Here is a 56,698-nt window from a genome sequence, read left to right on the forward strand (position 1 = left end):
CATAAATTCCTTTAAAATCACACTTCAGAATCAGGTCTTAAACTTTCAATTTATTCCTTGACATCTTTATAGCTGGCTTTTTATTATTGTAACACAGTGCTAGATAAATCAGTTGTGTGGTCCTTTATTTTTGTATAGAAAAAACACGAACAGAATACCTGTCCGTGTTAGGTTCTATGCATCATTCATGATGTCTTCAAGTAATTGTGGGTTAAATGTTTGTTCTTTGAACATTCTTATTTCGTGTTTATAAGGTGCTTTTTTGTTTTTCTTGTCTTCCCCGACAAAAGGCGTTTCGAGTATCTTAGGAATAGACACTAACTTAGGATGATGGACAATGTAATTCAAGGACTCAAAACCTATTTCACCAAAACCAACATTGGCATGGCGGTCTTTTCCAGCACCCTGAACGTTTTTAGAGTCATTCACGTGAATAACCTTCAATTTATCCAAGCCTATCAGTCGATCAAATTCATCCAATACCTTGTCAAAGTCATCACGTATTTGATAACCGGCATCGTGAGCATGACACGTATCTAAAGTCACAGAAACCTTATCTTGAAGCTTAATCTTGTCAATGATTTGAGCCAATTCTTCAAACGAACGACCAATTTCTGTCCCCTTACCTGCCATTGTTTCCAGCGCTATCTGTAATGTCTGTTCTTCGTGAAAGATGTTATTCAAACCTTGAGCAATTTGTTCAATGGCTAAGTCAGGTCCAGCTCCCACGTGAGCACCAGGATGCATCGTCATTTGTGTCGCACCCAAGGCTTCAGCTCGCCTGATTTCTTCTTTCATAAACTCGACGGCAAAAGCATAATTCTCTTTTTTTATCGTGTTGCCTAAATTAATAATATAAGGCGCATGAACTACCATATCAGATACAGCTAAATTGTTTTCTGTCATTAAGGCTTGACCAGCATCAATGTTCATCTCTTCAATCGGTTTACGCCTCGTATTTTGAGGAGCGCCTGTGTAAATCATGAAAGTGTTGGACCCATAACTAATGGCTTCCTCTGCAGCTCCTAAAAGCATCTGCTTTCCTTTCATTGACACATGTGATCCTATTAAAACCATGTTATTCCTCCGTCTGTTTATCTGCTTTTATTTCTAACTTTAACTCATCCAATTGTTCTGTAGAAACAACAGATGGAGCGTTTGTTAAGGGGTCAACGGCTTTACCGTTCTTAGGAAAGGCTATGACTTCTTTAATGTTATTTTCGTTAGCCAAAATCATGACTAGGCGGTCAAGACCAAGGGCGATACCGCCATGTGGTGGGAAGCCGTATTCTAATGCGTCAAGCAAGAAACCGAATTGACTATAAGCATCTTCTTTACTAAAGCCTAATGCAGTCAACATCTGCTCTTGTAACTCTCTTGTGTGAATACGCATGGATCCCCCACCAATTTCATACCCGTTTAACACAACGTCATATGCATTGGCCATTGCTTTTTCAGGTTCAGTTGCAAGTAAGGCAATGTCTTCTTCTACTGGCATAGTGAATGGATGGTGAGCAGCATTATAGCGACCTTCTTCTTCGTCGTATTCAAGTAGTGGCCACTCAACAATCCAAACAAATGCTAATTCGGATTCGTCAATCAGTTCCAATTCATTCCCTAAATGAGTTCTTAAGGCACCAAGAGCATCGTAAACGACTGATGCTTTGTCAGCGACGAATAACAATAAGTCTCCCGCCTCAGCATCCATAGCAGTCAGTAATGCTTCCGATTGGTCAGTAAAGAATTTTGAAATCGGACCAGTTAATCCTTCTTCCGTTACTTTCATCCAAGCTAAACCTTTTGCGCCATATATTTTTGCAATAGCTTCTAGGGCATCAATATTTTTGCGTGAGAATGTATCTGCTGCGCCTTTAACGGTCAACCCTTTTACTTTTCCACCATTTTCAACAGCTGACGAGAATACTTTAAATGCTGACTCTTTCGCCACATCATTTAAATCAATTAACTCCATGCCAAAACGTAAGTCAGGCTTATCGCTACCAAAGCGCTCCATAGCATCCGTATAGGTCATTCTTTGGAAAGGCTTCGGTACGTCGATGCCTTTTACATCCTTCACTAATTTCACTAGCATATCTTCCATAAGTGACTGGATATCTTCTTTACTGGTAAAACTTGTTTCAATGTCCACCTGTGTAAATTCGGGCTGTCTGTCACCTCTTAAGTCCTCATCACGGAAACAACGGACAATTTGATAATATTTATCGTAACCAGAGCTCATCAACAATTGCTTAAACAATTGAGGCGACTGAGGCAAAGCAAAAAACTTCCCTTGATTTGTACGTGCGGGTACTAAATAGTCACGCGCACCTTCAGGGGTCGATTTAGTTAAATAAGGTGTCTCAATATCTAAAAAGCCATTATCGTCTAAAAAGTTTCTTATCGAGCGTTTCACTTCATGACGTAATCTCATGTTTTCTTGCAATTTTGGTCTACGTAAGTACAAGTAGCGGTATTTCAAGCGTAAATCTTCTGATACTTCAGTAGAGTCATTAATGTCAAATACAGGCGTTTTTGCCTCACTTAAAATTGTCACGCCTTGTGCGACGACTTCCACTTCACCTGTCGCCATAAGTTTATTTATTTGGCCTTCTTCACGCAAGACTACCTTACCTTCTACGGCAATGACAAATTCAGATCGAATACGTTCAGCAGTTGCTAGGGCTTCTTTACTTTCTTCCCCATCAAACATGACTTGAACAATACCTTCTCTGTCTCTTAAGTCGACGAAAATCATGCCACCTAAGTCTCTACGTTTTTGAACCCAGCCCATTAATGTTACCGTTTGACCGACTTGTTCCTTATTCACTTCACCTGCATACACTGTTCGTTTCATATTATTCGCCCTCTTTTTCTAATGATTTTAAAAGTGTCGGATACACCTCTGAAAAGCGCGTATACAACTCTTCTAAGTCAACCTCATTCTCCAAGCCACTCGTTAAGTCTTTTACTCTAACTTTTCGTTCCTTTAATTCTGTTTCGCCTATGGTGAAAACCAATCGAGCGTTTAATTTATCAGCCGTTTTAAATTGCTTAGCGGGTTTTCTACTCATAAATTCACGCTCAACGGATAGACCGTTTTGTCTCAATTCGTGAGTCAGTTTAGCCGCTTCTTCGTTAACAGCTTCTCCTATTGTGACGACATACGCGTCTAGTAACGAACTAACTGGGTAGTCAAACCCCATATGTTCTAACATCAAGATCAAGCGCTCTAAACCAAAACCAAATCCGAAAGCAGGTGTCGAAGGACCGCCTACTTCTTCAACAAGTGAATCGTATCTGCCTCCTGCACAAATAGTCGCATTGGCACCAAATTTTGGATTCGTTGTAATAATTTCAAAAATAGTGTCGTTATAGTAATCCAGACCACGCACCATGTTGGTATCTATTTCAAACGGAATAGTCATTGCTGTTAACATGCGTTTGACCGATTCAAAGTGTTCTTTGGAGTCCTCGTCTAAATAATCCAAAATCGAAGGAGCACCTTTAACAATCTCTTTATCTTTTTTATCTTTACTGTCTAACACTCTTAGGGGGTTTTTGTATAAACGGTCTTTAGAATCCTTACTCAATTCCTCAAAATGAGGTTCAAGGAACTCAATCAGTTCTTTTCTATAAAGCTGTCTGGATTCATTGCTTCCTAGAGAATTAATAACTAATTTCAAGTCTGTTAATTGGAAATGTTTAAATAGATCGAGTGCCAATAACATGGTCTCCACATCAACAGACGCATTTTTACTGCCAAACACTTCAACCCCTAATTGGTGGAACTGTCTTTGACGACCACTTTGAGGTCTTTCATAACGAAACATCGGTCCAATGTAATACAATTTCATCGGACGGTGATACTCGGGAGCAAATAATTTGTTTTCAACGTATGAACGAACCACTCCAGCTGTTCCTTCTGGCCTCAGAGCAACTCGTCGGTCACCTTTATCATAAAAGTCATACATCTCTTTGGAAACAATGTCACTCGTTTCTCCTACACCTCTAGCAAACAAGTCGAACTGTTCAAATAAAGGGGTACGGATTTCTTTAAATTGATATTGTTTCAATATGTCTCTTGCACTTGATTCAATATATTGCCATTTTTCACTTTCCCCTGGTAATATATCTGCTGTTCCTTTTAATTTTTGATAAGTCATTGCTTTTCCTCCCGGATGTTTAGTCTTTAGTTATTTTTTTCCAATAAAAAAAGCCCTTTTCCATTCCTAGCGAATAGAAAAAGGACGTGTGTCGGTACACGTGGTGCCACCTTTATTCAGACAGTCCTATTTGGAACGGTCTCTTATTAGATATAACGCTCACACGTGGCAGTTTATGCCAATAACACAAGGTGTCATTCAACAGTTAAGTCTATAACCTCTTTCAGCCTTGGAGGTTTTCTCTTTCTAGTTCAATCTGTCTACTCGTTCTTATGGTTCAATTACTCAGTAAATAATATACTTCTTACCTTACTAGAATGATTTAGAAATGTCAATCCTTTAGAAGATTGACAAACTTTCTTTACATACGCTTAATTATCCATTGCAATTGCTATTATCTGTTTAAGTATACGATTATTATATTGCTAGATGGCTCACTCTATTGGTATACTATTAGGTAAAGAGACAGGAGGACTACAAATGGGAAAAGTGGCATTACATAATAAACGTGGTCGTCAATTATTTATCGTTTTCATCTTAGCGATGCTAACCCTTTTATTGACATCAATCGTTGCTCTCGCAAATGAAAATAAAGTAACCGTACTGGCCAGTACATTGAATGTCCGTTATGGCCCTGGTCTGTCACATGAAATCCTGACTCAAGTTCAAGAAGACGCCCAATTGAATGTACTAGGTGAGGAAAATGAATGGTACAAAGTGAGGCTTCATAATGATCAAGTCGGTTGGGTAGCCAGTTGGCTCATTGAAAATGATGAAGTATCAACAGATACTCAGGTTCGGGTACGAGTGACCAGTCCTGAAGCCAATGTCAGACAGTTTGCGTCAACAGACTCCGAGGTTATTGGAACGGTGTTTGCTGGAGAAGAGTATCAGTTGCTGTATCGAGAGAATGATTGGACGCAAATTCTCTATCAGAACCGTGTAGCATGGATACATTCCAATTTATTAGAAGTCACTACAACACCTACAACTCAGGCAGTTGTTACGCCCAATAGTGATACAGTTGACAGTATTCGCGTGGGGATTAATCCAACGAATATTAGACGTGCCCCTTCTACTGATTCTGATATTGTGACAACTATAAGTGAAGTGACTGAATTTGCTGTAGTAGATGAGTTAGATGATTGGTATCAAATAGAGCTTCCTGACGGCCAATTTGGCTTCGTAGCTAGTTGGGTGACTGAATCCGTATCAAATGAAGTAGAGGCTAATTTACCACCTGTTGACACCGGTAACCAGCAACACTACGCTGTGAATTTGGCTGAGGCAACTATAGTCATTGATGCTGGCCATGGTGGGCATGACCCTGGAGCGGTCTCTTCAACTGGTGTGGTCGAAAAAGAAGTGGCTTTAAATACGGCAATGATCTTAGCAAACAAGTTACGAAACGCAGGTTCCAATGTCATTATGACACGCAATGATGACACCTACATTTCGTTAAATGACCGAGTGTATCATGCCCATCAAGCTCAGGCTGATGCATTTATTAGTATTCACTATGATTCAGTCGAAGTGGCTAATACAATGAGCGGAACAACGACGTATTATTATTCTGAATCAGAAAAAGATTTGGCCGAAGCGGTTAACCATTACCTTACTCAATTCGGACCTCTTAATAATAACGGGGTAAGATTCGGTGACTACGCGGTATTAAGAATTAACGGTCAACCCTCTATCCTATTAGAGTTAGGCTACATGAATAATGATCATGATTTGACGATGATTAATACAACACATTATCAACAAACAATTGCCGATGCTATCTACCAAGCGTTATCAGCTTATTTTTCTCCTTAAACATAATTGCTATAAATAAAACCGGCCATCTCAGTGAGGTGGCCGGTTCTTTACATTATTTATTTTTTGAATCAACAAGGATGGTGACCGGACCGTCGTTTGTTAAAGCGACGTCCATATGAGCACCAAACACGCCTGTTTCAACCTTCAACTCATTAGCTCTTAGCTTTTCATTGAACTGCTCGTAAAGCTCTTGTGCAACATCGGGTTTAGCAGCAGCAATAAAGCTTGGGCGATTCCCTTTTTTCGTGTCAGCATGCAAGGTAAACTGTGATATGGATAGAATATCTCCACCGACATCTTTAAGTGAACGATTCATTTTTTCTTGATCGTCTTCAAAGATTCGCATATTGACCACTTTACGAACGATATAATCAACATCTTCTTCTGTATCTGCTTCTTCAACGCCAACTAATAGGAGAAAGCCTTTTTTTATCTCCCCCACTGTTTCGTTTTCTACAATCACTTTAGCTTTTGTGACACGTTGAATAACTACTCTCACTCTATTCCTCCTAGTAAACTGCTTAGTTAAGACGTGATGCGCTTGACGGAATAGACATCTGGGATAGTTTTCACTTTATCAACAATTAATTCAAGCTCTTTTAGATTTTGAATGCTGATGGTCATACGAATAACCGCCGTTCCACTTTTATCCACTCGCCCGTTAACGTTAGACAATTTACTTGTTTGAGAATTAATCACTTGCAAGATTTCATTTAAGAACCCTGCACGATCATACCCTTCGATTTGCAATTCAGCATTGTATTCTTTTTTAGCAGAGCCTGTGTCTTCCCACTCAACTTCGATGAGTCTTTCTCCATCATCTGTATCTTTTATATTAGGACAGTCCGTGCGGTGAATCGACACCCCACGACCGCGAGTGACGTAACCAATGATTTCGTCACCAGGAACTGGATTACAGCATTTACTCAAACGAACGAGTAAATTATCAGCACCTTGAATGACAACGCCACCTTCATGACGGATTCTCATCTTTTCAGGTTCACGTTTGTTTTTCAATTCAATCGTTCCAGTGGTTTCATCCAATTGAATTTGATCTTTTTCACGGTCTCGACGTTCTTTTTCAGTTAGTCGATTCGCAACGGTGATACTCTTGACTTCCCCGTAACCAATAGCAGCATACAAATCTTCATCATTATAAAAATTGAATCGTTCGGCCACTTTAATCAAATTATCTTTTTTCAAAATATCTTTAGGATTGAATTCCATTTCGAGTAAGATTTTTTCGAGTATGTCTTTTCCTCGCTCGACATTCTTTTCCTTTTCCTGTGTTTTAAAGAATCGCTTGATTTTATTTTTAGCTTTAGATGTGTAGACATAATTTAACCAGTCGCGACTTGGTCCAAACGAACTTGACGAAGTCAGCATTTCTACGATGTCACCGGTTTTTAACTTATAGTTAAGCGGGACTATTTTACCGTTTACCTTTGCCCCCATCGATTTATTTCCGACTTCCGTATGCACATGATAAGCAAAGTCTAAGGTACTTGAACCTGAAGGTAATTCAACAACGTCTCCATTAGGCGTAAACACATACACTTTGTCTTTGAAAATGTCTTGTTTGATAGAATCCATAAAGTCTCTGGCGTTATTTGATTCATCCTGCAATTCAAGGATATCTCTAAACCATGAAATGTGCTCGCTTAATTCATCATTATCTATCTTTTTAGTGATGCCTTCTTTATAGGCCCAGTGTGCAGCGACCCCGTATTCAGCAATTTCATGCATTTTGCCTGTACGAATCTGAACTTCTAAAGGTGTCGCATTGGGGCCAAGAACCGTTGTGTGAAGAGATTGATACATGTTGGATTTAGGCATAGCGATATAGTCTTTAAATCGGCCAGGCATAGGTTTCCAACGTGTATGAATAGCTCCGAGTACAGCATAACAATCTTTAATCGATTCAACAATGACTCGAATGGCTAACAGGTCATAAATTTCATTAAATTGTTTCTTCTGACCTTTCATTTTCTTATGAATGGAATAAATATGCTTAGGACGCCCAGTTATTTGAGCCTCAACACCCAACTCTTTAACTGATGCCTCAATGGCTGTTTTCGCATCATCTATATATCTTTCACGGTCTTCGCGACGAGAGTTCATCAAATGAACAATACGATAATACTGTTGAGGGTTTAAATAACGAAGCGACGTGTCTTCAAGTTCCCATTTTATTCGATTAATACCGAGTCGGTCAGCCAACGGAGCGTAAATATCGAGAGTTTCTCGGGCAATGTCGCGCTGTTTTTCAGGACGATGGTGTTTAAGAGTCCTCATATTATGCACGCGGTCTGCAAGCTTGACTAATATAACTCGAACATCTTGAGCCATGGCAATCAACATTTTACGGTGATTTTCTGCTTGGTGTTCTTGTTTGGATTTAAATTTTATTTTCCCTAATTTTGTTACCCCTTCTACAAGATCGGCTACTTCTGGTGTAAATAATTCAGCTACTTGACTATAGGTGTAATCCGTATCCTCAATCACATCATGTAAGAAACCTGTTGCGACAGTGACGGGATCCATTTTTAACTCAGCCAAAATACCCGCGACTTGAACGGGGTGCATAATGTATTCTTCGCCTGACTTTCTCATCTGGCCACTGTGAGCCTCGTTAGCAAAATCATACGCTTTTTTTACAAAAGTGACATGCTCACTGTTCATGTAAGCCAGACAGAGGGCTATGACTTCTTGGGGTGTATAGTCTTTATTTTGTGGCAAGCAATTCACCTTCATTCTATAAAATCTGTAAATCATTCATCAATGGTTTATCTTAAATGATAAGAAAACCAGCACTGAATCAGTGCTGGCTACTCCTCTTTATTATTATATAGTGTTTAAGGCCGTACTTCAAGGTTTCGCTTAACTGTGATAGGCTTAAATTAGTAGGATTCTGTTGCTTCTTTTCCATCTAAAATGGCGGCACCGTTAGATGTGCCGATACGGGTTGCGCCAGCATCAATCATTGCCTTAGCATCGTCAAATGAACGAACACCACCTGAAGCTTTTACTCCCATATTTGGTCCAACAGTTTTACGCATCAATTTAACGTCCTCAATCGTTGCGCCACCTGTTGAGAAACCAGTAGACGTTTTCACAAAGTCTGCGCCAGCTCGTTTAGCTGCTTCGCATGCTCTTGCTTTTTCAGCGTCAGTCAACAAACTTGTTTCGATAATGACTTTAACAATTGCTTTACCATTCACAGCATCAACGACTGCTTTAATGTCTTGGTAAACGGAAGAATAATCTTCGCTTTTAAGTAAGCCGATGTTAATAACCATATCAACTTCGTCTGCTCCATCTTTCACAGCTTGCTCAGCTTCAAAGACTTTAACTTTAGACGAGTTAGCGCCTAAAGGGAAACCAATAACTGTACACACGTCAACATCTGTGCCTTTAAGTAAATCAGCAGCGTATTTTACCCAACTTGGGTTGATACAAACAGCTTTGAAGTTATATTCTTTAGCTTCTAAGCAAAGCTCTTGAATATCCGAATCTTTAGCTTCCGCTTTTAATAATGTGTGATCAATGTACTTTTCTAACTGTTCCATCTTTATCCCTCTTCTTCTTTTGATAGTTTTTTAGCAATGATAACAACCCAGTCATTCATTTGATTGACTTGGATGATTTCAAAATGATTGCTCTTAAGTTCCGATATGACCGCATCCCTCTTCTCAGAGATAATACCTGACGTGATGAATAAGCCACCGTCTTTGACATTCGCGTAAGCATCAGCAATAAATGGCAGAATAATTTCAGCTAGTATATTGGCGACCACTATATCCGCTTGTTCCTCTATCCCTTTAAGCAAATTATTTGCCCTTACATCAATCGCTTCTTCTAAGCCATTGAGTTTGATATTGTCTCTAGCTGACCTGACAGCGACTTCATCTAAGTCATAGGCTTGAACGGTTTCCGCCCCTAAAAGGACACTCGCAATAGACAAAACGCCCGATCCTGTTCCAACATCAAACACAGTGTGCCCTTTTCTAATGGTCATTTCTAATGCTTGTAAACACAATTGTGTCGTTGGATGAGTCCCCGTTCCAAAGGCTAGTCCTGGATCTAAATACAGTAATCGTTCATCATCGAAACGTTTTTCATAGGTTTCCCACTGAGGTACTATAGTTAAGAAACGGGTTACCCCTACAGGGTAGTAATATTTCTTCCATGCGTTAGCCCAATCATCTTCTTTGACATCAAGCACATCCAAATGAAAATGAGACAAGCTTATGCCATATTCTGGAAGGTTATTGATGCGAGAGATGAGGTTTTCTTCAACTTCTTTTAAGTCGACGTGATCATTAAAGTAACCTTTAATAATCACGCCTTCTAAGGGAAACTTATTCTCGTCAAGTTCCCAAAGGGTATCGATACCGTATTCAGGTAAGGTTAGAAAATCATTTCTATCGACTATTGATACACCTGAGGTTCCTAAATCATCAAATATGGCAGCAACGGCATCTGATGCTTCGCTATTTATTGAGACACTAAACTCTTTCCACTCCGTCATCGCCATCATCCTTTGTCAGTTTTTCAAAAAACGAATCCTCATCTTCTAATACCATGTGGATTCGTTCATCATCATATCGACCGGTATCTTTTGTCGTTTTGATTAGTGTTTCCAAATTATTATGATTCCATTTCAATTCAAATTCTCCTGCGAAATCATCCAGTAAAAACTCCTTCAAAGCCACTTCACCTTGCTTCGTCGTTATATTTAACTGTCTTAAAATCGCATCAATATAGCCCTTTTCAATACCAACATGGCTGTCGAAAGAAAAAGCAGCAAGGTAGTTTTGCGGTTTCACGTGGGCATATGCTGGATCATAAAAACACAAGACATCTTCAAACAAAACAGAACCGGGATCGTTATTTTGTCCGAGTTCATCTTGTACTTGGATCTCATCTTCTGTCTCAGCTCGGAATGTGAAATATATTTCTACCATGTTTTTCTTACTGTCTTTAACCACTTTCCATTTGAAGTTTGCTAACATTTTTTTTAATTCTGAATCTAAATAATCTGCTAGACTCTCTGACATTTGACATCCTCCTCATTTCTATGAAGTGGCTTTCCAGCCATTATGCTGATCTATCTGTCCTCTTTTTCTCGACACATAGGGGTTGCCCTTCACAGTATATCTTAACAAAGCTTCCGTCCATTGTCCTTTATTAGGTATTCCAATGCGACTGGAGGACTCAATTATGGCAGGGGATTTTTTATTGTCAGTATCAATGTAAAGAGGCGGAGTGTCAATTTGTCCTCCATGAACAGCCATAGTGATTCCCATCGCTTTAGTCAGTTTCCCTGGTCCATTAGTCGCTTCCACACCTGTTCTCTGGCGCCGCTCTTCGAGTAAGTCCACCCCTTCAAATGGTTCAATGGCACGAATTAACACCGCTTGGGGATCCCCTTTTTCTTTCGTGACGACATTCAGCATATAGTGAGTATGCATTTGATAAATATAAATATGGCCTGGTTCTTCAAACATCATTTGCATCCTAGGGGTATTTTTTCCATTGAAACTGTGACTGGCTTGGTCCTCTACTCCTACATAAGCCTCTGTTTCAACAATCCATCCAGATGTTCTCTGGCCTTCTTTTTCCATAACTAAGAGACAGCCCAGCATACGCTTGGCTACCTCTTCTGTAGATAATGTGTTATTTTTTAAAAAGTTCTTAGAAATAACCTGTTCACTCCAATAGCTTATTCATTTTCTGAGTTATCGTCTAAAGGAACGTAATCAATTTGAATTTCCAGTACCCGTCTGTTTCTAACCACAGTAACCGTTACTTTCATATTATGGAAGTAAAACATGTCATTCTCTTCAGGGAAATGTCCCATTTCTTCAATAACAAAACCACTTACTGTATTAGACACATATCTTTCTTCAACTTCTATTCCAAATAGTTCGAACATTTTTTCTAAATTAGCTGTCCCTTTTACTTTATACTGAGTACCTTCTTTAATTTCTTCTATTTCTTCTTCTATTTCGTCATATTCGTCCCAAATTTCTCCAACTAATTCTTCTAGTACATCTTCCATAGTGGCAATCCCTATCGTACCGCCATGCTCGTCTGTAACGACAGCCATATGGATTTTTTTCAGTTGCATCGTACGGAGTAGTTTAGAGAGATTCATGACTGGTGGGACAAAAATAACTTCTTTTACAACTGTTAGAAATGACAACTGCTTGCCTGTTTCATTTTTAGCACGTAAGTAGCGGTTAAAATCTTTCTCATGGAGAACCCCTACCACATGGTCAATCGTATCATCATAGACTATTAACCTTGAGTAATTATGGGTAATAAATAGTTCCTCAATCTCATCATCTGTGGCGTCGACTTCACAACCAATAACATCCACTCGTGGCATTAAGATAGAAGCCACTTCTAAGTCATCAAAATCAAGTGCAGAGCGGACTAAACGGTGCTCGTGGTCTTCAATACTTCCGCCACTTTCAGCCTCATCAACAATGGTTAATAATTCATCCTCACTGATCACTTCGTCACTCTCAAGATTGAAAAATCGATTGATCAGTTTACTCCACTTTCCAAGGAGCCATAAAAACGGAGTGAATAACGTAATCAGTACTTGAATAAAAGGTGCTGACTTTTTGGCCATTGATTCACTGTTTGCTTTTCCTAAAGATTTCGGCGTAATTTCACCGAATATCAAAATGAGAATGGTCATTATAATCGTAGCAAGCGATGCGCCATATTTAGGAAACCAGCTTACAAACAGTAAGGTAGCTATAGAAGACATCCCAATGTTTGCAATGTTATTTCCGATCAATATGGTTGATAAGACGTCATCGTATCGATTTGCTAAGTTTAGTGCCCTCTCGGACTGTTTATCTCCATTTTCAGCTTCGTTCTTTAAACGAATGCGGTTAGCTGAAGTGAAAGCCGTCTCAGATGAAGAGAAGTAAGCTGAAGCAGCTATGAGTAAAATGATTGCGATTATACTAAATATATTGTCATTATCCATTTTGGATAGTATCCCTACTTTCATATTTTATCTTTTTTATTATAGCATAATTCTTCTATCGTGTTTAGGAGAACTGTGACTTTTATGGAGGGAGCCTACCTTTCCAATTATTTTAATCAGAAAAAGACCGGATGAATCATTTTAAATTCATGATTTATCCGGTCGATTGTTACTGTATATTACAACCTATGTTGCTAATCCTCATCCAACTTCATAACTGACATGAAGGCTTCTTGTGCTACCTTAATCCGAAACTCTTTTATTTCGATTGATATAACCTTATACAATCCTTATCTGACAGGGATTTATGAGCAGTAACATTTAATATGATTTGATACTATTTGATACTATATCATATTAGAATTACTGCAATGTAGGAAGAATGTTGGCAAATGATAAAAATCTTACTCAGAAATCATAGCATTTAATTACTAGTAAGCGTATACTCGATTCTGTAAGGAGGTGCCCAGTGGACAAATGGATTAAAACATATGAATCAACTCAAAACAAGAAGTACATATCGATACATATTAATCATAAGAAAGTCATCTTTCAGCATGGATCTCGATTAGAGATGAGAGTTTATCAAGACGCATTCGAAGCGATGGCATTTGCTACGATGCTAGGTTATACATATGAAAATATCATTAAAAAAAGAGCAGATGATTAGTCTGCTCTTTTTTACTTTCAATTTCGCCCACTATAAATTTATATAATGTGCCTAACACTTCAAGATTTGATCCAGTTGCAAATATATTAGATTCCTGAACAAAAAAAGGCCGACTAATAGCCGCCTTTTTAAAATTATTTCTTGTTTGAATTAATTATACTATAACTATTTTAAAGTATCAACTACTTTATCAATATTTAATGCAATCAACCCTTTATTGTTTTTTCCAATATCAAAACTAACTACTTCTCCTACTGAAGGGTTGTCATAATTTACTTGAGAAAGATTGAAGTAATGATCACTATATTTATTTCTAATAAAACCAAAACGATTAGTAACTTTAGTTATAATACCTTTATTTTTATCATCTATCTCAGACGCTTCCTTAAGAAAGTTAACGCCTAATTTCGAGGCGGATTTCACTACATCTTCTGGTAAATCATATTTATTTTCTAGAATCATATTTCTAAGTTTTTTTATATATCCTGAATTGTTATTTGATAAATCACTATAATATTTATTGTACAAACTAATAAACATTTCTTTTGAAGGTTCATGCCAAATTATATTTACTAGACTATTTAAAACGTTGGCTAATGTAGAATAAGTTCTTGGATCAATATACTCTAGTTCTTCAAAAACTGAAATTGCTTTTTTTAAGTATTCAAACTTGAGATTAACATCACGTTCGTAATAATTATTAGACATTCTTCTATAAAGTTCACCCAATCTACTTGCATATTGGTTTTTAAACTTATTTGTATCATTTGAAGATAAATCAATAGACTTAAATAGCATTTCAGATTCTTCGAATTCTCCTAGATACATGTGAATTCTTGCTTTTTCCGATACTATAACTGCATTATTCGGAATTATGGTATTTGCAAGATCTATATATTCCAAGGATTTTATATAGTCTTCCACTTTCAAAGTATAGAATCCGCTAAATAAAAAGTAGACTGATGCTTTTTCATTATCACTTGTAGTGTTTTCAATAGCAGTTCTATATGATTCGATTGCATCCATTATATTATTATTCTCTGCGTTAATAAAAGCTTTGATTTTATACACTTCAAAATATTCAGGTGCAACATTTTCAGCTTTCTGAATCAACTTATCTGCTTCTTCCCATTGTTTTTCTTGACTTAGTTTTAAGGCTTGTGTTAAATAAATTGAAGCAATTTTAGTATTTTCATTTTGTAAGTTGCTTAATAAAGATTTAGGATTAAATGGATCAGCCTCATTTTTTGTCTTTATCATCTGTAAGAGTCTGTTTAAATCTCTTCTTTTTGTAGCAATTTCTTTAATAAAATCTGGATGAGGTGTTCTATAAATTTTTAAGTACTCCTTAGCCATATCATTAATTTCATAATTACCATCACTTTTCTTCACGACCATACTAGTAGCAGTAAGAGTATTTAAATTTAAAATTAATTCTTGTTCATCAATATCATTAATATAAAATTCAATCTCTCCATAACTTAGAGTTTTCCCTTCAATGATTAATAGCCAAAGCATTTCAATCTGGTTTTGAGTCAAATTTTCGATTATATTTGACATTGAAAATTCTACAAGTTTATCTTTATTAGACAAAATTAAACTCTCATTTGCTCCATAGTAAATACTAGTTATATACCATTTAATTGATAAAGGACTTGAATATAAGTCTTGCTTAATCAATTCATCATTATTTTTTTTGTGTAAATCAAGATTATAGTATTTGGAAAGCGAGACAAAATATTGCTTGGCATCTTTTAAATTCATTTCTTTTAATACATATCTATATTCTAGTTCGCCTATTCCACTTCTTGATGTTATTAAAACTTTAGATTTCATTGGTATAGATTTTAGAAAGTTAATAATTGTTTCAGTAGGAATAGTTTCTAAATTATCCAAAACTAACAAAGTAGGGAATTCATCCATAAAGTTAAGGATATCTCGTTGAGGATTCCCAGTCTCATTTATAGTAACTTTGTGAAGTTTGCTATATAGTTTAGAAATATTAACCACAGCATCTTTTATATTGACAAACTCCCCTTTGGATATAGTCCTAGTTTTTAAGCTTATCCAAAGTATTGCTTCGAATGGAACATTATTTTTTTCTAGAAGCTCTTGCAAACTTTTAACTGTAATTGCAGTCTTGCCTATACCGCCATTACCTACAATGGTAATAATTTGATGTCTTGGTGATTGTAATAATTCTAATATGTCATTTATCTCTCTATTTCTACCTATGTACCCGGTATCTTCATACTCTGGTACTGGTAGGTTGTGGTAAATGTTAGATTTATTTTCAATCTTCGGTACAAACTTTGTTTCAATTATTAACTTCTGTGGTTCTTTTTCAATTTTATGTCTTGTATCAAGTAAAGAATTCCATTCTATAAATGTTATCTCTTTATCAATAGTATAAAGAGCTTCTTCCATGATGCCTGTATCTGAAAACTCTATCGGTTTGGTATGCATAACTTTATTTCTTATTGGGATTATTTTATCGAATATCGTAGCTAATTTTCTTTTTTGAACTTTAGATAAATTGAATAACGGAGCTTTAGAGTTGATGATTGATATCAAATCTCCCATATCTAATTCAATCAAAATCTCAATGTTATTCGTTGAATTAAATAAAGATTTTTTTGGATTTCTGTTTTTTGCTTTTTCAAATAATTCACGAGATATCTCTTCGCTTTCACTATGAGTTTCTAAAAATTTCCTTAAATCAAACTCAATCGATGTACAAATTGCGAACAACAAAATCCTATTATTTAAATTTAATGTATTCATTCTGCTCAGTCCTTTACGGTATAATAATATTATTATAGCAATGAAAGGGAATGCATAGCAATTAATAATTAAAAAGACCCCCACCAATTAAGGTGAGGGCCAAACATACATCCTCGATTTATTCCCATTAATCGGGATGAGTTACAGTATATCATATTAGGTTATTTATATCGTCTATTCAGTTCTTGTCTGACTGGCTCATACTCTTTAAGCGACAAGCCTAGATGCTTTGCTCTTGCAGCGTTACCTTGAATGCCTAAGCGTTCGATTTCGTCCGCCATGTCTTTAACCGTTCTTCGAGGCGTTGGACGTAACAGCTCGTTCACTCTTGCTTGTACGGCATCAAACTGACTGCCCAGTGATCGTCTACGTTCATCGCCTGCACCATGTTTCCCATCTGTAACTTCTCTAGCTAGTTGGTCGATTGATTTCTGTGGTTTAGGTTTAGGTGCCGGTTTCGGCGCTTCCTTGACCGTCACTTCTGTGCTGTCTGGGATATAGACTGGATAACCTTTGTCTTTTAATTCTTTAGCTAGTCTTTCGGCGTTCGCTTTGTCGCTAAACGCTCCAACTTGTACTCGATATAAATTGCCTTCTTTTGACACGGTTGGTTCACTCCCTTTCACTGGTGTTGCTAGTCGTCTTCTAAACTCGTCCATTTGTGCTTTTGAATAACCTGGGCAAGCGGTTGTCTGTTTAGGGAACTCTTTGTGCCCTAAAACGTTGCTTGCTGGAATGGATAAATCAGCCATTATTTTACGTGTGAGCCATTCCCTTGCTCTTACTTGTTCGTCTGAATAATCACTACCACTGCCTGCCTCAACACAGATATTAACGATATACGAATTGTTATTACCTACGCCATTCGATACCGTCTCATAGTTATAGTTTTGATAAATCTTGCCGTCTGCATCTATATAAAAGTGATAGCCTCCACGAGTCCACCCTCGTCCACTTCTCCACCACGACTCGTGAGCCGTGATAAAACGCTTTAAGACTCTTGCTACACCTGAATAATGCCAAGCGATATGAGTAATGTCCGAACGCTTACGTGTGTCTTTTTGACCGCCCAATGCCGATTGGCGTCTGTCTATGATTTGCATATCTATTCCCCTCTCACTGATTTAACAGCGTCAAACAACCCACTTGCTCCCGCACCAGACAAAAACCCAGCCAAGCCATACAAGAACATATCCGCACCGCTTGCTAATGCAAATACGATACCTACGCCAACGCCTAAAGCAATACTGATAAATGGTAACCAACGCGTATTTACATCCGATGTTTTAACCAACTGCACCACGATAGCGATAATTGGCGCCATCACGACTGCTAAAGCAGCTGCTTCATTTAATAGTGTTTCCATTAATATTCATCCCTTTCCTTGTACGTCACTTTTCGAATCCCGTTTTTTGTTTCCAAAACAATCAAACGATCGTCATGATCATGTAGTCGTGCATCGTGCTCCTTTATTGTTTTTGTGTTTTCTTCCGCCACTCTGTTCAACTGCTTTCTGTCTGCTTGGCTTTCCGCTAGTAACCCATTCAGATTTTGAATCGACTGATTTAAAGGTTCGTTCTTTTCTGTGATGAGTTCCATTATGTTCCGCTGTCGTTCTTCTGCTTCACGCCCTCTTTTCTTTTCTCGTGGTGCACCAATAAATTTGTTATATATCCATATCAATGCACTTCCTACGACTGTGAGAGAGCCGATTAATGATGCTAATTCGCCAATGTTGGATGATATGTTTGTCATACTCACTCTCCTTTCTGTAAATTAAAAGAGCCACTCCATGAGCAGCTCTTGCTTTTGTATTCTTTTCATTTCATTTTCAGCTAACGCTACTTATGCTTCAACGCGACGTTAATACTTTCTAGCTCTTGCTGTTTTTTTACTGTATAGGCGAGGAATACGCACTAAACCATAACCGCCACCATTAACGAAAACATAAGGCATATCTGCTTTACCCCAACGATCGTAACCGAAATAACTGAATGAGTGAAATGACGGTATCCCTAGTACGCTCGCATAAACTTCCCACGTTTGACCGCCATCTTGAGAGCGAACAATTGCACTTCTTTTTGTATCTTCTTGCCATTCATTGTGACATGTTCCCCATAATTCACCATCTTCAAAAGACACCATCGAATACATTTGCATATTAAATTTAGTTGGGACTTTATATAACTTTTCAAGTGTTACGTCATCTGTTGTTTTATAAAGGTGGTTTAGACCTGGTGCTAAATCATCACAGCAGAAAACAGCGTGTTTGTGGCTAGTTAAACCTGTGAACCCTGTTTGTACGCCTTGTTCCCCGACTAGAGTCCATGTTTCTGCTTGATCGTCACTGTAATACATTTCTTTTATACTATCGCCTGTGGTGACATATAAACGATTAGTGTATTTGTCAACAAAAACAACATGAAAATGCTTGTTAGTCTTGTCTACAAAGTAATCAATACGCTCCCATGTTTCACCGTCGTCTGTTGTTTTCCATAAATATGTTACCGATATCCAGTTTCCCTGCGCATCTTTTACGTTTCCGTATTGTCCTGCATAAAAATTCCCACCATAATCTTCTGCAAAACTCCAATTGTATAGTTCCACGCCTTGATGTGTGAAAGTCAAAGAATCCGTCCATGTTACACCTTCATCTGTTGACCTATACAATTTACTATCTGCTGTGGAAGATACAACCATTGTTCCTTTTCTCGTTTTGAAAAAGGCTTGAATTTGCACCCCGAAATCTTTAATTAAATTCCAAGTAGTTCCGAAATCGTCACTATATACCAACCTACTGGCAACACCTCCAGCACGAGTACCATAAATTCGATTTCCATCAAAAAACAACCAGTTAGGTATATTAGCAGTAGGCGACCAGTTGATTGCTTCCATTAATACTCTTTCTTTCGTTGTGCTGTAATCTACCTCAACTCCATTAACAACAAGTGCTGCTGTTACATAATAAAGAGTGTTTATTGTCAACCCAGTTACATCAAATTGTTGATTACTACTTTCAATAGCAACAGTTCCTAAACTATTTTTATCAGTGGAAACGTAAATTCGCAATGTTTGGTTTGAAATTTCATTTATTATGGTTAGCGTACTATTACTAGAAACCGTTATATGAGGATAAATCATTATTACACCTCCAATGTTTCGCCAATTACTACACCGCGAATTGTTGAACTGTCTGATGTCGAAAGAACCAACTTAACTGACTTACCCTCGGTAATTTTAGCGTTTATATCAATCACTTGTGACCCATGCGCATAACCATGAGCAATTGAAGTAGTTCCGTCCAATAAATCCCATTGAATAACAGAGCTAGATACACTCGCACTAACAATTATTTTTTTAATTACATGATAACGTGCTATTTCTGCTACTCTTGTTGTCTCTACTGTGTTTGCACCTTGTAATTTTAGTGTCCAGTTGTCGTGTCTTTGTACCACGTTGAGGGAATCCTTTTGACTGTCATAAGCATGAGGACTTGCATCAATTACACGCAACACACCTTGTCCGTTACTGTCTTTTTCTGCACCTAGCGTAATCTTTGTGCCTACCTTCCCGTACTCATCTACTTGTAAGGTGTTTTGCACTTGATTGGTTACTTGCACTGGCATTGGGTGAGTTGTACTCACTGGATGTGTATCGTTAGCAAATAAACGTGTGTAACTTGCCCCACTAAGTGCATCTCCACGTTGTCTGAACTCGCCATTTTGAGCATGCATAATATTGTTATCTTTTGCTAACTCCGTCGTTATTACAATGTCCGCATTAATTGTAATTGGCTCAGTACCGTCATTCGTAAAGAAAATGCTCATCCTAGAGGAACGTTTAGAAGCTCTCATGGTTACAGCTCTTTGTTGTCGTTCGTAATTATCAGTCGTACCGTAATCAGTACCTAATTCATCGCTATGTTGTGCTAATAATCGGCACTTGTTAGGAACAGATTGACTAACACTGACTTGCACTGTATTATATACACTGTTTTCTTCTAACCCATATAAACCTACTCGGACACCCGCACCGACTGTTGCATTACGCACTTTATGCACAATAGTTTGCTTGTCGACTTTTACTGCCCCCGAATTGTTGACAGATACTCCTTTGGCTTTTCCTCCATCGTCTTTCCCTAACATTCTTAATCCAACATCACTCATTACCAAACACTCCCTTCAACAACGAACATAGCTTGTAGTTGTGGTGCTAATTTTTCGATGGTTACACTCTCATTAGCAGGAAGACTGTTTACTGAGGTTGTTCCAGCCATCGCTTGAATTACTTCTTCTTTTAAATTACTTAAACCTAAACGATCTGCATCGGTTGTATTCCGCAAATCCGAACTAACAATTTGCCCTTTCGTCGCCTTCTTGTCCAACTGTCGGTTAGTGTTGTTTTCAAAATCATCAATCCTAACTTTTAAAGTAGGGTGCGATTGGCCTTTTGAATCGACTCTAGCTTGTGCGGCTTCAACCGATGAGTCTCCATCGATAACAACCTGATTAAACTGTTCCTGAACGCTATCTGATTTGTTTTCTGCCGTTTGCGCGATTGATTTAGCTTCATCAGATGTTTTTATTGCATTTTCTGACTTATTCTCTGCTCGTTCTGATTGTTCAATACTTTTATTAAGTTTAACTCTACCTGTGTTGAGCGAGTCGGATCCTTGAATTAAATCTGCCATTAGCTATCCACCTCTTCTGCGCTTACTGGTTTTATACTTTTGATATCTATTTTTGAGTAGATGTTATTTCCTAAAACGATGACATGCTCATTAGTATTGTCGTTTAAATCCGAGGCAACAACTTGAGCATCATAGTCTTCAATCTCTACTCTGTCTTGGTCACCGCTATGAGTGATGATATTCAATGTAATCATTAATAATTACCTCCTAATTGACTTCTGATAAAGACCCTCAATATTAAGTCTGCTTCGATTCGTGCAAGCCCATCTGGCTTAATTTCGACCGTGTGATTTCCACGAGTAATCTTTCCATTGTTATCCTTTTGCATATACTGGACTATATCTAGACGATTGGCACTCAAAGCGCTATGAGGAACGATATTTCCGTCTACTTTTATTTCTATGTTTCTTGGCAGGGTTGTTAGCTCTGTTATTTTATGTTCAACATCATGCGTATGATCAGGCAACGTTATACTGTGGGTATGCGCCGGAATCGTAACATCGTGACTATGAGCAGGCACTGTAAAATCATGTGCGTGTGATGGTACATCAACACTGTGCGTATGGTTTGGTGTACTGAAGCCGTGTGTATGGTTTGGTGTTTCAAAACCGTGTGTATGACTAGATACGGATACACTGTGTGCGTGAGCCGTATGATCACCATAAATAGTATGATAGTGAGCACGGTCTGCTCCACCTTCGGCCATACTTGTAATTACATCATGTCCATAAGCAGTATTAGTAGATGAGGATGTTGAAATGCTTCCGCCACCTGCTGTTGACCTACTAGTTCCACCACCACTAGCTGTAGAAGTGCTTGTACCACCTCCGCTTGAGCTGGTTTGAGTACTTCCTCCACCAGCTGAAGTAGAACGTGAGACACTGCCTCCGCTTGTCGTTGAGCGTGTTGTTTCTCCGCCAGATGATGTGGATTCGACGATTGCCCCGCCACCTTTGGTAGACTGAGAATACGCTCTAAAAGACTTTGTTCTAAAGGTCAATTCGCAAGTATTGATGTTGACTACATCGCTATCCAAGTAAAAAGGAATAACGGCCGGGACATCAGAATCAGCGTTATCCTGGTAACTATAAGTCATAATGTTAGTAGCTCCGTTAGAATAAAGCTCATTAATTTGCTGTTTCCTCTCGACATCAGCAGCTGAATCTCCTAAATCTCGTTTAAGATTACCTAGTTCAAGCATGGCTTCACTCGGGTCAGCTTTAATGTCCGGTCTTTTTTCAGATAAGATAGTCAAATCAACAGTGGGATAGTCATCCAAGAGCAACCTAACGACTTTGCCCTCTTTCAATCTATCCATTTCTACACCAGTTTTAACTGATAAATCTGCAGCACTAATCTCCAAATTAATTATGGGCTCGGACCATAGTTCTAACATCCGTTCGGCTGTTGCTTTAAGAGAAAATGCATCTGTAAAGCGTTGGTCAGGCCAAGTCAATTCGTAGAGTCCGTGTTTTTGGATACTGGACAAATTCTCAACGTAAGGCACACCGTTATTCACATCTCTTATGTCTAATTGATTCACACCTTCACCTGCTCCTAATGGATATACTCGATTCCATAAAGACATCGGATTCTCTTCAATTTCCAATCCTTTCAGGTTATGACCTTCTGCAATTCGAGCAGTAGGTTCTGTTTCTGTTTTTACCAAATTCAATGTCCATGGATAAGTCTTTGTGTCCCAGGTCCATCGGTAATGCTCATCAAAAGGTCTCGGCACACTAAAAAGAGCACTAAGCAGATTCTCGTTTTCCCATGAATAATGGAAATAACGAGTAAATTCTACTGTGCCCAGTTTCCAATGCTTAGTATGTTGTTGTTCAAGTAACCATTCAATAACGGCTCTCGTCGTATAATTGCTCATCTGATGATATTTAAAGAGCGTGCTACCGATAAGACCGCCCAGAACGTGTTGACATTCATAAGTTACAGTATTTTGATTTTCATTCTTTCTTGTCCGTTTGGGTAAAACTCTGAATAATCCAATATATTCGTCTGTTTCGTCATCTTCTATTTCAACATATTGAAGTAGTTTCACTTTATCATTTTTAGGATCATTTAAAGGTAACGAAAATTGAGCTGACCATATTTCGTTTTCTCTTTTTTCGTACCCTACACCAAAAGCATTTTCTAATACTGCCGTCTTGTTCCGTTGCAAGTCCATTGTTATTATCAAGCAAGCACCCCCTTTATTTGTACCTATCTCTTACTCTAATGTTTAAATTAAAATTCATATTTGAGCCGGTAACCGTAACTTTATTAGCTCCTTTACTTAGCTTGAATTTATGTGCATCCACAAATACCTCTTGACCGTTTCTCCAAGCGTTAAAGCGTTCAATTTGCCAAGTCGTATTGCTAAAGTTAGGCAATTCAACTGATTGACCATTAGTAGTTAATTTTAGGTTATTCGCTGTTCCGGTTATCTCTATAACTGGATATATCGATAATCCATCCAAGAATATATCAAGTGTTTGATTGCTGGTTACTTGAATTTGACCTGTAGAACCTTCGTGTCCAAGTAAATAACTTGAAGTAAAATCAATAATCTCACTCCCCCACAGAATCTCTTCCGCTTCGATTTCAGCATACTTATTCGGGTCATAACAGACGAAATCCAGCGTTAAATTCGATAGAAACAAACGCCTGTCAGATATGATAGGAGAAGCCACATAACCCATGACGTATTTGCCTTGCCAGTGGTCTAGTTTGATTTTCACTTCTTTCCGATGACCGTCTTCGTCATATAACAAGTCAGCTAAACGATCCAACTTCTCATTGATGTCAACGTGGTTTCTGTTGGTCAGTTTAAACGGAACTGATAACTGTCTTACGTCAATTTCTTCTTTAATAAACCTGACTCCAGGACGCCCCGGAATCTTTTGTACTACTTCTGAAAAGCCAATAGTGGAAGGGTCTGTGTAGTCCATGACTGCTCTTAATCCAAAATCTTCTAAACGGTAATTATCATCTATAGTAATCATGGATAAGCAACCCCTTTTCTCAACTTAGCGGATTTGTTTAAGCGTTCGAGTTCTTTGCTCATCTTTGGTGCTAAAACTCCTACGACGGTTCCATCATCCATAACCATTTGCACATTACTTAAAGCTTCAACGATCCCGGAGTTGTCAGCATTTGATTGATTATAGTGAGTACTGTTATTGACTACGCTGGAAGTTTGGCTATTTATACCCATTCTTCCGGATCCTAAAGCAAGTTCGGGAGTAGTCATCTTCATCATGTTTCCAGTCATGTTGTTAACTGCATCGTAGACAACTTGAGCTTTGTCATCGATACCGGCAGCTAGACCTTCTGGAATCCAACGTCCTACGTCGTCTTTCATAACTCTTGAAGGCGATTGTATACGCAGAGCTCTTTGCATCGTTGTAGCCACGTTTGCAGCTATATTATTAGCTGTTGCCATTACTCTGGCTCTACCAGCGTTCATCCCATCATTCAAACCTATCATTGAATTCAAACCAATTGATCTAAAACGAGCGGGAGTAACACTAAAAGGAGCGACTATCTCTGTAGATGTAGTTCGCATTAGACTAACCGCCTTTTTAGAACCTGCATCGAAGCGCTTATGCATCTCATCGACTGAACGACCTGCAAGTAATATCATTCTTTCCATATTCTTTTCGAATAGCTGAATAATAGTAGGGGCGCCGTCTTCGATACCGATTCTCATTCCCTCTGTTACATTCAACCCAAACTCTTTAAATACCGTAGAAGGGCTATTGATTCCTAACGATTTTTTAGCAGCATTTTTTACATCTTCGCCCATTCCTTCAGATGCTTTTTCTGCTTCTATTGCGCTTTGATCAATACCATCAGCTAAACCTTCAGCTACGTTTCCGCCAATACTTTCAAAGTCGGCGTTCTTTATTTCTTTTGACAAAGCTTGTTCAGTACTGAATACAAGGTGTCCTACTTTGTTTAAAACATCAGTGTTCTCAATACCCAAAGATGTACTTAAAGCATCAGTAGCTACTTGTCCACCTTCAGCAAAAGCTGTGCTTAATCGTTCTAGCTCTTCGTCAGATGCATTAACCAACGCATTAACATGGCCAGCGGATGTGGGTCCTGCTTCTCTCAGTTGCTCGAGCAACCCTTCATTTATTCCACGTTCGGCTAATTTCGCAATATTCTCTGCCCAAGCGCCTATGATGCGTTGGTTTTCTTCCAAGTTTTTAGCCATTTCACTAGCAGTAATTTCAGATTCCTCATTGATAGTATCAAACATATCAGTAGCTGCAGTTTTATAGGATTCCCAAGAAGATTTCATCGACTCCACTGCTGCTTGTTGAGCTTCAGACAAATCAGAGAATAGTAATGTTTGACGTCCTACGCTGTCTTCTGTTGCAGCAGCGATGTTTTCCATGGCCACAGTCAATTGTTCTTCAGTCGATTCATATTCACTTCTGAGAGTCTGTTGTCTTTCTTCAAGTCCCGCTTGAGATTCGTTTAGCTGATCAACTGCTTCGCTGTGCTCTTTTCCTTTGACCGTACCTTCATCTAGCTTTTGGTTCCACTCTTCACGCAATTGATTCGTTTCAGCTAATTGTTGTTCAACCTCTGATTGTTCTTTTGCTATTTCCAGCAATCTTTCTTGAGCAGCCGTTCCGGCTTCTTGTTCTTTCATTAATTCTAATCGTTTAGCAATTTGTTCAGACGACAAGCTCATCATGTCTGCTTCTTCGTCATATGACAGGTTCAAATCTGTTATTTGACCGTTTAGTTGCTCTACGTATTCACTTAGTAGTTTTTTATCAGCAGCCGATTTATGTTCTTTATCAGATAGTTCAGTTATTCTGTCAGCTAAATCTCTATTTGCATCGGCGGTTGATTCAATTCTTGAGACATTCTTTTCATATTGTTTAGATGAATCGTCCAGAGCATCATTCATTGAATTTGTTGCTTCCGCCATTTCCTCTGTTTCTGAAGCTAAACGTTCACCTTCTGCAGTTGATCGGTTCAACCATTTGACTAATGTAATAGCTCCTGCAGTAAGTAAAGCAATTCCTCCAACGACTAAACCTATAGGCCCGGTTAAAAATGTAATAGCTGCTTTCAATCCACCCAAAGCTTTCGTTTTAATTGCTATAGCCGCGGTTGAAATTTTCATATGTCCGGTTAGCACTGCTAACGCTGTTTGACCAAGTGTGAGTGCGCCTGTATTGGCTACTTGAGCAGTAGTATCCGCTAAAGTTGCTTTTGTTTTAGCTGCTTGCGCTGCAATTTGACCTTTAGTTACTATAGTGAGTTCTTTTCCGGACATTGCTGCTTTGAATACTAAGCCAGCGTTAGCATCAATAATTGAATTCACTTTTTCAATTGCTCTTAATGCCAAATATGCAGCCGCCAAACCACCGATGACAGGTGTCAATCTTTCAATGATTGGTATGGCATCTCTTACAACGTCAGCAAAAGCTTTCACAAACGGGGTTGATGCTGTAATAGCATTATTGATGACCTTAAAAGCAGCGTTAATGACATCTTTTATTAAGTCGAAGTTCTGTGCTATGTTGTTACCTGTTACTTCTTTCGACAGTTCATCAATAGCAGTGATTGCGCCAGCCACACCATTCGCCATAGCAGTACGAATGTTGGCCATTGAAGTATTGATACCTTCCGAACCAGTCATAGCCATGTCAGCAAATCCACCGACTTCATTGCTTAATTCAATGATTTTGTCGTTGAATTGGTCGAAAGTAACATCTCCTGCTTTCAAGGCCTCGTACAAATCATTCTGAGCAGCTGCTCCGGCAAAGCCAAACGCTTCAGCGACATCATTCAAAGCTAGGCCCATTGTTTCTTGCAATGTTCTCCAGGATTGTAAGTCAACTTCGCCTTTTCCTAACATTTGAAGGTATTGGTCTAGTCCTCTAGAGGCGTCCGCTGAGCTTGAACCTGAAGCAAGGAATGCGTTATTCAAAGCTAACGTGGTATCTACTGCACCATCTAAATCCTTGGTCATGACGGCTATTCCTCGTGCAGTTGAAACGACATCTTGGAGTGGAGTAGGTAGACCCATAATGCCATCTCGCAAGTTATTTATAGCTTGATTGGAATCTTCAGTACTAAAGCCAATCTGTTCCATAACTCTAGGGAACTGATTCATAGTATCGAAACGTTTAATAGCGGTATCCATGGAAGCAGACAGTGCGCTAAAAGCAGCGGAACCTAGCTTAACTAATCCTAAAGAGACAACAATATCTTTAATGCCTCTTTCCGTCTTCTTAGCGCCTTTACCGGCTGATTCAGCACTACTTTCTAACCCCCTAAGGGAATCTGCTGCAACATCAACTTCTTTTCCGTCAACATTTATATCTATACGAATTCTTCCGTCTGACATTAATCCACCTCCTCAAACTCAGCGTCGTCTTCTAAACTGTAAATATTCTGAAGCCGTTCCATATCGGCTCTATATTCTTTTGGATCGCCTTCTTTAGGTTCGTAACTTCTTATTTTTATGATTTGTTTCATGATTGTTTCTTCCGGCAGTCCGTTCAATAAGGCTTTGAATTCAAACCAGTGAAGTTTATTCTGTTCTTCGAACAAATTAATTCTGTAAGCTTGCATAAAAGATGAATATATATATTCAGCATCCTTTGCTAAATCAATCATCTGGCCCTTATCTTGTGTCGGCATTGGATTACCTTCTAAGTCACGCTCGATGAACTCTTCTGTTTTAGGGTTAAAATACTCGTCATGAACGTCATTCCATACCTCGACGTAATCTTCTTCATCGATGACGTTTTCATCAAATAACAACGTAATAACCATTTCAGCTATTTCTATTGGGTATAGCTCATCTTTCAGTTTTAGTACATCAAAAACATCTAAAACATTATCAAATGATAGGTCTAGACTGACTTGTATTCCTTTATAGTCATACGTTTTTGGCAACAAATCGTTTAGGCGCATAAGTGGCACCTATTTCTTTTTCTGATTTTTTTTATTAAGTAATTCTGATCGCTTAGATGCGTATTTCTTGGTTCGCTCTGCTTCTTCTTCATTTATCTTGCTCGCTATAGCTCCGCCAACTGTATCAAGAGCGACTTCTAAAGCAATAACGTCTGGGTATTCTTTGTAAATTTTCTTAAATGAGTCATTCCCAAACAATAAATCGTATTGGATAGCTATAAATTCCTTATTAACATCAAAAGCGGTGTTAATATCTTCATCTTTTATTTCATCAATATTCTCTTCAGTAATTTCTTCAGGGAAATGTACGTGTTCTGCTTTTTTTCTGATCTCTTCTAACCTTTGTACGGCTAATTCCTCAACGTTGAAGAATCTCTTTAAGTTTTCAAACGAACTATCGAACCAAAGCTCAACTTCTCCTATCTTTACAGGAAAGCCCGTTCGTTTTATGGGAATATTTACTATTTCAGTCATATTAATTCCTCCTTTAAGTAAAAAAAGAGGAGCGTAAAGCTCCCCTTTTATCCTGCTGGTGTTGTCAAATCTGTCGCTTCCGGAATTTGGTCATAACGAATGTTACAACTAAATGTTTCGTATGCTGATGCATCACCTGCGCCGGCAACAATAGCAGTAACAGTCGCACGTCCTACCCATTCTTTTTTTCCATCAGAACGAACAACACGATGCCAGATTTTGCGGTCTTCACCGATAGTGTCTTGCAGACTTTCAATTAGTGCCTGTGCTGGGTCTTCAGGGTTGAAGTGCCCTTCAGGAGTATAACCTCTTGCAACAGACGTAACCGTTTGTTCTGGTGTTCCATCGCCATCATAAAAAGCTTCTTCTTCTGTCGTCTCATTCGGATCAACACCAATAGTGCTAATATGTTTAGATAATCGTAACCACTCTACTCCTGGCTCGTCTTGACCTGGTTCATAAGCTTGCACATAATGCTGACGTAATGCGTTTTTATTTCTAGTCATTAATAATTTCCTCCTCTTTTTCAAATACGGTTAAGTGTGCTTGTACATCTAATAAAAATACATAATTACCTTGTTCGTCGGCTTGATTAATAAAAGGCATGTTGGTAATAACAATTTCATCAAACTTAAAACTGCCGTTACTACTTTTGATGTCTTCAATGTCTGAAATGCCTTTTTGAACAAACCATAATGTGTCGTTTGTTTTTTGCACGGACTTTGACTTCATCGCTATTTCATAGTTCATAAGCTTTTCTTTTTCGCCGTCCATATATTCTGCAACAGTGCGACTACCGGCCAAAGGATACATTACCAATGATTCATCCGCTCCTAAATATCCAAGTCGGCATTGGAGTGGTAGCAACGGAATTTTATTAATCTCTTCGTTCAGACGTTCCATAAAATCCATTACCACCTAGCTCCTTTCCGAAATGCATTTATCCAGTCGTTCATAAACAGCCCTTCAGCTTTTAAATCCCATCTTGGTCCAGTACCTGGTGTCGTGTAATTCCAATTTCCAGGCGCATAGAAATGTCTACGTGCATACTTCATATGGTAATTAACTCCAGAGCCGTCCATATCAATTGATGTGGCTTGTCTCAACGGCCCTTCTCTAAATGGCACAAACTGGTTCATGTCTGCCATTGCCTGGTTAGCAAATGCTCTTTGCCCCTTTATTACTGCGGCCGGACTGAGCTTTTTATATGCAGCGGTCAGATTTATTTCAATCTTTACCATCAGACCACCTCTAATTCATATGAGTACAACTTCTTAGAGTAAGCTTCATAGTTTGGTATAACTTTAGTTACAACATGGTCTTGTCCATCAATGACGACGACTGATTCTGTTTTAAATTCAGGCAATGGACTTGTGATGTCTGCGTAACAAAAAATAACCCCGTTATATAGCAACTGTTTGCCATTAGTAGAGGTACTATATTCAGCACCTCTATCAATGCGTACATTCTTGATCAGGATTGGTTCCTCGTATTGCGGATCACTCCAATTATTCAAACCGGTATATTCTTTGTACTCAAAATCATCAAGGCAGAATTCTGGAGGCGGTTTAGGCATCATAAGATACCAACTCCGGCATAAAGAAGTCCTGTACCTTCAAGAAAGACATACACGTCTTCGGCAACCAATGATTTACTTTCATTTGCTCCAGCAGCATTAAAGCGACTCGTATTTGATACGCTTGTACGACCTGCACTAAAAGACTGTGGCGCTTTATTAATTCCTTCAAAAGTGTTAGCGCCTACTTCATCAAAGTAGTTAATTTGAACACATAAAGCCTCTTTAAACTTCTTCACTCTCCATTTATTATCTGTTTCTATGTTATGAACAGTATAAAAATGGTCAGTGACGTTATCTAATATTGCAGAAGCTTTAGGTAATAATTTATCGAACTTAGCGGCGTCTATAGTCGGTCCACTTGTTTCTTCAAATTCTTGATACGTGAGATAAGCCATATTCCAAACCTCCTCATAAAAGAGGAAGCGCTATTTGGCTTCCTCTTCTTTTTTGTTGTCTTTTTTATCTTTGTCATCTTCTGGAGCATCCAAACGCTCAAACTCTACTTCAACACCATAATTTTTCTTGATGTTACTCTGAACTTCTTCAGCACGTTTGATTGTCATTTCAAACTCTTCATCTTTATTGAATACTTTCTTTTCTTTAACCCCTCTAAATTTGATTGGTGTTTTAAATTTCGCCATTTTTATCCCGCCACAATCTCTACTTTAGTAACTTTAGCAACTGCCTTTTTATTGTCATTCAGGATAAATTCTCCTGCTTTACCAGCACCTTGTAGAGCTCTACCATCAAAGTCCTCTGACTCGATCGCACGCGCAGTGTTGATGCCAGTAAATGCTTTGGCAACACCTGCGATGTATGCATACGCCACTTCGCCATCTTGTAGCAAGCTATCAGGAACTTCACGAATGACAAAATCCTTAAACATCAACACAGTATTTGTATCAATATTCGTGTTAGAATTTTTAGCCGATGTTGTTAACGGGTGGTCTACGATGGCGTTATATAAATCAGCATTAACGTTCGCCACTTTAGTACCTACTGCTTGGATATTGATATAGTATTTAGACAACTTGTTAAACAATGCTAATACCGCATCTGCGCTATACTCTTCTAATGCTTCAGAATGACCTGCAGAATTTGATATGAATGTGCTATGAGCGTTATTGAATTGGTGAATCTTAGCTTGTGCTTGTAAATCTAATCTATCAGCCACGGCTGCATCAAAGTTGTTATTTACAGTATGTCTATCAATTCCTTCATGGAAGCTCCATTCCCATGTGTACGGTACTGGTGTATCTTGATAGATGATTTCAGTACGGTCACCAAATCGGGAGGAATTGGCTGTCCCTGTTCCAAAAGCAACGTTTGCATCTTTATTGTAAGTTCCAACTACAACTGGAATATCTGAAGTTTTTACATGGAATGCTGTTTCATTATGTTGAACTCCGTCTAAAGCTTCGATTTCTCCGCTAAAGAAATCACGGAAGTAAGCTTGTTTTTGGAAAACTGCTCGAATCAATTCTTTGAATTGTGGTTGATAACTGCGTGCTGCTTGGTCGTTATTATCCCCCGCTGCAAAGAATTGAAGTTGCATCTTCATTGGTTGAGTGTTTTTTGTCATATTGTTTTACCTCTTTCTTTTATTGGTATTTTGCTATTTTTGCTGCGAATGGATCTGTTTCATTTTTATTGTTACGCCCATTTGGATTGCCTTTTTTTACAATATAGGGTGAAGCCTCGTCTTCCTTTGCATCCTGCGAAGAGAAATGTGGATACTTCTCAATCACTTGTTTAATAGCTGCGTCAATATCTGTGTCATCTCCAACAAGTCGTTCTGCCAATGCAATAACATCTTCAAGCGAATCGGGATTTACACCTTGCTTCATAGCGCTAAGCTGTGCCTGTAAATTACTAAGAGCCTGCTCTTTTTCTTGATTAGTCTTTTGTAATTTCCCTAACTCTTCATCCTTCTTCTCTTGTTCTGTTTTTTGGCTGTCCTGCCATTCTTTAAATTTAACAAGACCGTCCTTCGCATTGTCGAAATCTTCAACTCCAAGCTCTTTCAAAAGCTTCTCAGTTGCCTTTTTCGACTCCTTCGCTACGATATTATTTACATCTTCTTGCTTAAACACTTTGTCCTCTGGGTTGTTTTCAGGTTCTCCAGTACCTGTTGGTTCACTCCCAGTTTCAGAAGCTGGGTCTCCGGTTCCTCCATTACTTCCATCATCTGCTGCAAAGAATTGGAGATTCATTAGTACCTTTTCGAATAAACTCATTTTCTTTTCCTCCCATAAGGGTAATTTGTCTTCCGTTCTTTATAACGTCTGCGGATAAAGACATAAAAAATAGCCGTTACTCAGCGAGCAGCTACTTCTTAAGTATTATTTCGTTAATACAAGACGAGATAGGTCGTTTTCACGACGATCACTTCCTTCCTAAAATTCGGTGCATGTTTTCAATCTAGGAACCAACTATCTCACCGCCTTTAAAAGTCTTTAATCAATGTATCCAAAGGTGTGTAAACTTTCTCTCGTTCATAGTTTCGGCTTAAATATTCTCCATTTTCTTTTAGGTGCACTCTCATAGCTTTCTGAGACTTTGAGACCAACGATTTCCAATGCTGAACGTCATCACTTCCAAATTCTTCAGAAATCATGAGGTTTTTCTTATACTTAACGATTCTTCGCTCTAATTCTCTTTGCTTTGTTTGCGCTTTAGCAACTTCCTTGTTTTTTGCTTGGTCAAAACTAGGCTGATTGTTTGTGTTTACTCCAGGGATAAACGGTATATGATCATGTCTGCAATTTACACCTCTGTGTCCTCCTGGCTCTCCGTAATCAGCACCCCAATCAGGGTCATAGATGCTTTTATAAGCGGAATCAATAGGTAGTTCAGATGGATACCTTAAATCGACTACGTTTCCTTGAATTCTGGCACATTCTGCACGTGCTCCCATGTGACTAGTAACAACGACTGTGTGGATACCAAATTCTTCCATACGCTCTTTTTTAACTTCGTTATAGGTATTTCCTAAAGTAGACTTCATAATCGTTCTAGTGTAGCGTTCCAGGCTCCAAGTATGGCCACCTTTATCAACGAATGTACTCCGGATACCTCTTTGAGCCATTTCTTGAACAGCCTTTTTGACTGCTTCTTCTTGTGTGTAAATGCCAGTGTTAAATAAAGAGCTTGTTCGATTTAAAATATCGGTATATTCACGTGTAACCACGCTTCCGGCTTCATAGTTAGTTGATACCAGCGTTTGATTGACTAAGTTATCAATGCCACTCCACGCTTGATTGTAGTAGCCTCGCATGACGTTGTCTAATCGAGTAGGGATAGATGCACTCTCTAAGCTCAAAGCGCTATCAACCGACTCAATAGCACCTAATTCAGCTTGTTCGAATCGTTTTAAGACTTCTTCTTCCGCAACAGAAGTAACTTCTGCCAGCATCTCGGCCACTTCGGTATTTAAAAGCCGTAAGTCTCTTAAATACTCTAATTGCCACTGAGCTACTGAATCAATACCTGACTTCTTAATACGTTGAATGATTAATTTGATGATTTCGCCTTCTAAACTCTGATATAAATGAGCGATTTCACTGGACCATATGTCCAATTGACGTGGTGTGATTGGAGCCATTTATCTTCACTCCTCAATACCAAACGTTCTGTCTTGTCTCCATTGGCCCAATTCTTGAGGATCAATATCAACTTGTTCTTGAACAATCAATTCCATCCACTCTTGAGCGGTCTTCTTAGGCACTTTAAATATGCGCTGGATCGCTTCTTCAGTGGGTATAAAGTTGAATGCCTTAGCTTTGCCATAGAATGTTAGCAAGGCGTTTCTGTCTTGAAATACACCGTCGTCAAAATCTACCCCGATATGTTCAAAGGACGGCACTTCGCCTTGGTAGACATTATGGAACTTAGCCAATTCCAGGGTTGATACAATTAACCCTTTAATGAATTGCTCCACTTCATACACATGCTTGTTTCGTGTACGATAAGTCATATCATTCTCACTAACTATTTCAGTAGCTGTCTTCATGCTGCGTCCATCAAATGAGAACGTTCCGACAGATAGTTTTAATTCCATTTCTAGCGTTCGTAGTGAGTGGTTAATAGCAGCTATATACTGATCTGTGCGTATGTCATGAGTAACATCTTTTACAAACTCTTGGTCCATTTCCATACGTACAGCTTTGAATACATTTGTATTTGGATCAAATACCTGTTTCGGTTTATTTCCTCGTTCATCAGGTACAGTGCGCAATAACTTATCACTTACCAACACTGTTCGTTGTCCCATCTCAATTTCCCACCAAAACTGGTCGTGAGTGTCGTTGATTTTTTTCAGCGTGGACGACGCATTATCTGTAATACCCAGACCCAATGGGCTGTGAGGATTGACGTTGTTAAAACCGGCCGGCTTCAGATAGTTGAATTGAGGCCTTGTAAGGTTCTTTATATATGTCGTTTCTTCTAAATCTTCATACAAATCGCTTAACGGTATTCTTTTACCTATTTCAGATGAATTATCTGACTTATATAACTCATTAGTAATTACATAAGTATCATCCCCAAATTCATCTTTTTCCCATTCATGAAATTCTAACAATGTATAATAATAGGTTTTATCTTTATCAACTTTAACAGTAGTATCTTTCATGACTCCTTCAGGTATGCCATTGCTATTAGACCTCAGAGGAAAGAATGCATCAGCCAATGCCCAAGAGAATTCTATTTCTTTGTTGTCATCGTTAAAGTAAGGTCGGGCTGTAAGTCCGCCTATAGCTAACATAGGTTCTAGATAATCAGATAAGTTTTTCTTGAATTTATTATGTTCAAACACATGCTGGATAAATTCATGTGCTTCTTTTAAGGTATTATCTTCTTTTTCTTCACTACCATTTGAGACCTGAATCTCGCATTGTTCATTAAAGACCAGACCAGCTAATACATCAGCACTTAACTTACGTAAGTTAAGAGTCATGTAGTCTCTTTGCTTGACGTGTCCTTCAGTATTTACATATTCAACATGAGGGTAATTCCCCTCGTATTGTTTCAAATTCCGGTCTATTCTTCTCAATTCATTAGGATCTATGTTCACTTTGGGATGGTCATTAATGGTTTTAAGCTTTTCTCCGGCCAATACATATCCTCCTCTCTTAAAAAAGTTTTTTATTCTATCTACTATATTCACAGCATCACCTCCTAAAGGATATATCGTCTGTAAAAGTGATTGTTAGCGTACCTGGCTTCGTCCATCGCATGGTTCCAATCATCGATAGGTTCTCCATGGCTGTCACGAACATACATTCCTATTTCTTTTACGAAATCATAATGATCATACTTCTCAGTTTCTATAATGAAAAAGCGCTCGTCAGTGATGGAGTTTTGGAATCTCTCAATCCCTGTTTCAATCCCGCCACCTTTTCCTCTGGCATCAGATGCATTATTGTCAGCCCTTCTGGTGTCGACTCCTAATTTATGGAACTCTTCCCTTAATGATTTACACGCAGGGTCTACATAAATGTCTGAATAAGTCATTTCGTACTTGTCATAACACCATTTCATAAAATCTTTTATTTCTTTTGCGTAGGTACTCATTGCTTTTACTTGTCCAGTTTCAGCTCCGCTATGATAATAGTTAGCCACTCGGTTAAGTCTGTATTTTCCTTCATGAAGCGTTACTATGTTGCAGCTGCATGATGTTGCATCGGATTGACCTCCATCAGCGACAAAGAACATTTCGTAAGGTTTTCCAAGCAATGCTGGACGAGAATTCTTTTTCATATCAAACATGGAGTAAATAACGCCTTCAGGCATAACTCTTTTTCCGTACCAGTCACGATCTAATAAATACGGATTCTTGCTCAACGTTTCGAATATCTCTTGTTTTCGTTTCTCCGAAATAATCGGGTTGTCTTGAATGGTCCAATGCGTCCAACGTGTCTTTTGCACATTAAAGACTTCATCAATGACCGGATGATTCGGAGCCGGCGGGTTTAAATCAGCGATATGAAATCTGTCACGAGCAGCAAACGTTCGCCTGAAACACTCTTGGATAAAACCCATGTTTAATAAGTTAATCTCTCCAAAAGCGACGCTACCCAATGACATCCCTGTAATTGGTCCAACACTATTGGCTTTTGCTCCACCTTTGTAGTAAATCTTCTTTATTCCTTTAGGTGTGTGAATTTCTAAGTGATCCCCGTGATTATCATGTCGAATCCTAGCTAAATCACCGAATATATGCATTAATCCTGTGCCGTCGCCATCAATGAACAACCTGAACGCTTGTTCTTGATTATAAGCAGCAACTAAATGATTGGTATCTCTTGATACGGAGTACAAATAAGCTAATTTAAAGTGAACAGCGGTTGTCTTCCCACTTCTTGGTGTTCCCTCATGTACTTCAAGACCTACATCAAAAGGAGTTCTGACAGCTTGTTTCTGTTTAGGAGATAATTCCGTTATTTTAGTCATCATTCTTCACCGTTTCTAGGAGGACATCAAGTAAGCTTGTGTCTTTCTTCTCGCCCTTAATAAGTTTTGTACGTTCATCAATAAACTCTTTTTCTTTCTCGGTCTTCTCAAGCGTCGATTGCATTTGTCGCAATTTAAGGCGTCTCTCGTCTTCTTCGTCAGTCATTGATACGAACTGTTTAATGAGATTCGATAACGTACCCATGGCTCTAGATTGAGCATTTAAAAAGCGTTCTTGCTTGTCCCAGGCGAATTGTATTTCCCACTCTTCCATGCTGCCGCCTTCTCCAAATGATTCTTTTTTTGCTTCTTTTGACAAGTCATGATGGTCATAGACATACATTATCTTTTGAGCACGCAAAATAGCCGTATACTGGAACATGATAGAATCCCAAAGCATATCGGCTTGCGTCTTATTTTTAATTGACTCCATTATCTCTTGCGTTTCTTCAGGCAACCATTTGGCAAACAACCCATGAGTCACTGCATTTTTATTTCCTGGAGGAGCTTTACCTCCGGAGTTCCCTTTTGCATTTCTATTTCCTTTTTGGGCACCTGGTTTATCCGTTGCAACGTTACTTGATTTGTTGCGTTGCGTTGCAACACCACGTTGCCAATATTCTCGATTTTTCCGACTGCGTAAAGTGGAAGGTTTAACATCATGTTTTTCAGCTAAAGCCTTCATCGTTATTGTTGTTTCTTCAAATTCCTTACGAATCGCATTCCAATCTGTCAAATCACTTCCACCACCTCGCTCATCGTGTTTGTTTTGTAATTCTAAGTATGAAAAAAGACCCCGCTTAGAGGCCTTATTTATTATTCTTCTGTCTTCTCCATAAGAGCTGGATATTCGAAATTAGTTTTTATAATCATTTCTGAAAACTTAATCATAAGCTCAGCCTCTTCTCTCGTGCCTATATTAACTTCATGATTTGATTCATTTCCTGACTTCCGTATTGAATCTACCCACTTGTCGCTTCTTGTTGTAACAAAATTGTTATCTTTTAGATAATTAACATACTCGATAAATCTTTTACCCGGTTCCGCTCCTAAGTCAACAGCTATATGCATAAGTAATTTTCTACAAATTAAAATTACAGCTGTATATGCATTAACAGAGAAAGAGTCTCTTGCTTCTTCATAAAGCCCAGAGAGTCTATCCGATAGCCCCATGACAGAATTTCCGTATTTACTACCTGGAATTTGTATCCCATCCCATAAGAATGTTGGCATTTTACAATATGTACATACATAAACTCCATAGTTAGCGACTTGTGATGAAGAGGCTTGATTTTCATATAACGATAGTCCTTTATTCGACGAGGTATGACGATTACAATACCCACACGTATAGTCATGTTGTTTCATATACTGATCACCCTTCCAAGCATGGTGAGTGTTTTTCAAATAATTCATAATCTGAGCCTCCTGATATTTTATATCGTTATCATACCAAACACATTGAGGATAACAAAGGTTATATGTAAAAAGAGCCACCCCATAGGATAGCTCTTTAGTCGTAAATGTGAGAGTCGGTTAAGAAGGGTTATCTACAGGAGGATGAGTCAGTTGAGTTCTTCCCGCTCTACACCTTACCACAGTACCATTTTCTCACATATCTCTGACATCCGTCTGCCGATTTACTGCCACTTCTCTGCCAAAAGTCTGCCATCATCATAAGCTTCTGCGAATTCAAACTGCGCTTTTCCTAATTCTCTATAAAACGTCCGCTCACTCATGTTCAAATCATAATATATCATGGTATCTGTCATCTCACGACGATCTATGTACCTATCGTGGAGAAGCTGCCTTTGATAAGCATTCAACTTGTTCATTGCTCTGCCTATCTTCCAAATTTCCCTCTCTGCCGTCACTTTTCTAGAAACTGACTGACCTACCGTATCACTAATCCCGCCAGGTGCTTTAGGCTCAAATGAGTACGTAGCGGTGATTTTAGGAGTGTACTTCTCATCCGCTAGTCGAGCCATACTGCGATAATGTGATAATAATCGGTGGACATTCTCTTTTGTCTTTTCCTTGTCTATTTCAGGAAACATCACGTCACTCCTTGTGTTATAATTTAAGTGGGTGGACACGTTCGAGTGACGTGTCTTTTTTTACGTTTTAGAACGGCAAATCTTCATCTGATATATCTATGCTGCTATCACCATCAAATGCGTCCTCTGGCGTCGTTCCACGAGACTCTGACTGATTACCTTGACTATTACTCTGAACGTCCTCACGCTCGTTTTTATTGCCTAATAATTGCACTTGCTCCGCTACTACTTCAGTGATGTAAACCTTGCGTCCTTCGTTGTTCGTATAATTTCTGGTTTGAATCCTTCCTGTGATTCCAATCATTGATCCCTTTCGAGTGTACTTCCTGATAATCTCAGCCGTCTTCCTCCACGCTACCACGTTAATAAAATCGACTTCTCTTTCTCCGTTAGCACTTTTAAATGGTCTTTCAACCGCTAGTGACAAGTTAGCCACCTCTATGCCACTTCCTGTAAATTGTTGGTCTGCGTCTCTTGTCAGACGTCCTGCAATAACGACATTATTTATCATTCTTCCAACTCCTTTACTTCAATTGCTTCTGGTAACTCTCCCAGATTTACATAAATACTTGCGTGACTTAAAAGCAGTTCTATGTCGGTGATTCCATATTCCTCTTCAAAGTAGGTTGTGTTCTCATCGCTCATCCCTACACTCATAAATTTTCGTATATCTTTTTTTGCCTCGAATAATTGCTTCGGGTCAATCTTCATCATTCTTCCTCCAATACTAAATCGTCTTCTTCTAAAAATAGCAAATCACAAAGGGTAAGTATTTGTGGTTCGCTAAAGTGGTTTAATCCAATGAGTTTTCTACCCAGTTGCGTTGCGGTTAGATTCATTTCATCGGCCATATCAGATATTGATATTTCTAATTCAATCATCCGATTTTGGGCTACTTTGAGATTCACTTCTTTCAAAATCGCTTGTGATTCTTCTTTAGTCTGCTTAGATTTATACAATCGCCACTTATGAGTAGGTCGAGAGGCAAGTGTGGTAATAGTCGATAGAGATAATTTAGACACCTTCGACAATTCCTCCAACGTTCCTGTTCCGACAAGCACTCCGTACTTACGAAGTTCGTAAATCCTTTCTTTAGTCATCTCCATGCTCCTTACCACATTTCATTATCATTAGCGACTTGATCCAATGACTGCTCTAAATCAACGTCCACATCATTCACCTACTCTCTCAAATGCTTTAAGCAAGAAGTCCTCCGGTTCCCTTCCTAGCATTTCGGCTATTCTGTTGAGTTCAGACACTTTTACTTGAACTAGAGCCTTTTCTATCTGGTTGTATCTAAAACGGTCTATGCCCGTCCAGTGAGCCATTTCATAGAGTTTTATGCCCATGAGTTGGCGGACTGTGAAAATCTTATCGTTATCGATATGACTCCACGGAATCAGCTCGTTGTCCTTTATGACTTTTACCACTTCTTCTTTCACACTTCCATTGGCCAGCGCTCTTAATTCAAGGACTTCCGGATGATCCATGTCGTATGCTCTTAAACCAATCGGGTTGCTCCTATCCAATTCATATAACTTCTTATAAAATGCTTTTGATAACATTAGTTATTAACTCCTTCCAAGAAATTGAGTATCCCTTTTTCGGTTGATAATTGATAATCAACCAAATCTGACTGATTGACTGATTTCTTTCCGATATCTTCTTTTAGCTTTTTCCAATCTGCATAAGGGACCATATAAAAGTGTTTCATGCTAAAGCTGATGATAATGCTTGCTATTGCTCCTAAATGACTGTGATACGCCAAATCTCGCTCCTGTGTGTCGTTTATGCGGTCGAATGGCATATTTGTACCATTGGTATGCTTAGCCTCAAATACGATAGATTTACCGGCTTTTAGCGTACCTGTGAAATCGGGTTGAGCTTTCTTCTCGTATATGCCAATGGCTTGACTGCCTTGCTTACGCAATAATCTAAATGGCTCCGGCGTCTTTTGGATATGCGCCACGCCCATTTGTTGGTAATAGGCGCAGCTCATTTCGATTAGTCGTTCGAAATTGGATCCGTTTCTTTTTGCTTTTAGTCCGCTGTACTTATTTGCTTGCATTCGGTTCATCCTCTATGCTGTCAATCGACTCCAGCAAACTCAGGGAGAAAGTGTAAGCATCTCTTAAACCGTCGTTATAATCGACTCCCATGAAGTTTAATGAGTTTTCTTTTAACTTATCTTTTAGCTGTTTGATTGCTTCTGATTTCTTCAAACTTCTGCTCCTTCCACTTCAACCAAGCCTGATTCAAATAATTCCGGTATAAAATCCTTAATGTCCAAACTTTCAGTTGTACCTCTATAAGGGAATTTAAATTTGATTCTTCGATTATTCCATTCTCCGTGGATAATAATGCCGTTATCTGGATTTTTGTCGAATATGCCTTTAATTACTTTCTGCCAATTATCTCCTCGATAATAATTTCCGGTATACAAGTATCCGTATTGAGGTAAGACTTTGAATAAATTGACATCATTTTTGATTTTATAGCATTTCATTCGTCTGCTCCTTCCAGTAATTCCGAGTTCTCGTAGATGTTCCCGATGACTTCATATAAACTCATTTTGCTCAATGCATTTACTAATTCTTCATCACGCACATTTGATTTTATGATATATTGGGCTGTTCGCTCGCTGTACCCCACAATCCCAATGAAAGTTTCACTAATTGCGCCTCTGAATATAAAAGTGCGTTCAATTACATCTCCCTCATAAATCTCCACGCCGTTTTTGTCTTTAAGTCCAGTTGATTGCATGAGTTCGTATCTCTCGGCATTAGTAATTTCTATTTCTCTATGAGGTGTATCGTGAGATTTAACGTCATCTGTGAATACGTCGCCGTCGAATGATATATATAAACCGTCTACCATCCATTTTTCTTCGTTATCCCACGCTCTAAATTTAGGTTTCATTCATCTGCTCCTTTCAAAACAAGCTTGTCTGTTTATCATCTTTGTCAAACATGCTATCAATCCATTCTTCCAACGATTGCTTGCTACTAGTCGTTTCGTTGCATTTTTCCCCCGAAATTGCTCGGATGAAAACTTCTTTTAGCTGATTATCTGTATCTTTAAACTTCACTTCCCAACCGTAAGTCATACGGTCAGTTTCTATTGCTTTTTCAGCTATGCTTTTTATTTCCTCGTAACTGTAGTACTCATTATCATCACGGACGATTATGTTCTTATGACCATTAACAGTATGAGTTTTGGTTGTTAAATCGTTATTCAGTAAGCTAGTATTGAATTCCAATTTCATAACCTTGCTCCTCCCTACAAATCCTCTAAGTCATCGTCATCTGCAGTCTCTAAGAGGTTATCCCAACACCTTTGATGACATGGGTGATGTTCGAAATCGACACTTGACCAAACGTACCCCACGTCTTCACTATCAACTGGCTTTCCGCATAACATGCAGCTTTCTTGTTTACTTCTTTCTTGAATCTCTTTGTCACTCATTCGCTACTCCTTTCATGAATACCAACCAGTGCGTTTTAGATCTCTTGTTTCCTATGATTGGTTGGTAATCAATCGACCTTAGAATCTCATTCAGTTTGACTTGTTCTTCATTCCATTTGAATATGAGAGTACCGTTCGGCTTTAATACCCTCATACATTCATCGAATCCTTGCTTAATATCCTCTTGCCATGTTTCTTCAAGCACGCCATACTTCTTTGCCAGCCATGAAGTCTCTCCAGCTTTTATCAAATGAGGCGGATCAAAGATGACCATGTAAAAGGACTCGTCTTCAAAAGGCATATTGCGGAAGTCAGCAACGACATCTGGATTGACATTGATGACATGGCCACTGTCTAATTTTTCGAAATGCTGACGTTTATCCATATACAGAACATTTTCATTCTGTTTGTCAAAGTGAAACATTCTAGATCCACAACAAGCATCAAGTATTTTCATTCGCTACCCCTTTCCGCTTAGCTCTAATCCGAGCCAGCCTCTCTTCAAATTCCTTCTGTTTATCCTCGTCCACCAATTCATCTTTTTCAGCTGGTTCCTGCGTTGCCCAGTCAGGCAGAGTCTCTTTTCTGTTGGCTGGTTTATTAAACGTGTTCTTCTGTTTAGCATTTGATAATGATTCAGCTTCAGCAGATTCAACTGTCTTAATATCTTTAACAGCCCAATTCTTCATGATCGCTTTTGCATAGGAGTATGGTGCGTTCTTCTCAATCGCTTTTGTCAAAGCCAAGATAACGACTTCTTCAGATAGGTCTTCAATCCACATCTGCAAATCTTGGATGATGTGCGCACTTGCTACTCCAAAGTTCTGCTGATAAAAGCGATGAGCGTTGACGTCGTTGTTGGTCTCTTTATTACTTTCTACTTTAGTATTGTCTAGTTTAGTTTTGTTTAGTTTAGTTTGTGTGTTTTCTTCTGTAGAAACATCAGGTAAACTCTTTTGAAATGAGTTATCATCTGTAGAAACTGTTTCATCACTCGGTTTATCCTTGTAGAAACTTTTTAAGTCTGGTTTTGCAGGTGCCTTGTTGCGTCTGTTCTTATAAACATCAGCTATGTTCTCTACAAAGTTATCGGACCAAATAACCTTTTCTTTCCATAAATCATCATCAATAGCCTCTAGATCTGATAATAGATTCAGTATTTTATTAGCAGTAACCTCGTCTACTCTGGTTTTAGCTAGCAGAAACTGCCAGTGAGCTGAGTTTCTACAGTCATAAACATGCCCATCCGTCGTTGCTAGTAGTTCTAACAATTTAAACCAAAAGGCGTAACCGTCATTCCCGAAATTAGTTTCGAGTATAAATATTGTTTTTCCGCTTGTAGCGATATGAGGAAAATAATCCACAGTTCTTTTAGCTGGTCTTGCCACATCTGCACCTCCTAAAGAGAGGGAGAATCCCCCTCTTATTCATTTGGCGTAATCGTTCCTTTTTTAAATAATTCAGTTGCTTCTTCTTCGCTTATTTCAATTGGACCCTCAATTATTTCATGTTCGGGTTCATCGTCTTCTATCATTTCAGCCTGCTTCAATTCGCCTTTGGCATCCATCTCTTGCACAGTTTCGTCAGTTGTAACGGCTTTTTGCATTTCGATTGATAGAATACCCCACTTAGATAGCATCATCTTCAAAACAGTTTTTTGAGCCATTGCATCATAGTCTGATTTCCACACACCTGTGAGTTGCTCTTTATTTTTAGCTTTGTTGTGTTTAACTCTATGCGCTTCTACTTGCTGCTTGGTCCAGTAAACCGTCTTTTCAAATCCATTTACTAATCGGAAGTAAGCAACATAACCAATAACCTCGTCTGAACTTTTACCTTCAGGATCAAATTCAAATTCTTCCGTCAGTCTGTTCCATGATTTTAGTTCTCCCTCATAAACTTCTGTTACATTCAGTGCCATGTATTGCCCACTACGCTGCGCTAGTTGAATGTAACCTTTATAACCAAGCTGGAATTGAGCAACTTTTTCATTTCCTTTTTTCCAATCTCTAAAGGGTACGATGTAGGCATAGCCAAGGTTCTTGTCAATCGGAAGATCGAGTGTAGCAGCTACCATTGCACTCGTTATAATGCTCATAGGTTGAGCATCTGCTAAATTAGGGTCACCGTTAACTAGGTTGAGTAAAGATGTTGTAAAGCCGCTCGATTTCTCTTCTAAGACAGCTTCGAATCTCTTTTGGACAGCAGGAGAGCTTAGCAAAGATTTAAGAGTCATTTGTTTTGCATTGCTGACTTGGTTATCCCCTTTTGATTGTGCGATTTGGTTTTTTAAACTTGAATTAGTAGCCATTGTTATTTGATCTCCTTTATAGTTAGTTTTTTATAAATGGTCGTTTTGCTGTATTTCTCAAAGAGTTCAGGTGATTCCTCTTTGATTCGCTTCGAATCAATGCGGGTGCTTTCAATCGGCTTCCATGTCACTATATGTCTTGGAGCAATACCGATTTCCGCTTCCTTTTCGCCCAATTCGAACTTAATCATGTTGTCTATTTCCTTGATTGACGTCTCAACGACTTTCTTTGTTTCCTGCAACTCTTCTCTCTGATCCAGCAGGTCATCAATATCTTTCTTTAGAGTAATTTCTTTCCCGGTTTCTGATTTAGCGTAGCGCTCTTTGATATACTCTTCTGTAGAATCGCTGCCATCGATAGCCGGAGGAATCTTTTGATTTACATTAACTTCCCAAAAATCTATCAATCTCTCTTGAATGATATTGATTAACTCTTGATCTCTTTCGACTTTCTTCCAGACAAATCGTTGACCACCGATTAAGACAGCGATATAGGCATACTCTCTATCTAATACGTTCAAATAATGCTGCACCTGACAGATATACTGCTCTGGTATGTCTTCGCCTTCCCAACGGTCTGCCAGGTAGACAGAAGCTGTTTTACATTCCAGTATGGCGTCTTCCCCTACTACGTCTCTATCAATATTTGCTACTAGAAATGGGTACTTGGGATGATGAAACATCTTATTCGCTCGTCTTACTTTTTTGCCTGTGCGGTCTGAAAATTCTGTTGCAACCAAGTCTTCTAATTGATTGCCCCAATAAGCTGCTTCGCTCGCTTCGGAATCATCAATCTCAATTTGAGCCGTTTTGTCGAGCCACAATTGATAAGGCGACTGGTATTTATTCAAACCTAAAATGGTAGCTACATCTGATCCGCCGATTCCTTTGCGTCTTTCTCGAAGCCAGTCATAACGAGTCAATTCTCGTGTGTCTGTTATTTTTTGCATGTCAATCCTCCTGTTTTGTGATATAATTTAGTTAGTATATTTTTTCTAGGACACCTTTCCAGAGGTGTCTTTTTTAATAATCCCCACGGCCTTCGAACACTTCTTGTTCAAGGTCTTTTATTGTTTCTATCAAATCTTCAATTTCTTTCTCTATCGTGCTTAGCTTTTCCCTTACTTCTTCCAGCTCGTGATAATTCTCTAACGCCCATTGGATTGCATCAGCGAATTTGTTCTTATTGTCTGCCCTGCATCCAATCATTTGACGTTCTAGGAAGTCTAAGGCTTCTTCATCTTTCATTTCTTCTCCTCCTTTTCTTTAATCTCTCTTAAACCATTTTTGATAGCTTTGATGTAATATTTTTCGAATGCCCAATTCACTTGGAGGTACTCATCTAAATGCTCGAGGATTATTTTTGCTTTTTCTTCTTCCGTCATCTTCGCCCCTCCATTCTTTTCTCCAGTTCAATTAGCATCTTCTTGCTTAATTCTGCTTTTTCTTCTTCGGTCAATTCGTAATCTCTTTCGACATCTTCTCGTGCCTCTCTAGCGCTCAATCCATTTCTCATGATCCTTAACCAATCATCATAGGCATAATCCATTAAGGCCGGTCTAGTACGTGTTTCGATTCGCATCACTCTACACTCCAATCTGCTTTAACTGCTGCGTACCAAACTGCAATGAGTGGTAATATCAAGAACTCTCCGCCAATTCCTGGCTCATAACCCATTGATAATCGTCTCGTAACTGCGTAGTCTCTAGCTATGACTGTGAGTGCAAGGCCGATTATTACCAGCGCTATTTCCCATTTATATTTACTAATCATCTCTTTTTCTCCTTTAATATTTCGCTATAGTCGATATTGTTCTCAAATGCCCAATGCTTAAATCGCTCAATCTCAAAATCAGGTATTTTGTGTCCTGGTAACTTTAGACTTCTGAGATCTCCTTTATCCAAAAGAGCATAGATGACGTTAACGCTGCTATTTAAGATTGCTGCAGCTTCTTTTACTGTATATAACTGCTTTTTTAGTGGTGCTGTTTGCAATGCCATGTGATCACTCCTTAATTTATTGACACAGACTCATTCATGAACTTGTTTATAAAATAAACCTGGCCTTTTCCAGTCACTTTAGGCGTTTTGGTAATTCTGATACTTCCATCCGGATTATTGTGAGTGCGTTCCTTTATTTCGAATATCCCCAATTCCATGGATCGTTGAGTTGGCATGTTTCTGCTTTCGCCTTTTCGACTGATTAAAAATCCGTTATCTCTTAACCAATCAAACAGTCGATTTTGTCCGATGTCGATACCGTTTTGTCTTAATAACTTAGCTAGGTCTCCTACCAATATAGATGTGTGACTAGTGGCAACAGCATCAGCAAATAGAGCTTTTGGCTGCAAGGATTGAACTTCAGTCTCCAATTGCTTCACTCTCATATCCGCAAATTCCAATGCTCGCTTCATAATCATTTCTGGACTATTCCAGCGACGTTCTATTTCAAGGAAATACTGCCTTGCTTGTTTACCTTTGTCGGTTCTTTGAATCATTGATATTTCTTTAGCCATGTCTAGCTTTAAATGATGGTCAACATAGACTGTGGTGTTACCCTGAGCTGTTACTCTTTTTTGAGTAATAGCTACATAGTCTTGATTTTCCTCAAAACCGTAACCTATCATTCTTTCAAACCAGTCATTGTATCTGGTTTTTACTTCTAAAAATTCATGTAATTCTCTACCGTTAACTAAAACATCTCCATTATCACCTTGATGTGTAACGATTAGTTCCATTTTCATTCACCTCCTATATATTTCTTCCTTCTCCAATCCGGTATTCTCTTTTGAATCGCACTCATCATTGACATATCAAGTTTGTCGAAAATTGAAACGATGTATCTAATCTCGATAAAGACTTCATCCAAATAATTCAATGCGTATTGGAGTATCGCTTCTTTGTCTTCTTCGGAATACAATTCTTCTCTTTTGGTCATCGCTAATTTTGCTCTTGCTCTTAGTGACTCTCTTTCCTCTTGTTCAATGTTCTTGATTATCTCTAGTGTGAAAGTATCCATTTTGTATGTTTCAGATTCCATCGGCGGGATCCAGTTAAATACTTCGTGTGTGAAATGTTGATTTAATACTGAATCGTCAATATATATGGCTATTTCTTCCATAGCTTCCAACGGTGTTGAATCTCCCCTAAAGTAGCCGTTGATAGTTGTCTTTGCTCTGTTTGTTCCGTTAGCAATGGTGACCTGCTTCAATTCTTTTCTCTCTGCAGCAGCTCTTAACTGTTGACTGATAACTTTCGTACTCATTTTCCTCATCCTCCTTGTATTAGGTACTTCTCCTGTAGAAAGTACGGGTAGTTTTTAATTAAACTGATTACAAGGTTAATATGCGTTTGTACTTTTTTGATTACAATTTGACCGAAAAAAGCTCCTCCACAGAACACTCTAACGCTCTAGCGAGTTCTAACGCTACCGTTGTACTTGGCACAGCCTTACCATTTTCAATTTTGTTCAAGTACGGTCTGGAGATAGACGCTTTTTCACTTAATTCTCTTTGAGTCATACGCTTATCAATCCGCTTTTCTTTAAGGTTGCTTGACATAACTATCACCTCATTTCTTTGTACTTCATTGATTACAAACTAATAGTAACCCATTGAGTACAGTATGTCAACCAATAAATACACTTTTTTTATAGTTTTTTTGTAATCAAAAGAATACAATGAATTCGAGGTGACGATATGTCTAATGAATTAGGAGAATACCTTCGTCAATTGAGAGGGAAAAATTCTTTGAGAGAGATTGCAGAACGTTCTAACGGAAAGTTGAGTCATAATGTTATCAGCACTGCTGAAAAAGGAGTTGGGACGCACGGAAACTCTTATATCCCTTCGCCAGAAAAATTAAAAGCTTTTTCTGAAGTGTACGGCGTATCGTATTCGCGCTTGATGTCCTTAGCTGGATATGCAGAAGACACTCCGGAATGGGCATCTGAAGATGATGTTATAGAGCTTGAAAAAATGTTAGATGAGAACGCTAATATGTCTTTCGGTGGGGAAAGTCTAACTCCTGAACAAAAACAACGTGTCCAAGATATATTAACTACTCTTTTCTGGGAAGAACTTCAAAAGCAGAAAAAGGGTGGTGCAGATGAATGAGCAAATAGAAGATTTGCTTTATGAGATCAATGAACGTTACAGCACTTTTGACCCTTTTGTCTTGGCTGAAGAATTCGATATAAATATTAAGTACGTCGACTTTTTAACAGACCCACTTGGTCAATATCGAAAGATATTAGGGTCTCCATATATTTTGTTGTCACAAAGCATTGAAGATAATAATTTAAAGTATTTTGTTGCTGCCCATGAATTACATCACGCACTTGTTCACGAAGATATATTAAGTTACTATTCCTTCAGTAGTAAGACTCGTGCCAAAGTAGAAATGGAAGCGAATAAATTCTCAGCTGCAATGTGCTTTAACCTTTATATAGAAGAGCAAGCAAAATTACCTGAAACCACAGTCGATTTGTTAAATGAATATGGAGTGCCGTTGGAATTGTCAGAAATACTATTGTAAAAGGAGATGAAAGGTATGTTTATAGAAAAATTTGGAATGTTGCCAAAAAAGAAAGTCTCATTTAATGGTTCTGTTTTATCTATAAAAGATAAAGATATTGCTGTTAACGACATTAAAGTGATATATAGACGCCCTTATAACTTATCAGCAAATGAGTGGGCATCTATTTACGTTAGCACGGATGGCGAAGATATTGAAAAACCAGACCTCTTTAATAAAAATTTTATTCAATACACAAACAAACAAGCTCCGAAAATGGACGAATTATTACGCTTATTGAATGTAGACATAGTAGAAAGCAACTCTGGCAAAACCTTTAAAAGTAAACCTGTACAAAAAAATGTACTGGCGTGCCCTAACTGCTCTAGCACAGTCGTTGAACATATAAGCAATAACAAAAAAGCATTCTCTGTAGGCAAAGCAATCGGCGGAGGGTTATTAACCGGAGGAATTGGTACTTTAGCAGGTTTTGCTGGTAAGAAGGGCAAAACAGACAAATGGCATTGTAAAGAATGCGGGAATGTGTTTGATAAATAAAGGAGGATAAAAATGAATGCTGTAGATATATTGGTATTACATTACTTGAGTGATAAAGATGAAACTTATGAGCTTAACCAATCTTTTTGGAAAGATAGATACAGCGCTAATATCAATAAAATTGTAAACCAACTTGTACGAAAAGGTTATATCAAACTTGAAGTAGATGTTGAAAAGTCTCTAAACACATTAAAAGTTGATCAGTTGAAATCAATTTTAAAAGCCAATGAACTCCCTGTATCTGGAAAGAAGAAAGACTTGATAAACAGAATCAAGGATGCGGCTGATGTTGAAACTTATATATCAAAACTAAATAAAGTGTGGTTGCCAACAGAACGAGGGAAAGAAGTAATAAACAATACTGATTATCTGATGTATACTCACAGAAATTTGTCGAGCTTTATGACTGTAGTTGATGCCTTTAATACAAAGAGAAACAATCCTCAACTTAATGACAAAGAAGTTTTGATACATAGCTTAGAAAGCTCGTATAACTATTCCCAAGAAACATCAAGGTTTAAAAGAAATTTAGTCTTCCCGCTATGGGAAGCTTCTAAAATTTGTAGGAATTATGACGATTATTACGGCCAATTTTTATTTTTGGTAAGAAGTTGCGTTTCGAACTTTAGTTCTCAGGAAACATTGAGTATGGAATATTTATTACAAGATTTCGATTATTTTATGGACACATATAAAATACCTGAAATGGTAACTAACGACTTAAAAATTCTGTTATCTGTCAACCCTGAATACACCGACCAATTGTATTCCGTCATAGAAGAATCAATTAAATCTCTCGACCTAAAAACCGTATTTACGGCTTCCGAGATTAAGGATTCCATTAACTTTAGTATGGATATGGATGAAAACAATTTAATAAATACGTATAAAGAAGTATTTAGTCGGTCAGGTGGCAAAAAAACCCCTCATAAAAAAACGGCAAAAAGTAAGAAATCTATCTTTGAAACACTTGGCTCAATCTACGATAGACTAAAACGTTAATTATTTGGAAAAGACTAGCCTAACCGGCTTTTCTTTTTAACCGTAAAAGAACATACATTCGTATTTAAGTATAAAAAGTACGAGAAACGGAGTGAAAACCATGTTTATTATCGAAATGACTGCCTATGAATCGGACTTTATCGACAAAAATACGGAATTATCCGGAGCTTATCAAATCAGAACATTTGATGTGGATCACTCTATGTCCCTCTTCGCTTACTATTACGAGGACTATATCCACTTGAAATTAAGACGATACGGGGAAATTGAGACGTCTGTTGATGATTGGAAGCAGCTTAAGAATGTTGGTCTCCTCTACCCTGACATTAACCTCCATGCCCCTTTAGAAGTAATGTTGGATTTAGAAGAGGACCAACTGCATGTTAAGGTGCCTCGAAGTATTTATAAAAAGGAGTAGATAACATAATGAAAGGTTCATTAAGAAAACGAGGAAACAACTGGTATTACTCTCTTGAAATGCCATCTGTAGACGGTAAAAGAAGACGTGTGGAACGCTATGGAGGAAAAACCAAAGGTGAAGCTAGATTAACCTTAAATAGAGCAATTGATGAATACGTTAATAGCGGTAGTTTATTTAAAGTATCTGAAATATCATGTAGTGATTTTTTTGAATATTGGTTTAAAAACTATGTAGAAACTAATTTAAAGGAAAATACTCAAGAAAATTACAGGAGCACAATCGATAACCATCTTTTGCCCTACCTGTCGGATTACAAACTTAAACAAGTCGGTCCAGAGATATTACAGGATTTACTTTATAAAGAAGTTGAGAAAGGTTTTGCGAAAAAAACTGTTGCCATAACTAAAAGTGTCTTAGTCAGCTCTCTTCGCCGAGCTGTCTATCCTTACCAACTGATCAAGGAAAACCCTATGACTCATGTTGAAATGCCTAAATTCGATACACCAAACTTAAGGTCTAAAGAAGACTTAAAGATACTGAGTAAAAAAGAATTTAAAAAGTTAAGGGAATATATCACTCCCTCTAATCATATGTATATGCCCATGATGATTGCCTACCATACCGGAATGAGACGAGGAGAAGTTTGTGGACTTGAGTGGGATGCGATTAGCTTTGAGGATAAAACCATCACAGTCAAAAAGAACATGATCCCAACAAAAAAGAATCCAGACGGAACCACTTATAAGATAACCACACCCAAAACACCATCCTCTTATCGAGAAATAGATATAGGTGATACATTGATCAGTTTATTGAAAACTCACAAGAAAAAACAATTAGAAAACAAATTATTATACGGCATGCATTATACTAATACTAATTTTGTTTGTACAAAAGAAAATGGCGAGCCCGTAACACCTAACGTTATTAAATGGAATATGGATAAAGCGAATCAAGATGCTGGCATTGATTTTGATTTCCACTCTTTTAGACATACTCACGCGACCCAGCTTCTAGAGTTAGGAGTTAATATCAAAGCGATTCAGCTACGATTAGGACATTCACGTATCTCGACCACTATGGATACCTATATGCATTTAACTAAAAAAGAAAAGAGGAAAGCAGCCGATATTTTTGACGCTGCTATGAGAGAATAAAAAAATCTTCCTACATTTTTCCAAAAAGTTTTGCAACCGTAGGAAAAATGTAGGAAGATTCAATATTATTCGCTTATAGTCGTTCTAGAAATAGCTCAACAACAAGCTTTAATCCTCGTCCAACTTCATAACTGACATAAAGGCTTCTTGAGGAATTTCCACATTACCAACGTTCTTCATACGTTTCTTACCAGCTTTTTGTTTCTTCAATAGTTTTTGTCTACGGGTGACGTCACCACCGTATAGCTTGGCTGTTACGTCTTTACGGTAGGCTTTAACTGTTGATCTGGCAATGATGTGGTGTCCGACAGCTGCTTGGATTGGAATCTCAAACATTTGTCTTGGTATCGTTGTTTTCAGTTGTTCAACGACTGATCGTCCACGGTTGTATGAGAAGTCTTTGTGAACGATAAAGCTTAACGCATCGACTCGATCACCGTGAATCAAAATATCCATTTTAACCAATTCACTTTGTCTGTATCCGGCCTCTTCATAGTCTAATGAGGCATAGCCTTTAGTGCTCGATTTTAATCGGTCAAAGAAGTCATAAACGATTTCAGATAATGGTAAATAATACTTCACGTTTACACGAATATCATCCAGGTATTCCATCGTAATGAATTCGCCACGTTTACGTTGAGCAATTTCCATAACCGCTCCAACGTAATCGTTGGGAACTGTAATGGTTGCTTGTACGTATGGCTCTTCTACTGATTCAATATAAACCGGATCCGGCATGTCAGCTGGGTTAGATACTTCAACCATCGTGCCATCTGTTTTATTGATGTGATAAATAACGGATGGTGCCGTTGTAATTAAATCAAGATCGAATTCTCTTTCTAGTCTTTCCTGAATAACGTCCATGTGAAGCATCCCTAAGAATCCACATCTGAAACCAAAGCCCAATGCTTGTGACGTTTCTGCTTCGTATTGTAAAGCCGCATCATTTAACTGAAGGCGTTCCAGTGCTTCTCTTAAATCTTCATACTTAGATGAATCGGTTGGATACATTCCACAGAATACCATCGGATTCATCTGACGGTAACCAGGAAGTGCTTTATCCGTTGGGTTATTTGCTAAAGTGACTGTGTCCCCTACTTGAGTATCTCTAACTGTTTTGATGTTTGCTGTAACGTATCCAACATCCCCAACCATTAGATAATCTCTTTCAATCGGCTTAGGAGAAAAGATGCCCACTTCATTTACCTCGAATTTTTTCCCGTTACTCATCATTTGAATGGTATCGCCTTTTTTAAGGGTACCATCCATCACGCGAATACTTAGTACAACACCTCTATAGATATCGTAAGCTGAGTCGAAGATTAGGGCTTTCAACGGATTATCAATGTCCCCTTGTGGCGCAGGTACTTTTTCGACAATCTGTTCTAAGATATCTTCAATTCCAATACCTGTTTTGGCACTCGCCAATACCGCATCGCTTGTGTCCAATCCAATAATGTCTTCGATTTCTTTTTTCACTCGTTCTGGATCAGCTGCTGGCAAGTCAATTTTATTGATAACCGGTATGATTTCCAGGTCGTTATCCAGTGCTAAATAGACGTTAGCAAGCGTTTGTGCTTCGACACCTTGTGCAGAGTCAACGACTAAAATAGCTCCTTCACAGGCAGCCAAACTTCTTGATACTTCATAAGTGAAGTCGACGTGTCCTGGTGTATCGATTAAATGAAGAACGTAATCTTCACCGTTTCTGGCTTTATAGTTCACTTCTACTGTATTTAATTTAATGGTAATGCCGCGTTCTCTTTCCAAGTCCATTGAATCAAGCATTTGTTCATGCATTTCTCTGTCAGCAACTGTATCAGTTAGCTGAAGTATACGGTCGGCAAGAGTCGATTTCCCGTGGTCAATGTGTGCAATAATAGAAAAGTTTCTAATTTGTTTTTGACGCTTTCTAGCAAAATTTTTATCCATTGAATTTATATCCTCATTCCCTTTAAAAAACATTCTTACCTATTATACCAACAGTTTACGCATAGTACAATGTATTAAGGGACAGAAGAATGCTATGGCCCCATGTTTTCTTTCAACGTTTCATTCCTGAGACAACTTCTTACCTTTAAAATCTACTCACCTTATAAGTCCAACGTGGACAGACAGTTAGACTACTTAATTACCCGCTCGAGTCTTTTCTTTTTCTTGAGTGAGCAGTTAATCAGAGTTAACTTACTACTCAACTCTTATACTTTCTCGAGTGAGCAGTTAAACAGAGTTAACTGACTACTCAAGCCATATATTTTTTTGAGTGGATAGTTAAGCAGATTAAATTACCCCAACGAGAACTATAGGAATGATTAGTGGGCGTATTCATAGTTACACTTAATAATTAAAACTATCCAATTCTCGGCTTGAATGAAAATACGAACAATCATCTGTTTATGACAAAAAGTCATTGATGATTGTTCGTATTTTACTCTGTGCTATTTAAATGAAGGTCGATTTACTTTAACTAAACTATTTGCTTTTATCTTTAAAAGCATCCCTGAATTTAGAGAAAATAGATCCATCTCCTTGTTCATTCACTTCGCCGTAATTACTTGCTTTCGCAAATTGTCTCAAGTAATCCGCTTGGTCCTCAGATACTTCTTTTGGTACAACAACGGTTACTTTGATGTGTTGATCACCATTACCTGTTCCTCTTAAGCGGGGAGCCCCTTTTCCTCTTAGGCGGAAAGTGGTTCCTGGTTGAGTTCCCGCTGGAATCTTGAACTTGACTTTGCCATGAACGGTTGGCACTTCTAATTCGTCGCCAAGTGTCGCCTGTACAAAGTTAATCGGCATATCATAATAAATTTCAGGTCCTCTGCGTTCAAACATCTTAGATGGTTTGACTCGGAAAATGACGTATAAATCGCCATATGGTCCGCCGTTGGTTCCGGCATCCCCTTGGTTTTGAAGTCTCATTTGGTTCCCATCTTCAACACCAGCTGGGACGGTTACTTTTACAGAATGTTGTTTCTTCGTGTGGCCGTCTCCATGACACGTGCCACATTTCTCTTTAATCTCTTTACCTGAACCGCTACATGTTGGACACGTTTGCTGAGTCATCACACGACCAAATGGTGTGTTACGCTCGACATTTACTGCACCGGCACCATGACATTGCGAACACGTTTGTGGGCTCGTGCCAGGTTTCGCACCACTACCCGCACACGTGTCACACGTTTCTTCACGGTTATAACGAATGGTTTCTTCTTTACCAAAGATTGCTTCTTCGAATTCCAAATCCATAACGTATTGCAGATCTTCACCTTGTCTAGGTGCATTAGGATTACGACGACGTCCGCCGCCTCCACCAAAGAACTGATCGAAAATGTCTTCGAATCCGCCAAAACCACCGGCACCGCCTCCGCCAAATCCGCCTCCGAAGCCACCACCGGCTCCAAAGTTAGGATCAGTTGACGCATGTCCGTATTGGTCATAAGCTGCTCGTTTTTGGTCATCACTCAGTACTTCATAAGCTTCAGTGATCTTTTTAAACTTTTCATCAGAGCCTGCTTCTTTATTGATGTCTGGGTGATATTTTTTTGATAATTTACGGTAAGCTTTTTTGATTTCGTCTTTGTTAGCATCTCGAGAAACGCCAAGGAGATCATAAAAGTCTTGTTTTTCTGCCATAGTATTCCTCCATCACTACATCTCTTTTTATTCTTTCATAACAGCTATAAAAAGAGTCACTTCAAAAAGAAAGAAAGCACTTGAGTCATTGAAATAAGTGCTTTCTTTTCTTCTATCCTTCAACCTTTTTTACTTTAATTATTCGTCGTCTTCGACTTCTTCGAATTCTGCGTCAACCACACCGTCTGATGAGTCAGTACTTGTTGTATCTTCAGCACCCTCAGCACCTTCAGCTGCTTGTTGTGCTTGAGCAGCTTGCTCGTATAACTTAACTGACATTTCTTGAACGATCTCATTCAAGCTGTCAAGTTTAGTTTTAATGTCTTCAATATCGTCGCCTTCTAAAGCTGTTTTCAGTTCATCACGAGCGTCTTCTGCTTTCTTGATATCTGCTTCATCAACTTTACCTTCTAATTCTTTCAACGTTTTGTCGATTTGGAAGACTAATTGATCTGCTTCGTTGCGAACTTCTACTTCTTCTTTACGTTTTTTATCTGCTTCAGCGTTTTCTTCCGCTTCTCTTACCATGCGGTCGATTTCATCATCAGATAAACCAGATGACGATTTAATTGTAATTTTTTGTTCTTTACCTGTTCCTAAATCTTTAGCCGATACATTGACAATACCGTTTTTATCGATATCAAATGTCACTTCGATTTGAGGCACACCACGTGGTGCTGGTGGAATATCAGTTAATTGGAAACGTCCAAGTGTTTTGTTGTCTGGAGCCATTGGGCGTTCACCTTGAAGAACGTGTACGTCAACGGCTGGCTGGTTGTCTGCTGCTGTTGAGAATACTTGCGATTTACTTGTAGGGATCGTTGTGTTACGGTCAATTAATTTTGTAAACACGCTACCCATTGTTTCAATACCTAGTGATAGAGGTGTAACGTCTAGTAGAACGATATCTTTCACTTCTCCAGAGATTACCCCACCTTGAATGGCAGCTCCCATCGCAACTACTTCGTCAGGGTTAACTGAACGGTTAG

At 38.5% G+C, this 56,698-nt stretch carries 70 protein-coding genes (1 of these 70 cut by a window edge); 8 read left to right on the top strand and 62 right to left on the bottom strand.

Annotated elements, in window-relative coordinates; translation table 11 throughout:
• Positions 1–174: 174 nt before the first annotated feature.
• From C3945_RS01075 to hisS, 3 genes are read right to left on the bottom strand one after another with little or no spacing between them, the layout of a single operon-like run.
• A complete protein-coding gene (locus C3945_RS01075; protein WP_161877838.1) occupies positions 175–1,077 on the bottom strand; it encodes a deoxyribonuclease IV in 903 nt (300 codons plus the stop codon).
• A 1-nt stretch (position 1,078) separates the two neighbouring features.
• A complete protein-coding gene (aspS, locus tag C3945_RS01080; RefSeq protein WP_161877839.1) occupies positions 1,079–2,854 on the bottom strand; it encodes an aspartate--tRNA ligase in 1,776 nt (591 codons plus the stop codon).
• 1 nt (position 2,855) lies between these two features.
• A complete protein-coding gene (gene hisS / locus C3945_RS01085) occupies positions 2,856–4,163 on the bottom strand; it encodes a histidine--tRNA ligase (protein WP_161877840.1) in 1,308 nt (435 codons plus the stop codon).
• A 480-nt stretch (positions 4,164–4,643) separates the two neighbouring features.
• Between hisS and C3945_RS01090 the strand changes: the two genes are divergently transcribed.
• Complete coding sequence (locus C3945_RS01090) at positions 4,644–5,981, top strand: N-acetylmuramoyl-L-alanine amidase (protein WP_161877841.1); 1,338 nt, start codon at positions 4,644–4,646, stop codon at positions 5,979–5,981.
• A 55-nt stretch (positions 5,982–6,036) separates the two neighbouring features.
• On the opposite strand, the gene dtd is transcribed toward C3945_RS01090, so the two are convergent.
• From dtd to C3945_RS01125, 7 genes are all read right to left on the bottom strand, one after another.
• On the bottom strand, positions 6,037–6,483 hold the full coding sequence (gene dtd / locus C3945_RS01095) for a D-aminoacyl-tRNA deacylase (RefSeq protein ID WP_161877842.1): 447 nt from the start codon (positions 6,481–6,483) through the stop codon (positions 6,037–6,039).
• A 26-nt stretch (positions 6,484–6,509) separates the two neighbouring features.
• The gene (locus C3945_RS01100) at positions 6,510–8,723 is read right to left on the bottom strand and encodes a RelA/SpoT family protein (RefSeq protein ID WP_442862154.1); all 2,214 of its coding nucleotides are present in this window, start codon (positions 8,721–8,723) and stop codon (positions 6,510–6,512) included.
• 161 nt (positions 8,724–8,884) lie between these two features.
• On the bottom strand, positions 8,885–9,553 hold the full coding sequence (gene deoC / locus C3945_RS01105) for a deoxyribose-phosphate aldolase (protein ID WP_161877844.1): 669 nt from the start codon (positions 9,551–9,553) through the stop codon (positions 8,885–8,887).
• Between the two features lie 2 nt (positions 9,554–9,555).
• On the bottom strand, positions 9,556–10,515 hold the full coding sequence (prmA, locus tag C3945_RS01110; protein WP_161877845.1) for a 50S ribosomal protein L11 methyltransferase: 960 nt from the start codon (positions 10,513–10,515) through the stop codon (positions 9,556–9,558).
• Complete coding sequence (locus tag C3945_RS01115) at positions 10,493–11,044, bottom strand: DUF3013 family protein (protein ID WP_161877846.1); 552 nt, start codon at positions 11,042–11,044, stop codon at positions 10,493–10,495. The genes prmA and C3945_RS01115 overlap by 23 nt, the downstream gene beginning before the upstream one ends.
• Before the next feature lie 18 nt (positions 11,045–11,062).
• On the bottom strand, positions 11,063–11,689 hold the full coding sequence (locus C3945_RS01120) for a DNA-3-methyladenine glycosylase (protein WP_272928072.1): 627 nt from the start codon (positions 11,687–11,689) through the stop codon (positions 11,063–11,065).
• A gap of 20 nt (positions 11,690–11,709) precedes the next feature.
• Positions 11,710–12,993 (bottom strand): HlyC/CorC family transporter, encoded by a 1,284-nt coding sequence (locus C3945_RS01125; protein WP_161877848.1) that lies wholly within the window; start codon positions 12,991–12,993, stop codon positions 11,710–11,712.
• Positions 12,994–13,462: 469 nt separating this feature from the next.
• Between C3945_RS01125 and C3945_RS01130 the strand changes: the two genes are divergently transcribed.
• Positions 13,463–13,663 (top strand): hypothetical protein, encoded by a 201-nt coding sequence (locus C3945_RS01130; RefSeq protein ID WP_161877849.1) that lies wholly within the window; start codon positions 13,463–13,465, stop codon positions 13,661–13,663.
• A gap of 165 nt (positions 13,664–13,828) precedes the next feature.
• Here C3945_RS01130 and C3945_RS01135 read toward each other — a convergent pair whose 3' ends face one another.
• The 49 genes from C3945_RS01135 to C3945_RS01375 all read right to left on the bottom strand — a co-directional run bounded on the left by C3945_RS01135 (position 13,829) and on the right by C3945_RS01375 (position 47,980).
• Positions 13,829–16,447: an NB-ARC domain-containing protein gene (locus C3945_RS01135; protein WP_161877850.1), complete on the bottom strand. Its 2,619-nt coding sequence runs from the start codon at positions 16,445–16,447 to the stop codon at positions 13,829–13,831.
• Positions 16,448–16,608: 161 nt separating this feature from the next.
• Positions 16,609–17,550: an SPOR domain-containing protein gene (locus tag C3945_RS12110; protein ID WP_161877851.1), complete on the bottom strand. Its 942-nt coding sequence runs from the start codon at positions 17,548–17,550 to the stop codon at positions 16,609–16,611.
• 2 nt (positions 17,551–17,552) lie between these two features.
• Complete coding sequence (locus C3945_RS01145) at positions 17,553–17,813, bottom strand: holin (protein ID WP_161877852.1); 261 nt, start codon at positions 17,811–17,813, stop codon at positions 17,553–17,555.
• A complete protein-coding gene (locus C3945_RS01150; RefSeq protein WP_161877853.1) occupies positions 17,813–18,202 on the bottom strand; it encodes a hypothetical protein in 390 nt (129 codons plus the stop codon). Before C3945_RS01150 ends, C3945_RS01145 begins: the two co-directional genes overlap by 1 nt.
• 108 nt (positions 18,203–18,310) lie before the next feature.
• Complete coding sequence (locus C3945_RS01155; protein ID WP_161877854.1) at positions 18,311–19,588, bottom strand: WD40/YVTN/BNR-like repeat-containing protein; 1,278 nt, start codon at positions 19,586–19,588, stop codon at positions 18,311–18,313.
• A gap of 2 nt (positions 19,589–19,590) precedes the next feature.
• Positions 19,591–20,613: a hypothetical protein gene (locus tag C3945_RS01160; RefSeq protein ID WP_161877855.1), complete on the bottom strand. Its 1,023-nt coding sequence runs from the start codon at positions 20,611–20,613 to the stop codon at positions 19,591–19,593.
• Positions 20,613–21,137, bottom strand: a complete 525-nt coding sequence (locus C3945_RS01165) for a hypothetical protein (RefSeq protein WP_161877856.1) — start codon at positions 21,135–21,137, stop codon at positions 20,613–20,615. The genes C3945_RS01160 and C3945_RS01165 overlap by 1 nt, the downstream gene beginning before the upstream one ends.
• Positions 21,137–21,331, bottom strand: coding sequence for a hypothetical protein (locus tag C3945_RS01170; RefSeq protein ID WP_161877857.1), 195 nt, complete (start codon positions 21,329–21,331; stop codon positions 21,137–21,139). The genes C3945_RS01165 and C3945_RS01170 overlap by 1 nt, the downstream gene beginning before the upstream one ends.
• Complete coding sequence (locus C3945_RS01175; protein WP_161877858.1) at positions 21,331–23,331, bottom strand: phage tail spike protein; 2,001 nt, start codon at positions 23,329–23,331, stop codon at positions 21,331–21,333. Before C3945_RS01175 ends, C3945_RS01170 begins: the two co-directional genes overlap by 1 nt.
• A 13-nt stretch (positions 23,332–23,344) precedes the next feature.
• Positions 23,345–24,136 carry a distal tail protein Dit gene (locus tag C3945_RS01180; protein ID WP_161877859.1) on the bottom strand — a complete coding sequence of 264 codons (792 nt, stop codon included), beginning with the start codon at positions 24,134–24,136 and terminating at the stop codon, positions 23,345–23,347.
• Positions 24,133–27,510 carry a tape measure protein gene (locus C3945_RS01185; protein WP_161877860.1) on the bottom strand — a complete coding sequence of 1,126 codons (3,378 nt, stop codon included), beginning with the start codon at positions 27,508–27,510 and terminating at the stop codon, positions 24,133–24,135. The genes C3945_RS01180 and C3945_RS01185 overlap by 4 nt, the downstream gene beginning before the upstream one ends.
• Entirely contained in the window at positions 27,510–28,082 is a 573-nt protein-coding gene (locus C3945_RS01190) for a Gp15 family bacteriophage protein (protein WP_161877861.1), read from the bottom strand. The genes C3945_RS01185 and C3945_RS01190 overlap by 1 nt, the downstream gene beginning before the upstream one ends.
• Positions 28,083–28,091: 9 nt before the next feature.
• Positions 28,092–28,556: a hypothetical protein gene (locus C3945_RS01195; protein ID WP_161877862.1), complete on the bottom strand. Its 465-nt coding sequence runs from the start codon at positions 28,554–28,556 to the stop codon at positions 28,092–28,094.
• A 47-nt stretch (positions 28,557–28,603) separates the two neighbouring features.
• On the bottom strand, positions 28,604–29,062 hold the full coding sequence (locus C3945_RS01200; RefSeq protein WP_161877863.1) for a phage tail tube protein: 459 nt from the start codon (positions 29,060–29,062) through the stop codon (positions 28,604–28,606).
• Positions 29,055–29,468: a phage tail terminator protein gene (locus C3945_RS01205; protein WP_161877864.1), complete on the bottom strand. Its 414-nt coding sequence runs from the start codon at positions 29,466–29,468 to the stop codon at positions 29,055–29,057. Before C3945_RS01205 ends, C3945_RS01200 begins: the two co-directional genes overlap by 8 nt.
• A complete protein-coding gene (locus C3945_RS01210; protein WP_161877865.1) occupies positions 29,468–29,797 on the bottom strand; it encodes a minor capsid protein in 330 nt (109 codons plus the stop codon). The genes C3945_RS01205 and C3945_RS01210 overlap by 1 nt, the downstream gene beginning before the upstream one ends.
• Positions 29,797–30,132, bottom strand: coding sequence for a putative minor capsid protein (locus C3945_RS01215; protein ID WP_161877984.1), 336 nt, complete (start codon positions 30,130–30,132; stop codon positions 29,797–29,799). The genes C3945_RS01210 and C3945_RS01215 overlap by 1 nt, the downstream gene beginning before the upstream one ends.
• On the bottom strand, positions 30,132–30,530 hold the full coding sequence (locus C3945_RS01220; RefSeq protein ID WP_161877866.1) for a hypothetical protein: 399 nt from the start codon (positions 30,528–30,530) through the stop codon (positions 30,132–30,134). The genes C3945_RS01215 and C3945_RS01220 overlap by 1 nt, the downstream gene beginning before the upstream one ends.
• Positions 30,531–30,560: 30 nt before the next feature.
• The gene (locus C3945_RS01225; RefSeq protein ID WP_161877867.1) at positions 30,561–30,776 is read right to left on the bottom strand and encodes a hypothetical protein; all 216 of its coding nucleotides are present in this window, start codon (positions 30,774–30,776) and stop codon (positions 30,561–30,563) included.
• Positions 30,777–30,778: 2 nt separating this feature from the next.
• A complete protein-coding gene (locus tag C3945_RS01230; protein WP_237585437.1) occupies positions 30,779–31,717 on the bottom strand; it encodes a phage capsid protein in 939 nt (312 codons plus the stop codon).
• A gap of 19 nt (positions 31,718–31,736) precedes the next feature.
• Positions 31,737–32,372, bottom strand: coding sequence for a hypothetical protein (locus C3945_RS01235; protein WP_161877868.1), 636 nt, complete (start codon positions 32,370–32,372; stop codon positions 31,737–31,739).
• Positions 32,373–32,581: 209 nt separating this feature from the next.
• On the bottom strand, positions 32,582–33,739 hold the full coding sequence (locus C3945_RS01240) for a phage minor capsid protein (RefSeq protein ID WP_161877869.1): 1,158 nt from the start codon (positions 33,737–33,739) through the stop codon (positions 32,582–32,584).
• A gap of 6 nt (positions 33,740–33,745) precedes the next feature.
• The gene (locus tag C3945_RS01245; RefSeq protein WP_161877870.1) at positions 33,746–35,251 is read right to left on the bottom strand and encodes a phage portal protein; all 1,506 of its coding nucleotides are present in this window, start codon (positions 35,249–35,251) and stop codon (positions 33,746–33,748) included.
• A gap of 62 nt (positions 35,252–35,313) precedes the next feature.
• Positions 35,314–36,591, bottom strand: a complete 1,278-nt coding sequence (locus tag C3945_RS01250; RefSeq protein WP_161877871.1) for a PBSX family phage terminase large subunit — start codon at positions 36,589–36,591, stop codon at positions 35,314–35,316.
• Positions 36,581–37,324: a phage terminase small subunit gene (terS, locus tag C3945_RS01255; RefSeq protein ID WP_237585439.1), complete on the bottom strand. Its 744-nt coding sequence runs from the start codon at positions 37,322–37,324 to the stop codon at positions 36,581–36,583. The genes C3945_RS01250 and terS overlap by 11 nt, the downstream gene beginning before the upstream one ends.
• Before the next feature lie 80 nt (positions 37,325–37,404).
• The gene (locus C3945_RS01260; protein ID WP_161877872.1) at positions 37,405–38,004 is read right to left on the bottom strand and encodes a DUF4145 domain-containing protein; all 600 of its coding nucleotides are present in this window, start codon (positions 38,002–38,004) and stop codon (positions 37,405–37,407) included.
• Between the two features lie 224 nt (positions 38,005–38,228).
• Complete coding sequence (locus C3945_RS01265) at positions 38,229–38,645, bottom strand: ArpU family phage packaging/lysis transcriptional regulator (protein WP_161877873.1); 417 nt, start codon at positions 38,643–38,645, stop codon at positions 38,229–38,231.
• A 67-nt stretch (positions 38,646–38,712) separates the two neighbouring features.
• The gene (gene ssb, locus C3945_RS01270) at positions 38,713–39,156 is read right to left on the bottom strand and encodes a single-stranded DNA-binding protein (protein ID WP_161877874.1); all 444 of its coding nucleotides are present in this window, start codon (positions 39,154–39,156) and stop codon (positions 38,713–38,715) included.
• Positions 39,153–39,356 (bottom strand): hypothetical protein, encoded by a 204-nt coding sequence (locus C3945_RS01275; protein ID WP_161877875.1) that lies wholly within the window; start codon positions 39,354–39,356, stop codon positions 39,153–39,155. Before C3945_RS01275 ends, ssb begins: the two co-directional genes overlap by 4 nt.
• Positions 39,356–39,745 (bottom strand): hypothetical protein, encoded by a 390-nt coding sequence (locus C3945_RS01280; protein WP_161877876.1) that lies wholly within the window; start codon positions 39,743–39,745, stop codon positions 39,356–39,358. Before C3945_RS01280 ends, C3945_RS01275 begins: the two co-directional genes overlap by 1 nt.
• A gap of 72 nt (positions 39,746–39,817) precedes the next feature.
• On the bottom strand, positions 39,818–40,210 hold the full coding sequence (locus tag C3945_RS01285; RefSeq protein WP_161877877.1) for a helix-turn-helix domain-containing protein: 393 nt from the start codon (positions 40,208–40,210) through the stop codon (positions 39,818–39,820).
• Positions 40,210–40,713 carry a Holliday junction resolvase RecU gene (locus C3945_RS01290; RefSeq protein WP_161877878.1) on the bottom strand — a complete coding sequence of 168 codons (504 nt, stop codon included), beginning with the start codon at positions 40,711–40,713 and terminating at the stop codon, positions 40,210–40,212. The genes C3945_RS01285 and C3945_RS01290 overlap by 1 nt, the downstream gene beginning before the upstream one ends.
• Positions 40,700–40,867 (bottom strand): hypothetical protein, encoded by a 168-nt coding sequence (locus C3945_RS01295; protein ID WP_161877879.1) that lies wholly within the window; start codon positions 40,865–40,867, stop codon positions 40,700–40,702. Before C3945_RS01295 ends, C3945_RS01290 begins: the two co-directional genes overlap by 14 nt.
• On the bottom strand, positions 40,864–41,151 hold the full coding sequence (locus C3945_RS01300; RefSeq protein WP_161877880.1) for a hypothetical protein: 288 nt from the start codon (positions 41,149–41,151) through the stop codon (positions 40,864–40,866). The genes C3945_RS01295 and C3945_RS01300 overlap by 4 nt, the downstream gene beginning before the upstream one ends.
• Complete coding sequence (locus C3945_RS01305) at positions 41,148–41,564, bottom strand: YopX family protein (RefSeq protein WP_161877881.1); 417 nt, start codon at positions 41,562–41,564, stop codon at positions 41,148–41,150. Before C3945_RS01305 ends, C3945_RS01300 begins: the two co-directional genes overlap by 4 nt.
• 13 nt (positions 41,565–41,577) lie before the next feature.
• Positions 41,578–41,910, bottom strand: a complete 333-nt coding sequence (locus C3945_RS01310) for a PepSY domain-containing protein (RefSeq protein WP_161877882.1) — start codon at positions 41,908–41,910, stop codon at positions 41,578–41,580.
• Positions 41,911–41,924: 14 nt separating this feature from the next.
• Positions 41,925–42,110, bottom strand: coding sequence for a hypothetical protein (locus C3945_RS01315; protein WP_161877883.1), 186 nt, complete (start codon positions 42,108–42,110; stop codon positions 41,925–41,927).
• Positions 42,103–42,567, bottom strand: a complete 465-nt coding sequence (locus tag C3945_RS01320; protein ID WP_161877884.1) for a class I SAM-dependent methyltransferase — start codon at positions 42,565–42,567, stop codon at positions 42,103–42,105. Before C3945_RS01320 ends, C3945_RS01315 begins: the two co-directional genes overlap by 8 nt.
• Entirely contained in the window at positions 42,554–43,498 is a 945-nt protein-coding gene (locus C3945_RS01325) for a DnaD domain protein (protein WP_161877885.1), read from the bottom strand. The genes C3945_RS01320 and C3945_RS01325 overlap by 14 nt, the downstream gene beginning before the upstream one ends.
• A gap of 35 nt (positions 43,499–43,533) precedes the next feature.
• Positions 43,534–44,421: a recombinase RecT gene (locus tag C3945_RS01330; protein WP_161877886.1), complete on the bottom strand. Its 888-nt coding sequence runs from the start codon at positions 44,419–44,421 to the stop codon at positions 43,534–43,536.
• 2 nt (positions 44,422–44,423) lie between these two features.
• Positions 44,424–45,371: a YqaJ viral recombinase family nuclease gene (locus C3945_RS01335; RefSeq protein WP_161877887.1), complete on the bottom strand. Its 948-nt coding sequence runs from the start codon at positions 45,369–45,371 to the stop codon at positions 44,424–44,426.
• Between the two features lie 73 nt (positions 45,372–45,444).
• Positions 45,445–45,669: a hypothetical protein gene (locus C3945_RS01340; protein WP_161877888.1), complete on the bottom strand. Its 225-nt coding sequence runs from the start codon at positions 45,667–45,669 to the stop codon at positions 45,445–45,447.
• The gene (locus tag C3945_RS01345) at positions 45,666–45,806 is read right to left on the bottom strand and encodes a hypothetical protein (protein WP_161877889.1); all 141 of its coding nucleotides are present in this window, start codon (positions 45,804–45,806) and stop codon (positions 45,666–45,668) included. The genes C3945_RS01340 and C3945_RS01345 overlap by 4 nt, the downstream gene beginning before the upstream one ends.
• Entirely contained in the window at positions 45,803–46,006 is a 204-nt protein-coding gene (locus C3945_RS01350; RefSeq protein WP_161877890.1) for a hypothetical protein, read from the bottom strand. Before C3945_RS01350 ends, C3945_RS01345 begins: the two co-directional genes overlap by 4 nt.
• Positions 46,003–46,194 carry a hypothetical protein gene (locus C3945_RS01355; RefSeq protein WP_161877891.1) on the bottom strand — a complete coding sequence of 64 codons (192 nt, stop codon included), beginning with the start codon at positions 46,192–46,194 and terminating at the stop codon, positions 46,003–46,005. Before C3945_RS01355 ends, C3945_RS01350 begins: the two co-directional genes overlap by 4 nt.
• The gene (locus C3945_RS01360) at positions 46,191–46,421 is read right to left on the bottom strand and encodes a helix-turn-helix domain-containing protein (protein ID WP_161877892.1); all 231 of its coding nucleotides are present in this window, start codon (positions 46,419–46,421) and stop codon (positions 46,191–46,193) included. Before C3945_RS01360 ends, C3945_RS01355 begins: the two co-directional genes overlap by 4 nt.
• An 11-nt stretch (positions 46,422–46,432) precedes the next feature.
• Positions 46,433–47,158, bottom strand: coding sequence for a phage antirepressor KilAC domain-containing protein (locus tag C3945_RS01365; RefSeq protein ID WP_237585440.1), 726 nt, complete (start codon positions 47,156–47,158; stop codon positions 46,433–46,435).
• A 2-nt stretch (positions 47,159–47,160) separates the two neighbouring features.
• Positions 47,161–47,685 carry a hypothetical protein gene (locus tag C3945_RS01370; protein WP_161877894.1) on the bottom strand — a complete coding sequence of 175 codons (525 nt, stop codon included), beginning with the start codon at positions 47,683–47,685 and terminating at the stop codon, positions 47,161–47,163.
• A gap of 100 nt (positions 47,686–47,785) precedes the next feature.
• The gene (locus C3945_RS01375) at positions 47,786–47,980 is read right to left on the bottom strand and encodes a helix-turn-helix transcriptional regulator (protein ID WP_161877895.1); all 195 of its coding nucleotides are present in this window, start codon (positions 47,978–47,980) and stop codon (positions 47,786–47,788) included.
• 138 nt (positions 47,981–48,118) lie between these two features.
• On the opposite strand from C3945_RS01375, the gene C3945_RS01380 reads away from it, so the two are divergent.
• The 6 genes from C3945_RS01380 (at position 48,119) to C3945_RS01405 (ending at position 52,073) form a co-directional block, all read left to right on the top strand.
• Entirely contained in the window at positions 48,119–48,535 is a 417-nt protein-coding gene (locus C3945_RS01380; protein WP_202623258.1) for a helix-turn-helix domain-containing protein, read from the top strand.
• Entirely contained in the window at positions 48,528–48,956 is a 429-nt protein-coding gene (locus C3945_RS01385; RefSeq protein WP_161877896.1) for an ImmA/IrrE family metallo-endopeptidase, read from the top strand. The genes C3945_RS01380 and C3945_RS01385 overlap by 8 nt, the downstream gene beginning before the upstream one ends.
• Positions 48,957–48,971: 15 nt before the next feature.
• Entirely contained in the window at positions 48,972–49,493 is a 522-nt protein-coding gene (locus C3945_RS11910; RefSeq protein WP_161877897.1) for a hypothetical protein, read from the top strand.
• Between the two features lie 12 nt (positions 49,494–49,505).
• Positions 49,506–50,495 carry an SAP domain-containing protein gene (locus tag C3945_RS01395; RefSeq protein ID WP_161877898.1) on the top strand — a complete coding sequence of 330 codons (990 nt, stop codon included), beginning with the start codon at positions 49,506–49,508 and terminating at the stop codon, positions 50,493–50,495.
• A gap of 100 nt (positions 50,496–50,595) precedes the next feature.
• Positions 50,596–50,913, top strand: a complete 318-nt coding sequence (locus C3945_RS01400) for a hypothetical protein (protein WP_161877899.1) — start codon at positions 50,596–50,598, stop codon at positions 50,911–50,913.
• An 8-nt stretch (positions 50,914–50,921) separates the two neighbouring features.
• The gene (locus tag C3945_RS01405; protein WP_161877900.1) at positions 50,922–52,073 is read left to right on the top strand and encodes a tyrosine-type recombinase/integrase; all 1,152 of its coding nucleotides are present in this window, start codon (positions 50,922–50,924) and stop codon (positions 52,071–52,073) included.
• 108 nt (positions 52,074–52,181) lie between these two features.
• On the opposite strand, the gene lepA is transcribed toward C3945_RS01405, so the two are convergent.
• The 3 genes from lepA to dnaK all read right to left on the bottom strand — a co-directional run.
• Positions 52,182–54,005, bottom strand: coding sequence for a translation elongation factor 4 (gene lepA, locus C3945_RS01410; RefSeq protein ID WP_161877901.1), 1,824 nt, complete (start codon positions 54,003–54,005; stop codon positions 52,182–52,184).
• Between the two features lie 540 nt (positions 54,006–54,545).
• Positions 54,546–55,709, bottom strand: a complete 1,164-nt coding sequence (dnaJ, locus tag C3945_RS01415) for a molecular chaperone DnaJ (protein WP_161877902.1) — start codon at positions 55,707–55,709, stop codon at positions 54,546–54,548.
• A gap of 138 nt (positions 55,710–55,847) precedes the next feature.
• Positions 55,848–56,698: the 3' end of a molecular chaperone DnaK gene (dnaK, locus tag C3945_RS01420; RefSeq protein ID WP_161877903.1), read on the bottom strand. 991 nt of this gene lie beyond the right edge of the window; the window shows 851 of its 1,842 coding nt (coding positions 992–1,842); its start codon lies beyond the right edge, outside the window — the gene reads right to left on this strand; it ends in the stop codon at positions 55,848–55,850.

The organism is Alkalibacterium sp. MB6 (assembly GCF_009935905.1).
GTDB lineage: Bacteria > Bacillota > Bacilli > Lactobacillales > Carnobacteriaceae_A > Alkalibacterium.

Excerpts from the sequence above, each read along its gene's own strand:
- C3945_RS01075 (WP_161877838.1), bottom strand. The coding sequence starts at position 1,077 with ATGGTTTTAATAGGATCACATGTGTCAATGAAAGGAAAGCAGATGCTT.
- aspS (WP_161877839.1), bottom strand. The coding sequence starts at position 2,854 with ATGAAACGAACAGTGTATGCAGGTGAAGTGAATAAGGAACAAGTCGGT.
- hisS (WP_161877840.1), bottom strand. The coding sequence starts at position 4,163 with ATGACTTATCAAAAATTAAAAGGAACAGCAGATATATTACCAGGGGAA.
- C3945_RS01090 (WP_161877841.1), top strand. The coding sequence starts at position 4,644 with ATGGGAAAAGTGGCATTACATAATAAACGTGGTCGTCAATTATTTATC.
- deoC (WP_161877844.1), bottom strand. The coding sequence starts at position 9,553 with ATGGAACAGTTAGAAAAGTACATTGATCACACATTATTAAAAGCGGAA.
- prmA (WP_161877845.1), bottom strand. The coding sequence starts at position 10,515 with ATGACGGAGTGGAAAGAGTTTAGTGTCTCAATAAATAGCGAAGCATCA.
- C3945_RS01115 (WP_161877846.1), bottom strand. The coding sequence starts at position 11,044 with ATGTCAGAGAGTCTAGCAGATTATTTAGATTCAGAATTAAAAAAAATG.
- C3945_RS01125 (WP_161877848.1), bottom strand. The coding sequence starts at position 12,993 with ATGGATAATGACAATATATTTAGTATAATCGCAATCATTTTACTCATA.
- C3945_RS01135 (WP_161877850.1), bottom strand. The coding sequence starts at position 16,447 with ATGAATACATTAAATTTAAATAATAGGATTTTGTTGTTCGCAATTTGT.
- C3945_RS12110 (WP_161877851.1), bottom strand. The coding sequence starts at position 17,550 with ATGCAAATCATAGACAGACGCCAATCGGCATTGGGCGGTCAAAAAGAC.
- C3945_RS01145 (WP_161877852.1), bottom strand. The coding sequence starts at position 17,813 with ATGGAAACACTATTAAATGAAGCAGCTGCTTTAGCAGTCGTGATGGCG.
- C3945_RS01150 (WP_161877853.1), bottom strand. The coding sequence starts at position 18,202 with ATGACAAACATATCATCCAACATTGGCGAATTAGCATCATTAATCGGC.
- C3945_RS01155 (WP_161877854.1), bottom strand. The coding sequence starts at position 19,588 with ATGATTTATCCTCATATAACGGTTTCTAGTAATAGTACGCTAACCATA.
- C3945_RS01160 (WP_161877855.1), bottom strand. The coding sequence starts at position 20,613 with ATGAGTGATGTTGGATTAAGAATGTTAGGGAAAGACGATGGAGGAAAA.
- C3945_RS01165 (WP_161877856.1), bottom strand. The coding sequence starts at position 21,137 with ATGGCAGATTTAATTCAAGGATCCGACTCGCTCAACACAGGTAGAGTT.
- C3945_RS01170 (WP_161877857.1), bottom strand. The coding sequence starts at position 21,331 with ATGATTACATTGAATATCATCACTCATAGCGGTGACCAAGACAGAGTA.
- C3945_RS01180 (WP_161877859.1), bottom strand. The coding sequence starts at position 24,136 with ATGATTACTATAGATGATAATTACCGTTTAGAAGATTTTGGATTAAGA.
- C3945_RS01185 (WP_161877860.1), bottom strand. The coding sequence starts at position 27,510 with ATGTCAGACGGAAGAATTCGTATAGATATAAATGTTGACGGAAAAGAA.
- C3945_RS01190 (WP_161877861.1), bottom strand. The coding sequence starts at position 28,082 with ATGCGCCTAAACGATTTGTTGCCAAAAACGTATGACTATAAAGGAATA.
- C3945_RS01195 (WP_161877862.1), bottom strand. The coding sequence starts at position 28,556 with ATGACTGAAATAGTAAATATTCCCATAAAACGAACGGGCTTTCCTGTA.
- C3945_RS01200 (WP_161877863.1), bottom strand. The coding sequence starts at position 29,062 with ATGACTAGAAATAAAAACGCATTACGTCAGCATTATGTGCAAGCTTAT.
- C3945_RS01205 (WP_161877864.1), bottom strand. The coding sequence starts at position 29,468 with ATGGATTTTATGGAACGTCTGAACGAAGAGATTAATAAAATTCCGTTG.
- C3945_RS01210 (WP_161877865.1), bottom strand. The coding sequence starts at position 29,797 with ATGGTAAAGATTGAAATAAATCTGACCGCTGCATATAAAAAGCTCAGT.
- C3945_RS01215 (WP_161877984.1), bottom strand. The coding sequence starts at position 30,132 with ATGCCTAAACCGCCTCCAGAATTCTGCCTTGATGATTTTGAGTACAAA.
- C3945_RS01220 (WP_161877866.1), bottom strand. The coding sequence starts at position 30,530 with ATGGCTTATCTCACGTATCAAGAATTTGAAGAAACAAGTGGACCGACT.
- C3945_RS01225 (WP_161877867.1), bottom strand. The coding sequence starts at position 30,776 with ATGGCGAAATTTAAAACACCAATCAAATTTAGAGGGGTTAAAGAAAAG.
- C3945_RS01230 (WP_237585437.1), bottom strand. The coding sequence starts at position 31,717 with ATGACAAAAAACACTCAACCAATGAAGATGCAACTTCAATTCTTTGCA.
- C3945_RS01235 (WP_161877868.1), bottom strand. The coding sequence starts at position 32,372 with ATGAGTTTATTCGAAAAGGTACTAATGAATCTCCAATTCTTTGCAGCA.
- C3945_RS01240 (WP_161877869.1), bottom strand. The coding sequence starts at position 33,739 with ATGGCTCCAATCACACCACGTCAATTGGACATATGGTCCAGTGAAATC.
- C3945_RS01250 (WP_161877871.1), bottom strand. The coding sequence starts at position 36,591 with ATGATGACTAAAATAACGGAATTATCTCCTAAACAGAAACAAGCTGTC.
- C3945_RS01260 (WP_161877872.1), bottom strand. The coding sequence starts at position 38,004 with ATGAATTATTTGAAAAACACTCACCATGCTTGGAAGGGTGATCAGTAT.
- C3945_RS01265 (WP_161877873.1), bottom strand. The coding sequence starts at position 38,645 with ATGTTTCCTGAAATAGACAAGGAAAAGACAAAAGAGAATGTCCACCGA.
- ssb (WP_161877874.1), bottom strand. The coding sequence starts at position 39,156 with ATGATAAATAATGTCGTTATTGCAGGACGTCTGACAAGAGACGCAGAC.
- C3945_RS01275 (WP_161877875.1), bottom strand. The coding sequence starts at position 39,356 with ATGAAGATTGACCCGAAGCAATTATTCGAGGCAAAAAAAGATATACGA.
- C3945_RS01280 (WP_161877876.1), bottom strand. The coding sequence starts at position 39,745 with ATGACTAAAGAAAGGATTTACGAACTTCGTAAGTACGGAGTGCTTGTC.
- C3945_RS01285 (WP_161877877.1), bottom strand. The coding sequence starts at position 40,210 with ATGTTATCAAAAGCATTTTATAAGAAGTTATATGAATTGGATAGGAGC.
- C3945_RS01290 (WP_161877878.1), bottom strand. The coding sequence starts at position 40,713 with ATGCAAGCAAATAAGTACAGCGGACTAAAAGCAAAAAGAAACGGATCC.
- C3945_RS01300 (WP_161877880.1), bottom strand. The coding sequence starts at position 41,151 with ATGAAATGCTATAAAATCAAAAATGATGTCAATTTATTCAAAGTCTTA.
- C3945_RS01305 (WP_161877881.1), bottom strand. The coding sequence starts at position 41,564 with ATGAAACCTAAATTTAGAGCGTGGGATAACGAAGAAAAATGGATGGTA.
- C3945_RS01310 (WP_161877882.1), bottom strand. The coding sequence starts at position 41,910 with ATGAAATTGGAATTCAATACTAGCTTACTGAATAACGATTTAACAACC.
- C3945_RS01315 (WP_161877883.1), bottom strand. The coding sequence starts at position 42,110 with ATGAGTGACAAAGAGATTCAAGAAAGAAGTAAACAAGAAAGCTGCATG.
- C3945_RS01320 (WP_161877884.1), bottom strand. The coding sequence starts at position 42,567 with ATGAAAATACTTGATGCTTGTTGTGGATCTAGAATGTTTCACTTTGAC.
- C3945_RS01330 (WP_161877886.1), bottom strand. The coding sequence starts at position 44,421 with ATGGCTACTAATTCAAGTTTAAAAAACCAAATCGCACAATCAAAAGGG.
- C3945_RS01335 (WP_161877887.1), bottom strand. The coding sequence starts at position 45,371 with ATGCAAAAAATAACAGACACACGAGAATTGACTCGTTATGACTGGCTT.
- C3945_RS01340 (WP_161877888.1), bottom strand. The coding sequence starts at position 45,669 with ATGAAAGATGAAGAAGCCTTAGACTTCCTAGAACGTCAAATGATTGGA.
- C3945_RS01345 (WP_161877889.1), bottom strand. The coding sequence starts at position 45,806 with ATGACGGAAGAAGAAAAAGCAAAAATAATCCTCGAGCATTTAGATGAG.
- C3945_RS01355 (WP_161877891.1), bottom strand. The coding sequence starts at position 46,194 with ATGATTAGTAAATATAAATGGGAAATAGCGCTGGTAATAATCGGCCTT.
- C3945_RS01360 (WP_161877892.1), bottom strand. The coding sequence starts at position 46,421 with ATGGCATTGCAAACAGCACCACTAAAAAAGCAGTTATATACAGTAAAA.
- C3945_RS01365 (WP_237585440.1), bottom strand. The coding sequence starts at position 47,158 with ATGGAACTAATCGTTACACATCAAGGTGATAATGGAGATGTTTTAGTT.
- C3945_RS01370 (WP_161877894.1), bottom strand. The coding sequence starts at position 47,685 with ATGAGTACGAAAGTTATCAGTCAACAGTTAAGAGCTGCTGCAGAGAGA.
- C3945_RS01375 (WP_161877895.1), bottom strand. The coding sequence starts at position 47,980 with ATGTCAAGCAACCTTAAAGAAAAGCGGATTGATAAGCGTATGACTCAA.
- C3945_RS01380 (WP_202623258.1), top strand. The coding sequence starts at position 48,119 with ATGTCTAATGAATTAGGAGAATACCTTCGTCAATTGAGAGGGAAAAAT.
- C3945_RS01385 (WP_161877896.1), top strand. The coding sequence starts at position 48,528 with ATGAATGAGCAAATAGAAGATTTGCTTTATGAGATCAATGAACGTTAC.
- C3945_RS11910 (WP_161877897.1), top strand. The coding sequence starts at position 48,972 with ATGTTTATAGAAAAATTTGGAATGTTGCCAAAAAAGAAAGTCTCATTT.
- C3945_RS01395 (WP_161877898.1), top strand. The coding sequence starts at position 49,506 with ATGAATGCTGTAGATATATTGGTATTACATTACTTGAGTGATAAAGAT.
- C3945_RS01400 (WP_161877899.1), top strand. The coding sequence starts at position 50,596 with ATGTTTATTATCGAAATGACTGCCTATGAATCGGACTTTATCGACAAA.
- C3945_RS01405 (WP_161877900.1), top strand. The coding sequence starts at position 50,922 with ATGAAAGGTTCATTAAGAAAACGAGGAAACAACTGGTATTACTCTCTT.
- lepA (WP_161877901.1), bottom strand. The coding sequence starts at position 54,005 with ATGGATAAAAATTTTGCTAGAAAGCGTCAAAAACAAATTAGAAACTTT.
- dnaJ (WP_161877902.1), bottom strand. The coding sequence starts at position 55,709 with ATGGCAGAAAAACAAGACTTTTATGATCTCCTTGGCGTTTCTCGAGAT.